51 protein-coding genes, 6 tRNA genes and 5 pseudogenes (1 of these 62 cut by a window edge) are annotated in these 57,671 nt (G+C 26.9%); 51 read left to right on the top strand and 11 right to left on the bottom strand.

Annotated features, from left to right (window positions below; translation table 11 throughout):
- Both BQ2505_RS01115 and BQ2505_RS01110 read right to left on the bottom strand, forming a co-directional pair.
- Positions 1-269 carry the 5' portion of an extracellular solute-binding protein gene (locus BQ2505_RS01115; protein WP_074015978.1) on the bottom strand. 760 nt of this gene lie to the left of the window's left edge, so the window shows 269 of its 1,029 coding nt (coding positions 1-269); its start codon is at positions 267-269; the stop codon falls past the left edge of the window.
- Positions 270-450: 181 nt separating this feature from the next.
- Positions 451-1,299: a mechanosensitive ion channel family protein gene (locus BQ2505_RS01110; protein WP_074015977.1), complete on the bottom strand. Its 849-nt coding sequence runs from the start codon at positions 1,297-1,299 to the stop codon at positions 451-453.
- A 363-nt stretch (positions 1,300-1,662) separates the two neighbouring features.
- Between BQ2505_RS01110 and fusA the strand changes: the two genes are divergently transcribed.
- From fusA to BQ2505_RS00930, 36 genes and pseudogenes are all read left to right on the top strand, one after another.
- Positions 1,663-3,723: an elongation factor G gene (gene fusA, locus BQ2505_RS01105; RefSeq protein WP_074015976.1), complete on the top strand. Its 2,061-nt coding sequence runs from the start codon at positions 1,663-1,665 to the stop codon at positions 3,721-3,723.
- A 231-nt stretch (positions 3,724-3,954) separates the two neighbouring features.
- Positions 3,955-4,377 carry a pyridoxamine 5'-phosphate oxidase family protein gene (locus BQ2505_RS01100; RefSeq protein WP_074015975.1) on the top strand — a complete coding sequence of 141 codons (423 nt, stop codon included), beginning with the start codon at positions 3,955-3,957 and terminating at the stop codon, positions 4,375-4,377.
- A gap of 109 nt (positions 4,378-4,486) precedes the next feature.
- Positions 4,487-6,091, top strand: coding sequence for a ShlB/FhaC/HecB family hemolysin secretion/activation protein (locus tag BQ2505_RS01095; RefSeq protein WP_074015974.1), 1,605 nt, complete (start codon positions 4,487-4,489; stop codon positions 6,089-6,091).
- Between the two features lie 8 nt (positions 6,092-6,099).
- A complete protein-coding gene (locus BQ2505_RS01090) occupies positions 6,100-13,887 on the top strand; it encodes a hemagglutinin repeat-containing protein (protein WP_083232301.1) in 7,788 nt (2,595 codons plus the stop codon).
- On the top strand, positions 13,887-14,249 hold the full coding sequence (locus BQ2505_RS01085; RefSeq protein ID WP_074015973.1) for a hypothetical protein: 363 nt from the start codon (positions 13,887-13,889) through the stop codon (positions 14,247-14,249). Before BQ2505_RS01090 ends, BQ2505_RS01085 begins: the two co-directional genes overlap by 1 nt.
- A gap of 132 nt (positions 14,250-14,381) precedes the next feature.
- Positions 14,382-15,033, top strand: a pseudogene (locus tag BQ2505_RS08645) (hypothetical protein); the annotation flags it as partial.
- Between the two features lie 122 nt (positions 15,034-15,155).
- Positions 15,156-16,232, top strand: a complete 1,077-nt coding sequence (locus BQ2505_RS01075; protein WP_235817358.1) for a hemolysin — start codon at positions 15,156-15,158, stop codon at positions 16,230-16,232.
- On the top strand, positions 16,189-17,067 hold the full coding sequence (locus BQ2505_RS01070; RefSeq protein WP_074015971.1) for a hypothetical protein: 879 nt from the start codon (positions 16,189-16,191) through the stop codon (positions 17,065-17,067). Before BQ2505_RS01075 ends, BQ2505_RS01070 begins: the two co-directional genes overlap by 44 nt.
- Before the next feature lie 82 nt (positions 17,068-17,149).
- Positions 17,150-18,265 carry a hypothetical protein gene (locus tag BQ2505_RS01065; protein ID WP_074015970.1) on the top strand — a complete coding sequence of 372 codons (1,116 nt, stop codon included), beginning with the start codon at positions 17,150-17,152 and terminating at the stop codon, positions 18,263-18,265.
- Between the two features lie 4 nt (positions 18,266-18,269).
- Positions 18,270-18,653 carry a hypothetical protein gene (locus BQ2505_RS01060; RefSeq protein ID WP_074015969.1) on the top strand — a complete coding sequence of 128 codons (384 nt, stop codon included), beginning with the start codon at positions 18,270-18,272 and terminating at the stop codon, positions 18,651-18,653.
- A 42-nt stretch (positions 18,654-18,695) separates the two neighbouring features.
- Positions 18,696-18,971, top strand: a pseudogene (locus BQ2505_RS09065) (hypothetical protein); the annotation flags it as partial.
- A gap of 158 nt (positions 18,972-19,129) precedes the next feature.
- Entirely contained in the window at positions 19,130-19,480 is a 351-nt protein-coding gene (locus BQ2505_RS01050) for a hypothetical protein (protein ID WP_074015968.1), read from the top strand.
- Between the two features lie 434 nt (positions 19,481-19,914).
- Positions 19,915-20,193: a hypothetical protein gene (locus BQ2505_RS01045; protein ID WP_074015967.1), complete on the top strand. Its 279-nt coding sequence runs from the start codon at positions 19,915-19,917 to the stop codon at positions 20,191-20,193.
- 8 nt (positions 20,194-20,201) lie between these two features.
- Positions 20,202-21,062 carry an Imm49 family immunity protein gene (locus tag BQ2505_RS01040; RefSeq protein ID WP_074015966.1) on the top strand — a complete coding sequence of 287 codons (861 nt, stop codon included), beginning with the start codon at positions 20,202-20,204 and terminating at the stop codon, positions 21,060-21,062.
- 1 nt (position 21,063) lies between these two features.
- The gene (locus tag BQ2505_RS01035) at positions 21,064-21,630 is read left to right on the top strand and encodes a hypothetical protein (protein WP_074015965.1); all 567 of its coding nucleotides are present in this window, start codon (positions 21,064-21,066) and stop codon (positions 21,628-21,630) included.
- Between the two features lie 56 nt (positions 21,631-21,686).
- Positions 21,687-23,093, top strand: a pseudogene (locus tag BQ2505_RS08880) (hemagglutinin repeat-containing protein); the annotation flags it as partial.
- A gap of 548 nt (positions 23,094-23,641) precedes the next feature.
- Positions 23,642-24,232, top strand: a complete 591-nt coding sequence (locus BQ2505_RS01020; RefSeq protein ID WP_074015962.1) for a hypothetical protein — start codon at positions 23,642-23,644, stop codon at positions 24,230-24,232.
- A gap of 92 nt (positions 24,233-24,324) precedes the next feature.
- Positions 24,325-24,459, top strand: a complete 135-nt coding sequence (locus BQ2505_RS09000) for a hypothetical protein (protein ID WP_262360263.1) — start codon at positions 24,325-24,327, stop codon at positions 24,457-24,459.
- 7 nt (positions 24,460-24,466) lie between these two features.
- On the top strand, positions 24,467-24,598 hold the full coding sequence (locus BQ2505_RS01010) for a polymorphic toxin type 50 domain-containing protein (protein WP_161939399.1): 132 nt from the start codon (positions 24,467-24,469) through the stop codon (positions 24,596-24,598).
- A gap of 26 nt (positions 24,599-24,624) precedes the next feature.
- Positions 24,625-25,236 carry a hypothetical protein gene (locus BQ2505_RS01005; RefSeq protein WP_074015994.1) on the top strand — a complete coding sequence of 204 codons (612 nt, stop codon included), beginning with the start codon at positions 24,625-24,627 and terminating at the stop codon, positions 25,234-25,236.
- Between the two features lie 17 nt (positions 25,237-25,253).
- Positions 25,254-26,858: pseudogene (locus BQ2505_RS09060) on the top strand (hemagglutinin repeat-containing protein); the annotation flags it as partial.
- A 117-nt stretch (positions 26,859-26,975) separates the two neighbouring features.
- Positions 26,976-29,183 carry a hemagglutinin repeat-containing protein gene (locus BQ2505_RS09055; protein ID WP_392389517.1) on the top strand — a complete coding sequence of 736 codons (2,208 nt, stop codon included), beginning with the start codon at positions 26,976-26,978 and terminating at the stop codon, positions 29,181-29,183.
- A complete protein-coding gene (locus BQ2505_RS00995) occupies positions 29,184-29,708 on the top strand; it encodes a hypothetical protein (protein ID WP_074015960.1) in 525 nt (174 codons plus the stop codon).
- A gap of 60 nt (positions 29,709-29,768) precedes the next feature.
- A complete protein-coding gene (locus BQ2505_RS08785; RefSeq protein ID WP_074015959.1) occupies positions 29,769-30,245 on the top strand; it encodes a hypothetical protein in 477 nt (158 codons plus the stop codon).
- Entirely contained in the window at positions 30,245-30,769 is a 525-nt protein-coding gene (locus BQ2505_RS00985; RefSeq protein WP_074015958.1) for a hypothetical protein, read from the top strand. The genes BQ2505_RS08785 and BQ2505_RS00985 overlap by 1 nt, the downstream gene beginning before the upstream one ends.
- Before the next feature lie 51 nt (positions 30,770-30,820).
- Positions 30,821-30,892, top strand: a pseudogene (locus BQ2505_RS09050) (hypothetical protein); the annotation flags it as partial.
- A 99-nt stretch (positions 30,893-30,991) separates the two neighbouring features.
- On the top strand, positions 30,992-31,663 hold the full coding sequence (locus tag BQ2505_RS00975; protein ID WP_074015957.1) for a hypothetical protein: 672 nt from the start codon (positions 30,992-30,994) through the stop codon (positions 31,661-31,663).
- A gap of 572 nt (positions 31,664-32,235) precedes the next feature.
- Positions 32,236-33,657 carry a sodium/proline symporter PutP gene (putP, locus tag BQ2505_RS00970; RefSeq protein WP_074015956.1) on the top strand — a complete coding sequence of 474 codons (1,422 nt, stop codon included), beginning with the start codon at positions 32,236-32,238 and terminating at the stop codon, positions 33,655-33,657.
- A 69-nt stretch (positions 33,658-33,726) separates the two neighbouring features.
- Positions 33,727-34,404 (top strand): FAD-dependent oxidoreductase, encoded by a 678-nt coding sequence (locus BQ2505_RS00965; RefSeq protein WP_074015955.1) that lies wholly within the window; start codon positions 33,727-33,729, stop codon positions 34,402-34,404.
- A 245-nt stretch (positions 34,405-34,649) separates the two neighbouring features.
- A complete protein-coding gene (gene obgE, locus BQ2505_RS00960) occupies positions 34,650-35,936 on the top strand; it encodes a GTPase ObgE (RefSeq protein WP_074015954.1) in 1,287 nt (428 codons plus the stop codon).
- Positions 35,920-36,831, top strand: coding sequence for a tRNA (adenosine(37)-N6)-dimethylallyltransferase MiaA (miaA, locus tag BQ2505_RS00955; protein WP_083232298.1), 912 nt, complete (start codon positions 35,920-35,922; stop codon positions 36,829-36,831). Before obgE ends, miaA begins: the two co-directional genes overlap by 17 nt.
- 47 nt (positions 36,832-36,878) lie before the next feature.
- On the top strand, positions 36,879-37,268 hold the full coding sequence (locus BQ2505_RS00950) for a hypothetical protein (RefSeq protein WP_074015953.1): 390 nt from the start codon (positions 36,879-36,881) through the stop codon (positions 37,266-37,268).
- Positions 37,269-37,275: 7 nt separating this feature from the next.
- Complete coding sequence (locus BQ2505_RS00945) at positions 37,276-37,674, top strand: ATP-binding protein (protein WP_074015952.1); 399 nt, start codon at positions 37,276-37,278, stop codon at positions 37,672-37,674.
- Between the two features lies 1 nt (position 37,675).
- Positions 37,676-38,023: an STAS domain-containing protein gene (locus BQ2505_RS00940; protein WP_074015951.1), complete on the top strand. Its 348-nt coding sequence runs from the start codon at positions 37,676-37,678 to the stop codon at positions 38,021-38,023.
- Positions 38,024-38,044: 21 nt separating this feature from the next.
- Positions 38,045-39,610, top strand: a complete 1,566-nt coding sequence (gene rny / locus BQ2505_RS00935; RefSeq protein WP_074015950.1) for a ribonuclease Y — start codon at positions 38,045-38,047, stop codon at positions 39,608-39,610.
- A 418-nt stretch (positions 39,611-40,028) separates the two neighbouring features.
- On the top strand, positions 40,029-41,315 hold the full coding sequence (locus BQ2505_RS00930) for an ISL3 family transposase (protein WP_083232296.1): 1,287 nt from the start codon (positions 40,029-40,031) through the stop codon (positions 41,313-41,315).
- Between the two features lie 88 nt (positions 41,316-41,403).
- On the opposite strand, the gene mnmA is transcribed toward BQ2505_RS00930, so the two are convergent.
- The 9 genes from mnmA to BQ2505_RS00885 all read right to left on the bottom strand — a co-directional run bounded on the left by mnmA (position 41,404) and on the right by BQ2505_RS00885 (position 44,270).
- A complete protein-coding gene (mnmA, locus tag BQ2505_RS00925; RefSeq protein ID WP_074015992.1) occupies positions 41,404-42,384 on the bottom strand; it encodes a tRNA 2-thiouridine(34) synthase MnmA in 981 nt (326 codons plus the stop codon).
- Positions 42,384-43,091 (bottom strand): biotin--[acetyl-CoA-carboxylase] ligase, encoded by a 708-nt coding sequence (locus tag BQ2505_RS00920; protein ID WP_074015949.1) that lies wholly within the window; start codon positions 43,089-43,091, stop codon positions 42,384-42,386. The genes mnmA and BQ2505_RS00920 overlap by 1 nt, the downstream gene beginning before the upstream one ends.
- A 17-nt stretch (positions 43,092-43,108) precedes the next feature.
- Positions 43,109-43,684 (bottom strand): nitroreductase family protein, encoded by a 576-nt coding sequence (locus BQ2505_RS00915; RefSeq protein WP_074015948.1) that lies wholly within the window; start codon positions 43,682-43,684, stop codon positions 43,109-43,111.
- Positions 43,685-43,754: 70 nt separating this feature from the next.
- A tRNA-Gln gene (locus tag BQ2505_RS00910) sits at positions 43,755-43,829 on the bottom strand.
- Between the two features lie 11 nt (positions 43,830-43,840).
- A tRNA-Leu gene (locus BQ2505_RS00905) sits at positions 43,841-43,924 on the bottom strand.
- A gap of 22 nt (positions 43,925-43,946) precedes the next feature.
- Positions 43,947-44,022: transfer RNA gene (locus tag BQ2505_RS00900), tRNA-Lys, on the bottom strand.
- A gap of 4 nt (positions 44,023-44,026) precedes the next feature.
- Positions 44,027-44,102 (bottom strand) — tRNA-His (locus BQ2505_RS00895).
- Between the two features lie 8 nt (positions 44,103-44,110).
- Positions 44,111-44,186 (bottom strand) — tRNA-Gly (locus tag BQ2505_RS00890).
- A 7-nt stretch (positions 44,187-44,193) separates the two neighbouring features.
- A tRNA-Pro gene (locus BQ2505_RS00885) sits at positions 44,194-44,270 on the bottom strand.
- 144 nt (positions 44,271-44,414) lie between these two features.
- On the opposite strand from BQ2505_RS00885, the gene BQ2505_RS00880 reads away from it, so the two are divergent.
- The 15 genes from BQ2505_RS00880 to BQ2505_RS00810 all read left to right on the top strand — a co-directional run bounded on the left by BQ2505_RS00880 (position 44,415) and on the right by BQ2505_RS00810 (position 57,440).
- Positions 44,415-44,891, top strand: a complete 477-nt coding sequence (locus BQ2505_RS00880) for a pyridoxamine 5'-phosphate oxidase family protein (protein ID WP_074015947.1) — start codon at positions 44,415-44,417, stop codon at positions 44,889-44,891.
- Positions 44,892-44,968: 77 nt separating this feature from the next.
- Complete coding sequence (gene murA / locus BQ2505_RS00875) at positions 44,969-46,240, top strand: UDP-N-acetylglucosamine 1-carboxyvinyltransferase (RefSeq protein WP_074015946.1); 1,272 nt, start codon at positions 44,969-44,971, stop codon at positions 46,238-46,240.
- A 7-nt stretch (positions 46,241-46,247) separates the two neighbouring features.
- Positions 46,248-46,952, top strand: coding sequence for a 23S rRNA (guanosine(2251)-2'-O)-methyltransferase RlmB (rlmB, locus tag BQ2505_RS00870; protein ID WP_074015945.1), 705 nt, complete (start codon positions 46,248-46,250; stop codon positions 46,950-46,952).
- A gap of 9 nt (positions 46,953-46,961) precedes the next feature.
- A complete protein-coding gene (locus BQ2505_RS00865) occupies positions 46,962-47,567 on the top strand; it encodes a sigma-70 family RNA polymerase sigma factor (RefSeq protein WP_074015944.1) in 606 nt (201 codons plus the stop codon).
- Positions 47,564-50,140 carry a leucine--tRNA ligase gene (leuS, locus tag BQ2505_RS00860; RefSeq protein ID WP_074015943.1) on the top strand — a complete coding sequence of 859 codons (2,577 nt, stop codon included), beginning with the start codon at positions 47,564-47,566 and terminating at the stop codon, positions 50,138-50,140. Before BQ2505_RS00865 ends, leuS begins: the two co-directional genes overlap by 4 nt.
- Before the next feature lie 480 nt (positions 50,141-50,620).
- Positions 50,621-50,974 carry a hypothetical protein gene (locus tag BQ2505_RS08870; RefSeq protein ID WP_235817355.1) on the top strand — a complete coding sequence of 118 codons (354 nt, stop codon included), beginning with the start codon at positions 50,621-50,623 and terminating at the stop codon, positions 50,972-50,974.
- 56 nt (positions 50,975-51,030) lie between these two features.
- The gene (gene relB / locus BQ2505_RS00850) at positions 51,031-51,258 is read left to right on the top strand and encodes a type II toxin-antitoxin system RelB family antitoxin (protein ID WP_074015942.1); all 228 of its coding nucleotides are present in this window, start codon (positions 51,031-51,033) and stop codon (positions 51,256-51,258) included.
- Complete coding sequence (locus BQ2505_RS00845) at positions 51,243-51,509, top strand: type II toxin-antitoxin system RelE family toxin (protein WP_074015941.1); 267 nt, start codon at positions 51,243-51,245, stop codon at positions 51,507-51,509. Before relB ends, BQ2505_RS00845 begins: the two co-directional genes overlap by 16 nt.
- A gap of 302 nt (positions 51,510-51,811) precedes the next feature.
- The gene (locus BQ2505_RS00840; protein ID WP_074015940.1) at positions 51,812-52,402 is read left to right on the top strand and encodes a DnaJ domain-containing protein; all 591 of its coding nucleotides are present in this window, start codon (positions 51,812-51,814) and stop codon (positions 52,400-52,402) included.
- Positions 52,403-52,424: 22 nt separating this feature from the next.
- Positions 52,425-53,789 (top strand): bifunctional UDP-N-acetylglucosamine diphosphorylase/glucosamine-1-phosphate N-acetyltransferase GlmU, encoded by a 1,365-nt coding sequence (gene glmU / locus BQ2505_RS00835; RefSeq protein ID WP_074015939.1) that lies wholly within the window; start codon positions 52,425-52,427, stop codon positions 53,787-53,789.
- The gene (locus BQ2505_RS00830) at positions 53,776-54,726 is read left to right on the top strand and encodes a ribose-phosphate diphosphokinase (protein ID WP_074015938.1); all 951 of its coding nucleotides are present in this window, start codon (positions 53,776-53,778) and stop codon (positions 54,724-54,726) included. Before glmU ends, BQ2505_RS00830 begins: the two co-directional genes overlap by 14 nt.
- Position 54,727: 1 nt before the next feature.
- The gene (locus BQ2505_RS00825; RefSeq protein ID WP_143403516.1) at positions 54,728-55,375 is read left to right on the top strand and encodes an L-threonylcarbamoyladenylate synthase; all 648 of its coding nucleotides are present in this window, start codon (positions 54,728-54,730) and stop codon (positions 55,373-55,375) included.
- A 6-nt stretch (positions 55,376-55,381) separates the two neighbouring features.
- Complete coding sequence (locus BQ2505_RS00820; RefSeq protein ID WP_074015937.1) at positions 55,382-55,816, top strand: hypothetical protein; 435 nt, start codon at positions 55,382-55,384, stop codon at positions 55,814-55,816.
- Between the two features lie 203 nt (positions 55,817-56,019).
- On the top strand, positions 56,020-56,733 hold the full coding sequence (locus BQ2505_RS00815) for a radical SAM protein (RefSeq protein ID WP_074015936.1): 714 nt from the start codon (positions 56,020-56,022) through the stop codon (positions 56,731-56,733).
- Positions 56,733-57,440: a queuosine precursor transporter gene (locus BQ2505_RS00810; RefSeq protein WP_083232297.1), complete on the top strand. Its 708-nt coding sequence runs from the start codon at positions 56,733-56,735 to the stop codon at positions 57,438-57,440. Before BQ2505_RS00815 ends, BQ2505_RS00810 begins: the two co-directional genes overlap by 1 nt.
- Positions 57,441-57,671: the final 231 nt, after the last annotated feature.

The raw sequence follows: 57,671 nt of genomic DNA, 5'->3' as shown, positions 1-57,671 counted from the left end.
TCTTCTTTCATCATGATTTCGTAATAATCACTAGAAGGCATTACTATATCATAACCTTCTCCACCAGCTTTTATTTTTGTATACATTTCTTCGTTAGAAGAATAGATATCTTCAACAACTTTAATACCAGTTTCTTTTTCAAAATCTGAATAAACAAATTGTGGAATATAATCAGCCCAACTATAAACATAAAGTGTATTTTCATCTCTACTATCTCCACAAGAAATTAGTAAAAATGTAGATAAAATCATCAGAAAAAATTTTTTCATAAAATTAAAAACCCCCTTGTTGTTATTGCTACACTATATTATAGTATATTAAATGAAAAATACATAATTTTTTTATTTTATAAAGATTAAAAATTAGACTTTAATATCCGTATTAGTTTTAAGAACTTGTGTTTATTGAACTCGTAGAACTCATACGGCTGTTAAGAAACTTTATTCAAAATTAATTTGATTTTATATAAAGATCCATTTTGTTGTATGGAATTTCAATATTATTTGCATCAAATAGTTTTTTTACACTAACATTACAATCTAAAGTTGCTTGAAGAAAATCTTCTTTTTTTACCCACGCTCTAAACATATAGTCAAGAGAACTAGCATTTTGTTTTGTAAGACTAATAGTAATTGGCATATCTGAATTATTTTTTATGATTTTTTCTTCATTCTCTGCAACCTGTTGTAAAACTGATATAACTTTATCTATAGGGACATCATATGAGGCAGAGTAGACTAAATCAAGTCTTCTATATGGATTTCTTGAATAGTTTATTATAGAAGCGTTAGCAATTTGACTATTTGGAACTATTATTATTGGCCCGTTGTGTTGCTTTATAGTTGTATATAGAATATGAATACTTTCTACAATACCTTCAATATTTTTATCCAAACTAGAAACTACATCTCCTTTTGATACTTGTTTAAAAAATAAGATTAAAATTCCACTTGCAAGATTAGATAAACTTCCTTGTAATGCTAAACCAACAGCAACTCCGGCAGTTCCTAAAATAGTTACAAGTGAAGTAGCTTTTATTCCGACAACACCTATGAGTAAGAAAGCTAAAGCAATATACATAAATGTCTTTATAAGTGATTTTAAAAATGAAATTAATAAAGGGTCACTATTTTTTAAACTTGTTGCCCTATCTATACTTCTTAAAATAAGTCTTGTAAGTTTTGGCCAAATAAAAATTAAAAATAAAAAAGCTAAAAGTTTTCCGGCAAGTATTGGTAAAAAATCTACTAAATCTTCCACTAAATTTAGTAATATTTTTTCAAAAAAACTATGGTTCATTTTTCCTCCTAAAATTATTTATATATCTTATAAAGTATATTATTTTTTTGAAAATTAAGCAAGGAAAATAAAAATGCTTAGTAGTTTTTTTTATAGGAAAATATAAAAATAAATAATAAAAGTTAGTCTCTGATGTCCGCATTAGTTCGAAGATCCTATGTTCATTGAGTTCGTAGAACTCATACGGCTGTCAAGAAACTTTATTTATTTTATAAAAGATTATAAAATTATATATTTAAAACAGATTATTTATACATAATGTACTAAAAAAAATATAAAAGTACAAATTTTATAAATTTTTATTGACTAATATATATATAAAGTTATAAAATATAGAAAATTATTATAAAGGAGGCAACATATATGAAAGTTTTTACGACAGAAAATATTAGAAATATTTCTCTACTAGGACATAGAGGGTCTGGAAAGACAAGTCTTGTGGAATCTTTACTTTTTGTTAAAGATTACATAAAGAGAAAAGGAAATGTGGAAGACGGTACAACAATCTCTGATTTTGATAAAGAGGAAGTAAAAAGAATTTTTTCAATAAATACATCTTTAATTCCTATAGAATATGATGAAGTGAAACTTAATTTTTTGGATACTCCTGGATATTTTGATTTTGTAGGTGAAGTTGTTTCATCTTTAAGAGTTTCTGCTTCAGCAGTTATAGTAATGGATGCAACTGCTGGTGTTGAGGTTGGGACAGAAAAAGCATGGAAACTATTAGAAGAAAGAAAACTTCCTAGAATTATTTTTATTAATAAAATGGACAAAGGATATGTAAACTATCCTAAATTACTTGCTGAATTGAAAGAAAAATTCGGCAAAAAAATAGCTCCTTTTTGTTTGCCATTAGGTGAAAAAGAAGAATTTAAAGGTTTTGTAAATGTAGTTGACATGAAAGGTAGAATTTTTAATGGAAAAGAATGTGTCGATACTCCATTACCTAAAGATATAGATGTGAGTGAAATTAGAAATTTGTTGTTTGAGGCGATAGCTGAAACCGATGAAGTGTTAATGGATAAATATTTTGCTGGTGAAGAATTTAGTGCTGAAGAAATAACAACAGGTCTTCATAAAGGAGTTGTAAATGGGGATATAGTACCGGTTATTGTCGGTTCAGCTCAACAAAATATAGGAATACATACTCTTTTAGAATTTTTAAAAAGATATATGCCTTGTCCTACTGAATTATTTAGTGGAGAAAGAATAGGAAAAGATCCTGAAACTAATAAAGATAAAAGAGTAAAAATAGCAGATGAAACTCCGTTTTCAGCTATAGTATTTAAAACTTTGGTCGATCCATTTATAGGGAAAATTAGTTTCTTTAAAGTAAATTCTGGAATTATAAAAAAAGAAGCAGAGGTTTTTAATCCAATTAAAAATAAAAAAGAAAGAATAGCTCAAGTTATGACTATGCAAGGAAATAAACAAATAGAAGTTGAAGAATTGCATGCTGGTGATATTGGAGCTACAACAAAATTACAGTATACTCAAACTGGAGATACTATTTGTGACAAGAATTTTTCAGTAGTTTTTAATCAAATAAAATTTCCTAAACCAAATATTTTTTCGGGAGTTTTGCCTGCTGATAAAAATGATGATGAAAAACTAAGTACAGCACTACAAAAAGTTATGGAAGAAGACCCTACTTTTATAGTTAAAAGAAATTATGAAACTAAACAATTGTTGATAGGAGGACAAGGAGAAAAACACTTATATATAATTTTATGTAAAATAAAAAATAAATTTGGAGTTCATGCTGAACTTGAAGATGTTATAGTGTCTTACAGAGAAACTATTTTAGGAAAAGCTGAAGTAGAAGGAAGACATAAAAAACAATCTGGAGGAGCTGGTCAATTTGGAGATGTTTTTATAAGGTTTGAACATTCTGATAAAGATTTTGAATTTGTAGATGAGATAAAGGGAGGAGTAGTTCCTAAAAATTATATTCCAGCAGTGGAAAAAGGACTTATAGAAGCTAAAGAAAAGGGAGTTTTAGCTGGCTATCCTGTGATTAACCTTAAAGCCACTTTATATGATGGAAGTTATCATCCAGTTGACTCAAATGATTTGTCATTTAAATTGGCAGCAATATTGGCTTTTAAATCTGGAATAGAAAAAGCAAAACCAGTTTTATTAGAACCGGTTGTAAAAATGGAAATTACAATTCCAGAAGAATATATGGGAGATGTAATGGGAGATTTAAATAAGAGAAGAGGAAGAGTTTTAGGAATGGACCACTTAGAAAGTGGGGAACAAATGCTATATGTTGAAGTTCCTGAAGCTGAAATATTAAAATATTCAATAGATCTTAGAGCTTTAACTCAGGGTAGGGGTCAATTTGAATATGAATTTGTAAGATATGAAGAAGTTCCAGAAAATATTTCTAAAAAAATTATAGAATCTAGAAATAAATAAGAAATAAATAAAGTCTCTTGACAGCCGTATGAGTTCTACGAGTTCAATGAAAACACAGGCTCTTCGAACTAATACGGACGTCAGAGACTAATTTTTTATGTTTATTTTATACTTTCCTGTATAATCCATAAGCTTATTTAAAATAAAATTTTATTAAAAAAGTTTTACGTTTATAAAAAATATGTTAAAATAAGATACAGAAAAATTTATTTTAATATAGGAGTTGAAAATATGGAAGCAAAAAAAGAGTTTGTAAGAATAATGAATGAATCTGAATTGATTGCTTTAGCAACAAGTGTTCATGATTTTCCTAATGTAAGAATAGTTAATTTTTATTATAACGAAGAAAACAATACGATATATTTTGCAACTTTCGTAGGAAGAGAAAAAATAAGTGAATTTTGGAAAAATAATAATGTAGCATTTACAACTATACCAGTTAGACATGGTGAAAGAGAACATATAAAAGCTAAAGGAAATGTTAGAGAAAGTGAAAAAACAATAGCTGATTTAGAAGAAATTTTTACAACAAAAATGAGAGGGTTTAAAGAAGTTATTGAAAAATGTAGAGAAAAATTAAAAGTGTATGAAATAAAATTTAATGAAGTAAAATTAACTTTAGATAGCATACACTATGAGAAAATAAGTTTCTAATACTGCATCAATTATTTTTTAAATATCTAATTCAACATTTGATTTTTAAAGAAAAATAATATATAATGAACGAAAATAGTATTTAATAAATATATGAGAGGGGAAGCTTATGTATAGGAAATTTATTTTCATATTTTTATCTGTGTTTTCATTTACTTATGCAGTAGATGAAATAGATATAGAAAAAAGAAGAGAAGATCAACAAAATTTTGATAACTTAATAAAAACTCAAAATTTTAATATGCCTGAAAATAACAAAGATAAAGAAGAAAATAATTTAATTCTAAATATAAATTCTATTGATTTAGATGGAAATACTATACTTGAATCTTTTCAAATAAATGCTATTTTAAGAAAATATATAGGTAAAAATAAAAATGTTTATACATTGATAAATGAAATAGAAAATAAATATATTGAAAATGGATATATTACTACAAAAGTTGGACTTGATATAAGCAAGTCTGATTTTGAAATTGGTAAGATATCCATTTTTGTTTTAGAAGGAAAAATAGCTAAAGTTATATATAATGAAAAAGAAAATAAGTTTAAGACTTTCATAACTTTTCCCAAAAGAGAAAATGATATTTTAAATGTTAAAGATTTAGATCAAGGAATTGATAATTTAGGGAATAATTCAAAGCTGGATATTAAAGCTAGTTATAAAAATGGATATAGCGACATATATATTAAAAGAGATAATAAGCCCATAAGTTTTGGAGTAAACTATAATGATTTAGGACAGTTTGAGACTTCAAGACATAGACTTAGATATTTCTTAAATACTCATAATATATTTGGATTGAATGAAAGTTTAGCTTTTTCTTATCAAAATAAACTACAAAGACAATACAAAGAAAGAGATACTAAAAATTTCAGTTTTGGAGTATCTGTTCCTTTTAAATATTGGACTTTTAGTTATAACTATGACAGTTCTCAATATCTTAGAAGTATCCCAGCATTAGGAAGAACATACAAAGCAACAGGAAATACAGAAAATCAGACATTTGGAATAAGAAAAATGTTACACAGAAATGAAAATCATAAAATAGACATAGGAGCAAAAATAATCTTAAAAGATTCTAAAAACTATATTGATGATGTGCGATTGGTTTTGAGTTCAAGAAAACTATCTGTCTTAACAGTGGATACAACATATACAGGAAGAATATTTTCAGGACTATTGAATACAAATTTAGGAGTAAGCTTTGGGTTAAAAAGATTTGCAGCTAACAATGATAGTGAAGAATGGTATAGAGAAGAATATACACCAAAAGCACAATTTAGAAAATACAATATGAATATATCTTGGTATAAACCAATGAATAATTTTTACTATAAAACAAATATTGTAGGACAGTATTCAAAAGATATATTGTATTCACAAGAAAAAATAGGAATAGGCGACGACACAAGTGTAAGAGGATTTAAAGATGAATCTACACAAGGAGATAAAGGTTTCTATATTAGAAATGAAATAGGATATAAAGGAAATGAATTTCTAGAACCATATATAGCCTATGACTATGGTAGAGTTTTTAATAATAAAGTAAATGATTACAAAGTAGAAACTCTTCAAGGAGTTGCAATAGGAATAAGGGGATATTTTAAAGGTTTTGAAGGAAGTTTCAGTATAGCAAAACCAATAGATAAACCAAGATATTTTAGAAATAATAAAGCTGTAGTTTATACTAGTTTAACATATAGATTCTAGGGGGAAAAATGAAAGGAAGTTTAAAAAGATTAATAGCAACATTTATGTTACTTTTACATATAGTTAGTTTAGCTGATGGAATAATTCCCGACACAGATAGAAGTAAAAATTTGAATGTTGATAAAGCCATAAATGGTGTACCTCTTGTAAATATAGAAGCTCCTAATAACAATGGAATTTCTCACAATGTATATAAAGAATATAATGTTGACGGGAGAGGAGCTATTTTAAATAATTCAGTTGATATTGTAAACTCGCAACTTGGAGGATTGATTTATGGTAATCCTAATTTTCAAAATGAGAGAAGAGAAGCAAATACAATTTTAAATGAAGTAAGTGGAGTAAATAGAAGTAGAATAGAAGGCTATCAAGAAATAGTAGGTAAAAAAGCTAACTACATCTTAGCGAATCCTAATGGAATATTTGTTAATAGTGCAGGATTTATCAATACTGGAAATGTAACTTTAACAACAGGAAGTGAGAATAATTTACAAAGTCCAGAAAAAGGAACAATAGAGGTAGCTGGAAAAGGTCTTGATTTAAGAAATATAAATAAAGCTGAACTTATTGCAAGGGTAGCAGAACTTTCAGCACCTATCTATGGTGGAGAAGAAGTAAATCTAAAACTTGGAAGTCAAGGACAACCAAATAAACCAGAATACGCACTGGATGCAAGAGAACTAGGTTCAATTTATGCTGGAAGAATAAATATAGTAGTAAATGAAGATGGAGTGGGAGTAAAAACAGAAGCTCCAATGTATGCTGAAAAAGGAGATGTTGTAATATCTTCTAAGGGAAAGGTATATTTAAAGGATACTCAAGCAAAAGGAGATATTAAAATATCTTCAACAGAAACAGAAATAAGGGATAAACTAGTCGCTGAAAATACAATTAATATAGAAAGTAAAAAAACAAAAAACTCTGGACAAATACAAGCTAATAAGGATATTACAATAAATGGAGATGTAGATAGTTCTAATTTGATTTCTACAAATAAAGATATATCTATTTCTGGAGATTTAAAAAATTCAGGGAAAATAGAAGCCAATAAAGATGTCAATGTAAAAGGAAATGTAGAAAATACTAAAATCATTCTTGCAAATAAAGATCTAAATATAAAAGGAGATTTGACAAATACTGCTAATATTCAAGCTAAAAATAATATAGACATAAATTCTAAAAGTATTGATAATAAAGGAATAATTGTTGCAGAGAAAGAAATAAGTATAAAGTCTAATAATATAAATAATAGCAATAAAATAGCAACAAAAGAATTATTGAATATTAATAATAAAATATTAATAAATAGTGGGAAAATATATTCGGAAAAAGAAACAAAAATAGTAAATCAAAAAATAGATAATACAGGAGATGTAGTAAGTTCTGGTAAAATCGATATAAATAGTACAGACATAGAAAGTAATAATATACTTGCGAATGGCGATATTTCTATTAATACAAAAGAGTTAAAATCAAAAGGAAAAATTTATTCAGATAAAGATATTAAATTAATAGCTAATAATATAGAAAATAATGAGCTTACTGCAAAAAGATTAGAAATTGTAGCTGATAAATTAGATAATAATACAAAAATATTAACAACAGATAAGCAAAATATTATGACAAAAACTTTAGTGAATAAAGGAATGATACATTCATCAGAAGAAATTGATTTGAAAGCAGTAGATTTATTGAATAATGGTAATATCCTTTCTATTGGTAATATGAGTATTAGTCAAAATAAAAAAATAATAAATGATGGAAAAATTCAATCTAATGAGGATATAGTAATAAATTCAAAAGATATTAAAAATAATAAAGAGCTTATTGGAAAAAATGTAAATATAGAGACAGATAAACTAGAAAGTACAGATAAATTAATAGCAACAAATAATATGATTGTAAATAGTGGAGTATTAAATAATAATTCACTTATCCAAGCATCGAAAATGATTTTAGAAGGAGATGCAATAACGAATAATGGAGATATATTAGCTGTTAATGATGTAACAATTAAGAATAAAAATTTAAAAAATGATGGAAGTTTAATAAATAATAAAAGAATTCAATCAAACAATACTTTAAAAATAAATATTAAAGATATTAAAAATAATGGTATCGTCTTTTCTAAAAATAAATTAAATATAGAAAGTAAAAACTTAAGTAATAAAAATGAGATTGTAACTAATGGAAAAGCTATAATAAATAGTGACATTTTAGAAAATGATAAAACTAAGGGAGTCATTTTTTCAAAAGATGAATTAGATATAAGCTCAAGTAAAGTTAATTTAACAACAAATATAGGTGCAGGAAAATTATTAAAAATACAAACAAATGAATTAGAAAGAGATAACTCATATATAACTAATAGTGATTTAGATATAAAAGTAAATGGAAACTATAAAAATGAATATGAACTAATTGGAAAAAATTTAAAGTTAGAAGCCAATAATTTAGAAAATAATTCAATAATGGCAAGTAGTGGAAACACTGAAATAAAAGGAAATAATAGCTTTAAAAACAATGAAAATTCACTATTGTATGCAAGAGAATTATTAAAATTAGAAGGAAAAGACTTTTCAAATAAAGGTGAAGTATCTTCGTTTGGTAATTTAAATATGAATTTTACTAGCGATATTACAAATTTAAATACTATAGAAGCTGCTGGTGATGGAGAAATAACAGCCAATAATTTTACAAACAAAGGCTATTTAACAGGTAGTCATAGCTATAAAAAAGTTAATGGAGCTCAAAGTAATGTCGATGTAAGTAAATTGCCTTCTGAAATAAAGCAAAGGATAGAAGAACAATTACAAGAAGAATGGAACAAAAGTAGTAGACATCATAAAAGATGGGAAGGTGAATCGTATTTAGATGGTGCTAAAGTAGGAGTAAGTAATTATAAATCTAATAAAGCATATTTAAAGACAGAAGGGAATTTAACTTTTAATATAACAAATAAACTTCTAAATCAAGAGGCAGATATTTTAGCTGGAAAAAATATTATTATCAATGCTGGAGAACTTAATAATACAAGAGAAGGTAAAGAAGTTGATATTGAACTATATTTTAAAAGAAACTATAGCTATAAGAAAAGAGTTCGTAGAAGACATAGTAGAAAGAATGCTAACTTTTCTACAGGAATTGCATATAAACAAACTCTATATTCAGATAAGCCAACACAGATAATTGCAGGTGGAGATCTCACTGTTAATGCAAAAGAAGTTGGTAATGGAGAGTATCAAGATCATAAATCTGGATATATTAATGATGTAAAGAAAGTAGAAAAAGATAGCAATATTAAAAATACCAATATAGATGACACATTTAAAATAACTAATAATTCAGTAGTAGAAAAAATTAAAAAAGATTCAGCTGTTGGTGTAGAAGACTATATAGAAATTCCAAAAAATGACAATGGAATGTTCATAGTAAATAAAAAAGTAGATAATCCAAAATTTTCATATTTAATAGAAACAAATCCTAAAATGATAGATAAGGGATTCTATTTAAGTTCGGAGTATTTTTTCTCAAGAATAAAATTTAATCCTGATAGAGATATAAGGCTTTTAGGAGATTCTTTTTATGAAAATAGATTAATAACTAGAGCAGTATTAGAAGGTACTGGAAAAAGATATTTGTATTCAAATGATGTCAATGAAGAAAGAAAAAAACTATTTGATAATGCAATAGCAGCTCAAAAAGATTTGAATTTATCTTTAGGAATAGCGCTATCTAAAGAACAAATAAATAATTTAAAATCAGATATATTATGGTATGTGGAAGAAGTAGTCAATGGAGAAAAAGTCTTAATACCTAAGCTATATTTAAGTGAAAATACTCTAAAATCCATTGTTGAAGAACAAGGTAATATTATTAAAGCTGGTGGAAATTTTGTTGTAAATAATGCCTCTATTGTAGATAATAGTGGAAAAATAATAGCTAAAAATAATGTATTAATAAAATCTAAAAATATTTATCAAAATGCAGCATATTCAGATACAGGAATTTATGGAAATAATGTAGCTTTAATAGCAAAGGAAAATATAGAAAACATTGGTGGAAATATTTTAGCAGAAAATGATATTAATATTTTTAGCGAAAATGGAGATATAAAGAATAGTAAGAAATTATCAATTCACGATAACGATTATCATGATGTTTACACTGATGTTAGAGGTAGTGGAAATATTGTAGGAAATAATATTTCTATTATTGCTAATAATGTAGAGAATACAGGAGCAGATGTAAAAGCTCAGGATAAAATAGAAATAGGTGCAAGAAAAAATCTAGTTATAGGAAATCTTGAAGCTATTGATAAAAAGGTAAGAGATGGTGGAAAAGATTATGTATTAGATGAGAAGAAAACTAATGTAGGAAGTAATTTAAAAGCTAAGGATATAAGTTTGACATCATTAGGCGATATAGGGATAAATGGTTCAAATATAGTTGCAACTAATGAGGCAAGTATACAAGCTAAGGGAGATATCTCAATAGTAGCTGGAAAAGATTCTATTTTACATAAAGAAAGCCATAGTAAGAGTAAAGGTTTTGGTCGTTCTAGCTCAGAAGAAAGTGTAGCCTATGCAACTCGTAATGTAGCTTCTAATATAATAGGAGATAAGGTAAATATTACAAGTGAAAAAGATGTGAGTCTTTTAGGAAGCAATGTTCAAGCGAACACAGAAGGACAAATAAAAGCTGATGGAAATATTACTCAAGCAGGAGTAAAAGATATTAATTATTCTTACTATAAGAAAACTAAAACAGGATTTATGGGTCTTACTTCTAAATCAGTAACAGATGAAAATTATGCTGAAAAAGCAATATTATCAGCTACTCTAGCTGGAGATAAAGGTTTAACATATGATAGCAAAAACAACCTTTTACTTGAAGGAGTAAAAGTAGTTTCTAGTGGAAATATTAATTTAAAAGGAAAAAATGTAGAGATAAATCCATTAGAAACAAAAGCATATAGTAAACATAAAGAAGAAAAGAAAGGATTCTCAGGCTCTTTAAGTGCAAAAGGAGTTTCCTTATCATATGGAAAAGATAAACTTTCATCAGATACAGATATAGTAAATCAAACTGCTTCTCAAATAGTATCAAATAAGGATATCAATATAGAAGCAACAAATAAAGTGAAAGCTAAATCAGTAGATATCTATGCAAAAAATGACATAAATATTTCTGGAGATAAAGGAGTAGAGATATCTACAGCAAATAATAGCTATGATAATACTACAAAACAAAGTTCATCAAGAATAGGAGCAAATGTAGGAATAAATCCTGCAATAGTGAATACTGTTGAAAATATAAAAGATATAAAGAATCTTACAGATTTTTCAGGAAATAGCTATGATATATTAAACAATGCTTCAAAAGTAGTAGGAGCTATTAAAGATGGAGCAAAAGCAACAAATGATTTAATAAATTTTGAATATTCTGTTGATGATACAACAGGGGCAGAAACTTTAAAGTATAAGCCTCGTATATTTAGTGCTTCTATTTCATATAATAAAAGTGAATCAAAATCATCAATGCATAATGAAAGTGTAGAAAAAAGTTTATTAGTATCTGGAAATAATATGAATATTAAATCTAAAAATGGAAGTATTACTATTTCAGGTACAGATGTAAAAGTAGGAAATGATTTAGATTTAAGTGCTAAAAAAGATATTACAATAAAAGCAAGTGAAGAAAACTATACATCATCTAGTTCATCTTCGCAAACTGGAATAAGTTTATCAGCAAATCTTGAAGAAGGAAGAATAGCAGATTTATCAATATCACAAGCAGGAACAAGAGCTAGAGGAAATGGAACAAACTATATAAACTCAACAGTTAATGTAGGAGGAAAATTAAAAGCAAATTCTGAAAACTTAACTTTATCTGGTGCAAATGTTGAAGCAGATAAATTAGATATTAAAGCTAAGAATGTAGTAATAGAAAGTAAACAAGATAAATCAGAAAGAAAAGATAGCTCATATGGAGGAAGTTTTAGTATAGACATAGTGAATCCATCTAATTTTAGTGTAAGTGTTAATGGAAGTAAAGGAAGTGGAGAAAAAGAATGGGTAAATAAGCAAAGTTCATTAATAGCTAAAAATGGTGGAAAAATAGATACTGAGGACTTAACAAATATTGGTGCAGTAATAGGCTCTGAAAATGAAAAAGAAAAATTAAAAATATCTGCCAATAAAGTAGTAGTAAAAGACCTGGAAGATAAGAACAAATATGAAAATATTGGTGGGGGAATAAGTTTTGGAACAGATGTACCAAATATATCAGTAAAGCATGATAAGATAGATAAAGAACAAATAAATAAGGCTAGTGCAATAAATACAGACTTTGAAATATCTGGAAAGAAAACAAGCGCAGAAGACTTAGGATTTAATACAGATATTGATAAGGCACAAGAAAAAACAAAAGATGAAGAAAAACATTTAGATGCAGAGCTTCATACTGATTTAATTGGAGAAGATAAGAGAAATGAAATAAAGTATGCTTTTAAGAAATTAGGAAGTTTACATGAAATCTTAGATCAAAAGAAATTTAAAGAATCAATAGAAGGAGTCTTACTAGATAAATTTAAGGATGAACATCAAAAAGAATTTAATTTGATAAAAGAAGAAAGCTTAAGTTTAGAAGACAAACAAAAGCTGGCACAAAATTTAATAGAAAGATATCTAAGAGAAAATGGATACGAAGGAGAGATTCCAGAGGTCTTATTAACAAATGAAGCTCACTCATTTTCAGTGGATTCAAAAGATAAAGAAACAGGAGCAAAAAGAAGAGAAAAGATATATTTCTCAAAAAATGATATAGCAGATCCAAACTTAGCTTTCTCAAGATTATTTGGACATGAAAAAGCACATATGAATACTTATGATGAAGGAAAATATGGAGAAGATACATCAATCCATACAACTAAAAAGATAGGAAGTGAAAACAAAAATAAGGTATTTACAGAAGAAGAAAAAGCAGACTATCTAAATAACTTGAGAAATAAGTATAAGGATCAAAAGAGTATAGAGCAACAATTTGCAGAAGCTAAACTTGTACCTGAAAAAGATAAGGAACATTTCTTTAATGAAGAGGTTTATGATAAATATGTAAATCCAAATTTAAATGCTAAAGAAATAGAAGAATTGTCTAAAAAATTTAATGTTTCTAAAAAGAAAATTGAAAAAAATCAGACACAATATGTATACTACGATTTTTTAGATAAAAATAATAGAGTTTTCAAAGATAAAAAAGAATTTGAAAAATTTCAAAAAGAATTAAAAGAAAAAATTAAGAATGAAAAAGATCCTAAAAAAAGGGAAGAACTAGAAAAACAAGTCTATAGGAATGTTTCTGATATAACTGCCCAATATCATAATATAGAAATAGATGAAAATGGAGAAGTGTCTATTAATCTAAAATTTCCAAATGAAAAACATGTTAATAATATAGGACAAGAAGCTGTATTTAATAAGAAATCAGGAAAATGGGTGAATGACGGAATAAATAATGCGACATACAATATTGCTGGACTAGATGGAACAATAAAAGGATTTGCTTATGATAATCTAATTTATCATTTGTTTGCTGATGAGTCAGATGTAAATCTATGGATAAAATATGATGTTGAACAAAATAGTAAATTGACTGAAATACAAAGAAGACAGTTAAATGAAATTGGAAGCAGATACTATTTAGATCTAATTTTCCGAGATTATGTTAATACCAGAGGAAAATTAAACTATAGAATATATGAAGATTACATGCAAATGATAAAAGGTGATTTATAATGCTAAAAAATTTATTACTCTATACTAATGATTTCTTAGCATTATTTGTAATGCAATTAACTATAATTACTGTTATTTTAATTCAAATATATGCTTTAATTAAAGTGAAATTACTTAAGAAGAAATATTATATATTTTTATTTATAAAAATATTAGAGTTTATTTTTTTTAAATATGAAATTTTTTATATGTATTTAGTATTATTTATTATTGGAATGATATTAAATATTTTATTAGAAATAAGGCAAAAAAAGATGGATATAAAAGAAATAATATTGGGAACAATTATTTTTTCTGCAGTTCCTTTAATAATTGCTTTTGGAATATCATATTTAATACTATTGAATTTTATTTATGAATGAAAATATATATCTTAGGAAAAATACAATAAAGTAGACAATTAAATTCAAGTAGAACAAGTATTAGTAAGGATATGTATGTAGCAGAAACAATAGATGTTGGAGTGGCATACTAGTATGAAGTTTGGACTGAGTAATGTAGGAGGAAAATTAAAAACAAATTCAGAAAATTTAACTCTATCTGGTGCAAATGTTGAAGCAGATAAATTAGATATTAAAGCTAAGAATGTAGTGATAGAAAGTAAACAAGATAAATCTGAAAGAAAAGATAGCTCATATGGAGGAAGTTTTAGTATAAACTTAACGAATCCATCTAATTTTAGTGCAAATATTAATGGAAGTAAAGGTAATGGAGAAAAAGACTGGGTAAATAAGCAAAGCTCATTAATAGCTAAAAATGGTGGAAAAATAGATACTGAAAACTTAACAAATATAGGTGCAGTAATAGGTTCTGAAAGTGAAACAAATAAATTAAAAGTATCAGCCAATAAAGTAGTAGTAAAAGATTTAGAAGATAAGAATAAATAAGAAAATATTGGTGGAGGAGTAAGTTTTGGAACAAATGTACCAAATACATCAGTAAAACATGATAAGGTAGATAAGGAACAAATAAATAGAGCCACAGCTTTAAATACAGATTTTGAAGTAGCAGGACAAAAAGTAAAAGCTGAAGATTTAGGTTTCAATACAAATAAGGATAAAGCACAAGAAAAAACAAAAGATGAAGAAAAACATTTAGATGCAGAGCTTCATACTGATTTAATTGGAGAAGATAAGAGAAATGAAATAAAGTATGCTTTTAAGAAATTAGGAAGTTTACATGAAATCTTAGATCAAAAGAAATTTAAAGAATCAATAGAAGGAGTCTTACTAGATAAATTTAAGGATGAACATCAAAAAGAATTTAATTTGATAAAAGAAGAAAGCTTAAGTTTAGAAGACAAACAAAAGCTGGCACAAAATTTAATAGAAAGATATCTAAGAGAAAATGGATACGAAGGAGAGATTCCAGAGGTCTTATTAACAAATGAAGCTCACTCATTTTCAGTGGATTCAAAAGATAAAGAAACAGGAGCAAAAAGAAGAGAAAAGATATATTTCTCAAAAAATGATATAGCAGATCCAAACTTAGCTTTCTCAAGATTATTTGGACATGAAAAAGCACATATGAATACTTATGATGAAGGAAAATATGGAGAAGATACATCAATCCATACAACTAAAAAGATAGGAAGTGAAAACAAAAATAAGGTATTTACAGAAGAAGAAAAAGCAGACTATCTAAATAACTTGAGAAATAAGTATAAGGATCAAAAGAGTATAGAGCAACAATTTGCAGAAGCTAAACTTGTGCCTGAGAAAGATAAGGAACATTGGGCAGCAGGAAAAAGTATTAATGTTTCGGCAGAATTTATAGGAAGAGTAAATGGTGGAAGAACTAAGTATACAATTTATAATGAAAATACAGGTGATTTAGAATATGCAAAAACAACTGATTTTGGAATTGGATTAGGAATGATAGGTATAGGAGGTGGAAAATCATATGTTTTTCTTAAAAATGTAAACACCTCTGAAGAACTTAATGGTTATTCATTTGTAGGAGGTATAGGATATAGTACTGTGAAAATTCTAAATATTGGTGGAGAATTATTGTTTGATGACAATAAAAAATTTATAGGAATAAGGGTAAGTGGAGGATTAGCAAAAGGTATAGATGGAGTTGAATTAAAGTTGCCTGTTAATGTTTATGGAAGTGTTGATAATTCAATTGTAACTAGTTCAAAATTTATTAAAAAATCTAAGAAAGAGATTGAAAAACAAATAGGTTATGAGTTGGATAGAATATCTGAATTAGCTAAAGATAAAACAACTGCTATAAAAAATGCTGTTATAATAGCAGACATAATAAAAAGGCTTTCTGACTATATGGAGGAATTAGAGAATGGTGGAAATAAAAGATCAATGTGGAGAAGTAGAAGTATTTAAAAGTTATTTAAAATATATAATTTTTTATAAAATATATACTTTATTTTTTATAGCTTTATTTTCTATTATTACTTTAAAAACTATAAATATATTTTTTAATCCACTTTCAGTTATTTTAATAATTGGGTATATTTATATTTCCTTATTTTATATCTCCGCTGAAAAAATTGTAATAAGAGAAGATTATTTAATTATTCAAGCTTTAGGAAATAAAGAGAAAGTTCTATATTCTAAAAAAATCTTTTTAGATGAGATTAAAAAAATATATTTTAAAGATACATTTGGGATATCTCTTATGTTAGACCCAGGTATATTGAATTATTTGTTTAATTCAAAACAAAAATTTATGAAAATAGAAACTGATAGAAAAACTTATTCATTTGGATTATTTTTAGAACATAATGATTTTCTAAAAATAAATACAATTCTTCTACTCAAACTTAAAGAATATGCAGATAAAAAAATAATGTTAAATAAAGTAAGAAAAAAACAAGAGGAATTATCAGTTATTTATAATTTAGAGATTGAAGAAAGATATAAAAAAGTATCGAATATTATTTTAAATGAGAAAAAATTAATTTTATCTAAAAAAGATGATTATTATATAATTAATACTGGTAGTGAAGCAATAAAAGATTTAGAAATATTCAAAGATATGAATTTTGAAGAATTAGATTTTTATATTTTCTATGTAAATTATTTATCTAAAAAAGAATATGAAGATAAAAAGGTATTAGTAGGATATAATGGTGTTGATGGAAAAGAAGTAACTATGTCAAAGCTTAAAGAGGATATAAATGAAATAAGAGATAGTAGGAGTTCATTTAAAAAATAATAATATTTAAGAGATAGGGTTATAGAAATAAAGAATTTTATAACCCTATTCTCAAAAAGATTCTTAATATATTTTTAAGAAATTGATAAGAAAATGTCTAAGAGAAAATGGATATCAAGGAGAGATTCCAGAGGTCTTATTAACAGATGAAGCACATTCCTTTTCAGTAGATTCAAAAGATAAAGAAACAGGAGCTAAAAGAAAAGAAAAGATATATTTCTCAAAAAATGATATAGCAGATCCAAACTTAGCTTTCTCAAGATTATTTGGACATGAAAAAGCTCATATGAATACATATGATGAAGGAAAAGATGGAGAAGAAACATCACTTCATACAACAAGAAAGATAGGAAGCGAAAACAAAAATAAGGTATTTACAGAAAAAGAAAAAGCAGACTATCTAAATAACTTGAGAAATAAATATAAAGATCAAAAAAGTATAGAGCAACAATTTGCAGAAGCTAAACTTGTACCTGAGAAAGATAAGGAACATTATGTAGATTGGAAAAATTTTAATAAATATTTAGAAGCTGAAAAGTTTGTAAAAGATAATACATATTTATTATCTAAAATGTATAAAGTAACAAAAGAAAAAATTTTAAATAATCCTGAAAAATACACTTATTATTATATTCAAGATACTAATAATGTTGTTTTTAAGGATAAAGAAGATTTTGAAAAAGAACAGGCTAAATTAAGAGCAAAAATTGCTTCAGAAAAAGATAACAAAAAAAGAACAGAATTAGAAAAAGAACTATATGATAAATTACCTGATTCAATGGCTCAGTTACATAATATAGAAATAAATGAAAATGGAGAGGTTTCTATCAACATAAAATTTCCAAATGAAAAATATGTAAATAAAAAAGGAAAAGAAGTTGTTATTAATAAAAAAACTGGTGAAATAATAAATGATGGGATAAATAATGGTACATATAATATGGGTGTTTGGGAAGGAAGTTATAATTTTTTAGATTTTGATGTAGCTTATGAGAATATAATACATTTGGGCATAGATGTTCCAGCTTGGATAGATTATGGAGTCAACTCAAAAGACAAGCTTACAAAAGCTCAAAGAGAGGAATTATATGAGATGTCAAAATTATATTTTAAAGATTATTTATTTAGAGAAGTAGTTGATAAAAATGGGAAATTAAATTATAAAATATACCAAGAATATATGAATAAATGGAGATAAAATAATGATAAAATTTTTGAACTTTTTAAATAATCTACATAGTATGGTAAAAATTACTCAATCATCATTACCTTATGGAATTATATTTTATTTTATGATTCTTTTAAATTTAATTTTTCTATTTATTGAAATTAATTTGAGTAAAAAAATCTTTGGAATAATTAATTATTCATTTTTTTTAGCAACAAAAATTTTATATTTTTGTCCAGCTGATTTTAGAAAGTATATTTATATTTTAGGAATTATTGTTCTCTTAATTTTAAAGATAAAATATAAGAAAAATAAATTAGAAATTATGATGGGGATACTAATTTTTTATGAATATCTGATAGGAAGCATAATTTTAGACATTTTCACATTAATTTTTATATTACAAGAGGTTATTTAAAAAGTAATATAATTAATTTTTAAAAGAAATTTATTAGGATGAGCAATAGAAAATCAAGTAGCAAAGAATCCAGAATACTTATCAATACTAGATAAAAAAGCAATAAAGAATGGAAAAATAGACGATAAAACACAAGTAGAACAAGTATCAGTAATGAATAAATTATTAAATGATTCCCTAAGAGCAAAAGGATATGCAGGACCAGACATTAAAATGGTACTGACAGATGTAACGAACCCAAATGGACCATATTATACAGATACCTTAACAAATGTAGTAGTATTTGATAGAGCAATGTTAGCAAAGGATACAAAGGAGATATTCCAGAAGTAATATTAACAGATGAAGAAAATTCATTTAGTGTAGATTCAAAGGATAAAGAAACAGGCGAAAGAAGAAAAGAAAGAATATTTATATCAATAAATAATCTAAATAATAAAGATTTTTCAAAAGTATTTGTTCATGAACTAGCTCATATGAATACTTATGATGAGGGCTATCTTGGAGAAGAAACATCACTATATACAAGAAGCAAGTTAGAAAAGGAAGATAAGACAAAAGTATTTAGTGAAACAGATAAAGAGAAATATCTTGAAAGTTTAAGAACAAAGTATCCAAAGCAAAAATCATTAGAAGAACAATATGCAGAGGCCAAACTTGTACCTGAGAAGGATAGGGAACACTTTGTTTTAGCTTTAGCTCCAGTAGCTGTAGTAGCTGTAAGCGATTTAGTTGTTAAGTATGGACCAGTGGCAATAATAAATATGGTCCTGTTGTTTATAATTTTTTATCAAACCCACAAAATTACCAATGGGCACAAGTATTAGTAGATAATCCAGAATTATTTGCAACCAAAGATGCAGTAATTAAATATATTGAAGAAGCTAAAGATAAGGGTGAGAAATTAGAAGAAGCAAGAAAAGGACAGAAGCAAGAAGAAAGTAGTGGAAGTTCACAAAGTCCTGATCCAAATGGAAAAGAACCTAAAAAAGATTTATTAAGTAAAATTAAAGAAAAAATTTATGGCTCAAAAACTGGTAGAATAAAAGGAAAAGATATTTTAGGAAATAAAACAGTTGAAGGTAAAGGATATGCTATAGAATTAGAAGGCAAAAATTTAAAATTAGCTCAAGAAGTTATAAAAAATGGAGATAAATCTGGAGAACTAACTGAACAAATAACAAATAATGTATTAAAAGAGTATGGATATAAGTTATTAGATGGAAAATATGGAAGTAATAATGGTTTTGATCATATTTTTGTGAATGTGACAGATGGCAGGTTACAATTAGTTATAATGGATAGTAAACAACTTACATCTAGTGGTGCAACAAGAGTATCTGAGGGAGCAGGAAAACTTTTACAATTATCAGAAGGTTGGATAAAAAAGGTATTCAGCAACATACCAGGAGAGAAGTTGGGGGATTATACAAAGGAGCAACTTTTGAAACTAGTAAATCAAGGAAATTATGATACATATATAAGTGGTATTGATAAGACAACAGGAGAACTAATATTATCAAATGTTGTAATAAAATAGGGGGAATAATGTATTTTTTAGTAAAAAATAAAGAAGAATTTGAAGAAAGAATGAAAAAAACAAAAAGAGAATCAGAATGGATAGATCAAGAAATAAAAACATTTACAGCTTTATCATTTAATTCAGATTGTTATTTAAGTAAAGGGATATTAGCATGGTATGAAAATAAAGATATTATAGGTTTTAAAAGATATTTAAGCATTTCTGGAAAATTAAAAATTTTAGGAAATAGTAGAATAGATTGGGCATATCATGGAGATATAGTTCTCCAATTTTTTCCTGAAATAATGTCAGATAATCCACTTATACATCAGTTTTTAATAAATAATCTAAATGATATTTGTCTTGAAGATAAGCCAGATTATCATAAAGGTTGGGGAACAACATTATTTATGAATAGAAATTTATTATTAGCTTTAAAGGGCGATTGGGAAGCATTAAAAAAAAGAAGTTTAATATTTTTAAATGATGTTCCATCTGGACATAAAAAATATATTCTAACACATGAATTTTATTTAGCACTTTCTGAAGCAAATGTTGATGAGATGAAAAAGGCATTAAAACCTATAATGGATCCAAAAAAGGGAAAAATTTTGGCAAGGGATACATTTTATGATCTGGAATTTTATTTGCAACCTCAATTACTTTTATTTGCAAAAATTGCATCTATTCATGGGTATAATTTAGAAATAGACTTAGATATAGCACCTAAAGAATTAATTAAATATAAACCTTTGAAAGTTAAAGAATATGAGGAAGCTGATAAAGAGTATCCTCTTATAAGTAAATATGATTTTAAGGAGCCTTTTATAAATTGGATAGCCAAGATGACACAAATAGAAGAAGAATATAAGAGTGGGAGGAAGTAGTATGTCTGTAACTATGAGAATATTTTATAAATTAAAATTAAAAAGAAATGGAAAAATAATAAAAAATTCTTTTAAGAATGATTCATTATTTTGCTTCGTGGCAGATTTAGAAAGTAATGGACAAATAGAAGATGAAGAAAAAGAAATATGGTTTTCACAGATAAATGGAGCTTTTGAAAACCGTTGGGCAAATAAAGACTATACAAAGTACTTAATAGATTACTGTAAAGAACTAAACGTTGAAGAAATAATAATTTCTTACTGTGAATATTCAGTATTTACTTCTTATTTACTTTTTTCAAAAGCAAAATTTACAATAGAAGAAAATGATGGAAGATATATTGCAGACGAAAGAAAAGAATTAGATTGCAAAGAATATTTTAAAAAGAATTTTCCTGAATTATCCTCTAAGTATGAAAGATATTTTGAGATAGAAGAAATACTATGTGATATTGATGATGAGGGAAAAGAAGAAGAACTACTAGAGGAGCAAGAAGAAATAATAGAAGAAGTTGAAGAAAAAGCATATAAGATTTTTTGTGAGGAATTTAAAAAGTTTGATGTATAAATAGATTTCTCAGGAAATAGCTATGATATATTAAACAATGCTTCAAAATATACATATCATCTAGTTCATCATCACAAACAGGAATTAGTTTATCTGTAAATCTTGAAGAAGGAAGAATAGCAGATTTATCAATATCACAAGCAGGAACAAGAGCTAGAGGAAATGGAACAAACTATATAAACTCAACAGTTAATGTAGGAGGAAAATTAAAAGCAAATTCTGAAAACTTAACTTTATCTGGTGCAAATGTTGAAGCAGATAAATTAGATATTAAAGCTAAGAATGTAGTAATAGAAAGTAAACAAGATAAATCAGAAAGAAAAGATAGCTCATATGGAGGAAGTTTTAGTATAGACATAGTGAATCCATCTAATTTTAGTGTAAGTGTTAATGGAAGTAAAGGAAGTGGAGAAAAAGAATGGGTAAATAAGCAAAGTTCATTAATAGCTAAAAATGGTGGAAAAATAGATACTGAGGACTTAACAAATATTGGTGCAGTAATAGGCTCTGAAAATGAAAAAGAAAAATTAAAAGTATCTGCCAATAAAGTAGTAGTAAAAGACCTGGAAGATAAGAACAAATATGAAAATATTGGTGGAGGAATAAGTTTTGGAACAGATGTACCAAATATATCAGTAAAGCATGATAAGATAGATAAAGAACAAATAAATAAGGCTAGTGCAATAAATACAGACTTTGAAATATCTGGAAAGAAAACAAGCGCAGAAGACTTAGGATTTAATACAGATATTGATAAGGCACAAGAAAAAACAAAAGATGAAGAAAAACATTTAGATGCAGAGCTTCATACTGATTTACTAGGAAAGGATAAACAGGAAGAGTTAAAGAAAGCTGGTGGAATAATAAGTGATTTAACTACTGCACTAGGAAATAAAAGTAAAACAGAAGGAGATTTCCTAGAAAGATATAAACAATTATCTATGATGAGAGCAATAGGAGATCAAGTAGCAAAGAATCCAGAATACTTATCAATACTAGATAAAAAAGCAATAAAGAATGGAAAAATAGATGATAAAACACAAGTAGAACAAGTATCAGTAATGAATAAATTATTAAATGATGCCCTAAGAGCAAAAGGTTATGCAGGACCAGATATAAAGATGGTACTAACAGATGTAGAAGATCCAAATGGACCATATTATACAGATACCTTAACAAATGTGATAGTATTTGATAGAAAGATGTTAGCAAGTGCAAATAGAGATAAAATACTAAATGCTTTAGGACATGAGTTCGGACATTATAGTAAAGAAGATAATAAGACAGGAAATCAAGCTATAGCTAATTATTCAGGAGACAAATTAGAAACTAGAACAGGAGGAATGGTAAGTAAGGAAGCAACAGAAGATACCTTAGCTAGAATAAGAAATAATCTGAATGTTATAACGGGAGAAGAAGGAAAGGAACTAGCCGAAAGTATTCCTATGGATAGAAGGGAATATTATGAAGGACTGTCAATAACTTTTGAAGGAGCTGCAGGACCAGTAGGAGGAAAATTAGAAAGAGGACTAATTTACTATAAAGATCCGAAAACAGGAAAGGAAGAATTTGGATATCTAAAAGGAAGACAAATATATGTTGGAGTGACATTAATTGACATAGGAGTAAGTGTAAATTCATATGATAAACCAGATACACCTATTAAGGATTTAGAAGGATATTATGGTTCAGTAAAAGGAAAAGCAGCTTATTATGTAAGAGGAGAGTTTGAAATGGAAATATCGAAGAATGAAGGAAAATTTAAAATAAATATAGGGTTAGGAACTCCAACTATTGGATTTTTAGGAGGAATAGGGAAAAATAAAGTAATTCCATTAGAAAACTTATCAGAAATTAATAAAGAAAGGATAAGAAAATTAATTAATTCTAAAAATGAAATTGAAACTTTCTATAAAAGTATGGAAGAGTTAAAAAACTTAAAAGATGTTGTAGAAGGAATTACAGGTGAAAAAATTAACTTAGAAAAATATGATTTGGAGGATTTTTCAAAATGAAAAAAATAGTTTATAAAAGTTCATATTTTTCAGATAATTTTTATTATTTTTTATTGTTATTATTTATGCAACTTTTAGTTTTAATAATTTTTATCATAATGATAACAACTAGTATATTTAAGATAGATTTTTTATTAGATATTTTACTTCTTGTAATAAGTTATTTTCAAATAAGAGCTATAAAAAATGCAATAATATATTTTTTTCCTTATGAAGAATATATTATAATAAACGATAAACTGTACTATGAAAAAAAAATAAAAATATTGAAAAAATTTTTTATACTAAAAAAATTTAATATAAAGTTAGATTCTATAATTAGCATTTTAGACTTTCCTCCTAAAAAATTTTTTTATGCAAGTGGAAGAGGATTTCAACCTTTAAAATATATATACTATTTTGAACCTTATGAAAGGATTTGTATAAAAACAGAAGATAAAAAAGAATACCTTGTATGTAATTATGCAAGAAAACCCAATTCTTTTGATATTTATAGCAATAATAAAGAAAGTGAAAAAGAATTTAAAATAATATTTCAAAATATAAAAAATTTTATTGAGAATGAAAAAATAAACATCTATAAGTAAAAAAGTATACAAAAATAAAAATTAAAAATATAATAAATATAAAAGGAGTCTTACTAGATAAATTTAAGGATGAACATCAAAAAGAATTTAATTTGATAAAAGAAGAAAACTTAAGTTTAGAAGATAAACAAAAGCTGGCACAAAATTTAATAGAAAGATATCTGAGAGAAAATGGCTATCAAGGAGTAATACCAGAAGTATTATTAACAGATGAAGCTCATTGTTAAAGAAATAGTGTATACACAGGGTAAATATACAGGAATATATGTTAACTTAAAAGGTGAAAGAAGCGTAACAACTAGATTTACAATACATTATGATTCAAAAGGGACATCACATATAATTCCAGCGAATCCTAAACCATGAATATATTAAAGAAGGGAAAAGAGAATATGAATGAAAATGTTGATATATTTTTTGATGAATTATTTATTTTTTTATGGGGATGTGAAGAAAAAATTTTAAAATTTATATGGAAAGAGAAAAAATTTGAAATTATAGGAAAATATATTGAAGATAGTCAAAGTAATTACAGTAATGAAGAACCTTTTAATTTACCTGAAATAGGTTATGATTCAGTTGCCTATAAGGTTCTTAGTAAAATAGACGAAGATGATTTGAAACATGGAGAATTTGAGGATTGGGATGGATGTTTAGTAATTGAAATATCAATCTATAATTATCCTGATGAAATAAGAAACTTAGATAATGAAATAATCTGGACAAAAGAAAATATTAAGAAAGAACATATAGATATAATTAATCAAAAAAACCAAAAATTAGAAGAACTGAAAAGAAGGGGAAAAGAGTATTTTAAATATTTAGATGAATTGGAAATTTTAAGAAGAGAAAAAGTTAATACTCCAAAAAGAGAGGAAGAACTTATTAAGAAAATAAAAGAAAGTGAAGAAGTTGGAAGACAATATGCTGAATATAAAAGAAATTTAAAAAAATGGATAAAATATATGAAAAAATATTTAACAAATAATGAATTTTCTTATTAATATATCTTAAAAATAGGACCAATAATGTAAATGAAGAAAGAAAAAAACTATTTGATAATGCAATAGCAGCTCAAAAAGATTTGAATTTATCTTTAGGAATAGCGCTATCTAAAGAACAAATAAATAATTTAAAATCAGATATATTATGGTATGTGGAAGAAGTAGTCAATGGAGAAAAAGTCTTAATACCTAAGCTATATTTAAGTGAAAATACTCTAAAATCCATTGTTGAAGAACAAGGTAATATTATTAAAGCTGGTGGAAATTTTGTTGTAAATAATGCCTCTATTGTAGATAATAGTGGAAAAATAATAGCTAAAAATAATGTATTAATAAAATCTAAAAATATTTATCAAAATGCAGCATATTCAGATACAGGAATTTATGGAAATAATGTAGCTTTAATAGCAAAGGAAAATATAGAAAACATTGGTGGAAATATTTTAGCAGAAAATGATATTAATATTTTTAGCGAAAATGGAGATATAAAGAATAGTAAGAAATTATCAATTCACGATAACGATTATCATGATGTTTACACTGATGTTAGAGGTAGTGGAAATATTGTAGGAAATAATATTTCTATTATTGCTAATAATGTAGAGAATACAGGAGCAGATGTAAAAGCTCAGGATAAAATAGAAATAGGTGCAAGAAAAAATCTAGTTATAGGAAATCTTGAAGCTATTGATAAAAAGGTAAGAGATGGTGGAAAAGATTATGTATTAGATGAGAAGAAAACTAATGTAGGAAGTAATTTAAAAGCTAAGGATATAAGTTTGACATCATTAGGCGATATAGGGATAAATGGTTCAAATATAGTTGCAACTAATGAGGCAAGTATACAAGCTAAGGGAGATATCTCAATAGTAGCTGGAAAAGATTCTATTTTACATAAAGAAAGCCATAGTAAGAGTAAAGGTTTTGGTCGTTCAGAATCAAGTACAGATATCAAATATGATGAAAAACTTGTCCCAACACAAATAATAGGAAAGGATGTTAATATTGTAAGTGAGAAAAATACTACAGTAGTAGGAAGTAATCTATTAGCAGAGAATAAATTAAATATAGGAGCTAAAGAAGATATTAATATTATAAGTGGAAAACAAGGCTCATCAGAAGTACATCAAAAAACTAAAACAGGATTTATGAAATTAAGTGGAAGAATGAGTTTAGAAGATAATTTGAAATATAAAAATATATCTTCAAATGTAGAAGCAGGAAAAGAAGTAAATTTAGTATCTGAAAAAAATATAAATATAGTTGCTTCAAATACAGCCTCAAAAGAAGATATTAATATTTTGGCAAAAAAAGATGTAAATATATTGGCTGGAGATAATATTGAAGAAAATTACAAAAAAGAAACAAAATATAGAACATCATTATTTGCAGATTTTAAAGGCTTAAATTTTGAAATAGGAGCAAAAATAAAAGGAAGTCAAACAAAAGAAGGAATACATAAAACAACAGTTGCTTCAAGTAATATTAATGCTGGAAAAGATTTATATATTAAAAGTGAAAATGACACAACTATACAAGCTGGTAATTTTAGTAGTGAAAATATGTTAATTAATGCTGGTCAGCAATTAAATATAGTTGATAAAAAAGATACTTTTAAGAGAAATTATTCTTCAAAAGAAATTGAACTAAAATTAGCACTAGGAGTAAAAACTGAAGGGATAAAAGAAACTTTAAAATCTTCATTAGATGTAGTTAAAAATTCAAAAGAACTTTTAAATATGCCAAAAATAGCGCAAAAACTATTAAGTGGAAAAGATTTAAATGAAGCATTAGCAGGAAATGAAGAGGCAGTAGAAGAGGCAAACTTAATTGCTAATGGACCTAAAAGTGGGAATGCTGAAACAGGGATATATCTAAGTGGAAGTTTCATAAATACAAAAGAAAATTCAAATATAACTAATAGTGTTGGAAGTAAACTAATATCTCAGGATAATCTTACTTTAAAAAGTGGAGATGATATGAACTTAACAATGGTTGATGTTATTTCAAAAAATATCTCTATTAATGCAGGTAAAAATATTAATATCTCTGCTGGAAAGTCTACTGAAGAAAATAGTGAAAGCACAAAGTCATTAAGTGGAAGCTATAACTTATTGACAGATCAATTTAATATAGGAGCAAATATAACAAAAGATAAATCAGAGGCAGAAAGTTATAGAAACAGTAAAATAATAGGAGAAAATATTGATATTAAAGGTAAAGATTTATCTACTAAAGGAGCTAATATTATAGGTAATGATGTAAATATAAATGTAGCAAATTTACATCTTGAAAGTTTACAAGATAAATTAAAATCGAAACATCAAGGGTATAATGCTTCATTTGGAAGTTCATCTTCAGGAATAGGAAAAGAATATTCAGCTGGTTTAGGTATGGAATATGGAAATCGTGATAAATCATGGGTAAATGAACAAAGTTCAATAATTGGAAAGAATAGTGCGAATATTACTGTTGGAGAAAAAACAAATTTAATAGGTTCAGTAATAGGAGGAGGAAATACCATATTAAGAACAGCTGAATTAGAATATTCAGATATTTATGATAAGGATAAAGGATATAACTTTGGTATTAATGGAAGTGCTTCATTTAGTAAAAATGATAAAGCTGAATGGAATATATCAAAGTCTATTGGAGCAAACTATGGAGCAACAGATAGAGAACAAATAAATAGAGCTACAATAGGAGCAGGAACAGTAATAGTTGGTGGAGAAACAGTTAATCCAAATATCAATAGAGATGAAAGTAAGGCTCAAATAGTAACTAAAGATATAAATGTTGGAACAATTGGAATTGAATATAAAGATAATAGGAGAAAATGGAGTGATGTATCAGATATAATGGGAGAATATGGAAAAAGTCTAGGTAGTGATTTAGACAAGATGACTGGTGGAAAGTATGATTTGAAGAATAAACTAGGTCAAGGAGTTTCAAACATTATGTTTGAGATTGAAAAAGTATTAGATCATGATTTAAAAAATGGAATTTTGGGAATAGTACCAACAAAAGAATATACAGGAGGAATTGCGGGTCAATTACAGTCATCTAAGAAACGTTATGTTGATGGAGAACAAGAACTAGTATATGCTGAATTAACAGTAGTAATGGATAAAAATGGAAAGCCATTACTTGATAGAAAAGGAGCATTGTTAGTAGATAGTAAAACTAAAATTGTAGGACCTAATGACAAAATAGATAAAAATTTAAGAATCAAGCCATTGCCTGCGAATGGAGTATTTAATAGTCCAAGTGAGGCAATTGCAGGAGCTGCAGCTGCAACATTTACTCCAGATGAAGATGCAGCATTAAGAAGAGGAGAGACAATAAAGATGTTAGTAATTCGTAATAAGAGTGCAGGAGCGATAATGGATACAACAGAAACATTGGTAACAAAATTAGGAGATTTACTAGGAAATCAAAATTGGGGAGCAAGAAGTATGGAAAATATATATAGAGCACATCCAGAATTACTAGCAAATAATAATTGGCATAGTCAATCTTCAATAAATGGAACAGCAACATTTTTACATATGGGAAAAGATCCAGAAGGAAGATCTCTACTAGCCAATAATGTAGAAAAATTAGGTTTAAAAGGAATGGCAATAACAAAGATAGGTTATACAAAATTAGGAAATTTACTACATGGGTTAAATTCAAATATAGACCTATTCTATATGAGAAATCAAAAAGAACCAGTATCATTTTTTGCAGCATGGGGGATGCCAGCTAATACAAACGAAACAGGACATGATAATAACAGATATAATATCAGTCACTTCAATTACGATGAAAAAACAGGTATATATGAAACAAATGATGTACCAATACATAATTATCAAATGAGGATGATGGATGGAAAAGATCAAAGAAGTATAATAGAAAGAACGAGAGATAAAAGAACTCAAGAAAAAGTAATGGAAGGTAAATAAATGAAAAAAAAATTATTAATAATTTTATTATTTATATTAACAGGATGTACAGTAATACAATATTCTTATTATCCTAAACCATTAAATAATATAAATGCAGATTATAAAGAATATGTATATATTAGTACCTATTTAGAAAAATCTCTTGATGAAAAATCATTGATTAAACATATATCAGTTTACGATAAAAAAAATAGTGGAATGAATAAACATTATGTAAAAATACTGTCTCCAACTGTAAAAGTTATATATAATAATAAAGAGTATATTGTAAATGTAGATAGAAAATATAGGTATACAATTAGTTTATTAGAACAAAATATTAAGATAAATAATGATTTTACTATGTATATAGGAAAAGTTGAACTAGATAATGGAAAAATAATAGATATTCCGCCATTAAAATTTGAAAAAAATATAAAAATAGAAAAATATAGTGGATTAGATGATGCTTTTAGTAAAGGTATTCCAAGAAAAGAAATATTTAGTGGAACAGTTGAAGATTATAAGAAACAAAAGAAATAATTAATTTTTTATAGGTAGTCTAAGAGTTTTCTTAGGCTACTTGTTAAAGAATTAAATACGATGAATTGGCATAGCCAAGGCTCAATATATGGAGCAGCAGCAATGATACATTTCTTAGATACAGATGAAGGAAAAGAAATAGCCAAAAAAAATCTAGGAGTTATAGGTATAAAAGGAATAGCAATAACAGCACTAGGTTATGGAAAATTAGATAAAAGGATGAAAGGACTAGATACAGGAGCACAATTATATTATATGAGAAACATAGGAGACTGGGTATCATCCATAGCAGCTCAAGGAATGCAAATAAATACAGATGGTCATAAACATGATAATATTGGATATAATGATGAGCATTATAGATGGGATGAAAGTTTGGGTATATATGAAAGAAAAACAATAAAGGGTAAAGAAGAAAAGATAGCAGTACCAAATTATAATTATAAAATAGGTGAAATGGATGGAAAAGATATGAGAAGTATAATAGAAAGATGGGAAGATAAAAGAGTTCAAGAAAGAAGGTATGGAGGTAAATAATGAAAAAAATATTTATAAGCTTAGTGTCTTTATTAGTTTTTACATCATGTATATTACATGTGTATAGTTATTATCCAATTAGTAGTTATGGAATTGATAAACTTTCTATATCAGCAGAATTGATAAATCATGAAGATGAAAATTCCCCAATTAAATATATAGGGGTATCAGATGTTAGAAGTAATGTTAATACTCCTCATGATGTTAAAATATTATCTTCAACTATAAAAATAATTGATAATAAAAATAAAGAATACATATTAAAAAATAATCCTGATGATGATGGAAATATATTCTTATATAAGCAAGGAGTAGTAATAACAGATGATTTTAAAGCATATATAGGAAAAGTCCAATTAGATGATGGAACAATAATAGATATACCTCCCCTTTCATTTAAAAAAAATGTCTATGTAGAAAAATATAGTGTAATTTTGGATACAATAAATGCAGGAGCACGAACAAAAATATTATTTAATGGAACAATAGAAGAATATAAAGAATACAAGAATCTAAAGAAATAATTAATTTTTTATATGTATCCTAAAAGATTTTCTTAGGATACTTATTAAGATATTAAAGTTAAAGGACAAGATTTTTCTATAAAAGGTGGAAATATTATAGGCAATGATGTAAATATAAATGTAGCAAATTTACATCTTGAAAGTTTACAAGATGAAGAGAAATCAAGACATAATGGTTTCAATGTTTCAATTGGAAATTCATCAATAGAGGAGCTGATAAAAATGATAAAAAATAGTTTTAAACTTATAATTTCGATTATTTTAGTTATAACTACTAGTGCTTGTTCTAGTAATAGCAATAGTTTTTGGGGATTTAAACCACATTTTTTAACTGGAACCTATATAGATGCTTATGCAATAATAGAGGATGGTAAGATAAATAGAATGGGAATACCTAAAGAAGATATAGATAAAATGAATGATATAATAAATAATAAATATGAAATTCGATTTATAGACGATGAGCAAATATTTGCTCTTAAAGGAGGTGGTGAAAATTATAAAATAAAATTTTATAATGACTTTAAAATGACAGTAAATGGAAAAGAATACATAATGCCTAAAGAAAAAATAAGAGAATATTCTGATAATAATTATTTCTATGATTTACCAATAGAAATAACAAATACAGAGTATAATGAATATATATTAGATATAGGAGAAATAGAAATTATTGATACAGATGGAAAAATAATAAGACCAAGAACTAAAATACCACCAATATTATTTAAAAAAACTATTTTTAGAAGATTTGTAAATGATATAACTGGAAGTGATTATGATGTATATTATAGAGGTTGGGCAGAAGATTATCCAAAAGATCCAAGTACTTTGAAAAAAATGTATAATAATCTTGAAAAAAAATTTGGTAATTTAAAAATTATAAAAAAATAAATAATTTAATTTTTTATAGGTAGCCTAAGAAGTTTTCTTTGGCTACTATAGTGGTATAATAGAATTGTAACACAAGAGTCTAATAAGATAAATTATTTGATGGAAAAAGTGCAGAAGAAGTTTATAATGAAGAATTTACTAAAAAATTTTATTAGTGTGACACTTACTATTGCAATTTAGCAATTCAGAAATTTTAATACTGTTGACTTTTTTGAAATAATAGTTTATACTTATAAAGTAAATAAAAAAATTAAAAGGAGATTAAGAATTATGTACAAGCAGTTAGAATTTATTAATTACAATGCAACTATACTAAACCCCATAGTTCCCTAGTAGGGATTTGTATTTAGTTTATTCTAACCTAGATGCAAGTCCAATTTATGCTTTTTAAAATTTTGGACTGTGTCTATGGGAAATAATTTTTAATTTATTATTATAATTTATTGACCATTAAGACTTTTATCTTAATGGTTTTTTTTTGAGAATTTTCATAAAGTCCAAAATATATAGGTCAGAATTAAATGGGGAATAATATTTATGAAAATTTTGAGAAGATATGGAGGAATTTTAGAATGGCAAGTTATGAAATTTTTATTACATTTGGAATTTATTTGGTATTTTTAATGTTGATTGGAATTTATTTTTATTCTAAAACAACAACTCATGAATCATATGTTTTAGGAGATAGAGGAGTTGGTTATTGGGTAACTGCTTTATCTGCTCAAGCTAGTGATATGAGTGGATGGTTACTTTTAGGATTACCTGGAGCCGTATATTTAAGTGGGCTAACTGAAATATGGGTAGTCATTGGTTTAGCATTGGGAACTTATTTGAACTGGAAATTTGTTGCACCAGCTCTTAGAATACAAACTGAAAAATATAACTCTTTGACTATACCTTCATTTATTTCTCAAAAATTAAATGACAATAAAGGATATATAAGAACATTTTCAGCAATAGTAATTTTATTTTTCTTTACTATATATTCAGCTTCTGGTCTTGTTGCAAGTGGTAAATTATTTGATTCTTTACTTGGAATAGATTATAAATGGGGAGTGTTAATTGGTGGTGGAACAATAATTGTTTATACTTTTCTTGGAGGATATCTTGCTTGTTGTTGGACAGACTTTTTCCAAGGTTGTTTGATGTTTTTTGCTATACTAGTAGTTCCAGTTGTTGCTTATTTTAATGGTGGAGGAATAGATGGGATAAGTGCCGCTATGGATGCAAAAGATATTTCTTTAAATGTTTTTAAATATGCTAAAGCTTTGAGCTTGCCAGTTATAATTTCAGGATTAGGATGGGGGCTTGGATATTTTGGACAACCACATATAATAGTTAGATTTATGAGTATAGATAGTGCAGACGAACTATGGAAATCAAGACTTATAGCTATGATATGGGTTATAATTTCTTTAGTTGGAGCAATTGCGGTTGGAGTTACAGGAATTGGAGTTTTTACAGATGTAGCAGAAATTAGTGGAGATGCAGAAAAAATATTTATATTTTTAATACATAAATTATTTAATCCTTGGATGGCAGGAATATTGTTTGCTGCAATATTATCTGCAATAATGTCAACAATTTCATCACAATTATTGGTATCTTCAAATACATTAACAGAAGATTTCTATAAACATATTATAAAAAGAGAAAAAACTCATACTGAAATGATATGGGTTGGAAGAATTTGTGTTGTTGTAATATTTTTAATAGCAGGAGTTCTTGCAATGAATCCTAGTTCAAAAGTTTTAGAATTAGTTTCTTATGCTTGGGCAGGTTTTGGAGGTGTATTTTCTCCAGTGATTTTATTTACTTTATATAAAAAGGAACTGCATTGGAAGACTGTTTTAGTTTCTATGATAATAGCAACAATTACTGTTATTGTTTGGAAACAATCAGGGCTTGGGAATATAATTTATGAAATAGTTCCATCTTTTCTAATAAATTGCATAAGTATATATGTATTAGAAAAATTTAAAATTTTTAGATAATTTTTATTTTGTATTCAATAAGAATTGTGATACAATAAAAAAATCAAAAATTTTAAGGCAAGGTGAAGCATGAAAAAAGAGTACAACTTAAAACTAATTGAAAGAAAAGTGGTTGCAGAAAATACAATAGAAATGATTTTTTCAAAACCAGAAGATTATGATTTTAAAATAGGGCAATACACATTTTTAGATGTTAGTGATAAAGAAAAAAATATTATTGTAACAACAAGAGCATTGTCAATAGCTTCTCATCCAGATGAAGATATTTTAAGATTTGTTATGAGAACAAGTGATAGTGATTTTAAAACTAGATGTTTGGCAATGGAAAAAGGAGACCCAGCTTCAGTAACAAAGGCTACTGGAAGTTTCGGATTTAGATTTTCAGAAAAAGAAATAGTATTTTTGATTTCTGGAATAGGAATAGCTCCAATAATTCCAATGCTTATGGAATTAGAAAAAATAAAATATGAAGGAAAAGTTAGTTTGTTCTATTCAAATAGAACTTTAGAAAAGACTACTTACCATGAGTGGTTAGGAAAATTTGATATCAAAAATTATAAGTATAATCCAGTGTTTACTGGAATTCAACCAAGAATAAATTTTGATTTATTAAAAGAAAAATTAGATGATGTTAATCAAGCATATTATTATATAATAGGAACTGGAGAATTTATAAAAACTATGAAGAATCTTCTAGTTGAAAATAATATTGATAAAAAACATTACTTAGTTGATAATTTTGGATAAGATAAATAAAATCTCTGACGTCCGTATTAGTTCGAAGAGCCCGTGTTCATTGAGCTCGTAGAACTCATACGGCTGTCAAGAGACTTTTTTATTATACTTTCCCATAGGCTAAAAAGGTGTATCAAAATTTTAAAAATAAAGTTTCGATACACTTTTTTATTTTTTATTTAGAAGTTTGTAAAAAATTTGGTATAATACATCTGATAATAAAGAGAATTTAAAAAAGATTTAAAGAGGAGCAAAAGATGTTTATAGATGAAGTTATAATAACAGTTAAAGCTGGGAATGGTGGAGATGGTTCTGCTGCTTTCAGAAGAGAAAAATTTGTGCAATTTGGAGGACCAGATGGTGGTGATGGTGGAAAAGGTGGAGATGTAATATTTGTTGCTGATTCTAATATCAATACTCTTATAGATTTTAAGTTTAAAAAGTTATTTAAAGCTCAAAACGGAGAAAATGGTCAAAAAAAACAAATGTATGGAAAAAAAGGAGAAGACTTAATTATTAAAGTTCCAGTTGGAACTCAAGTAAGAGATTTTACAACTGGTAAATTAATACTTGATATGAATGAAAATGGAGAACAAAGAATTTTACTAAAAGGTGGAAAAGGTGGATATGGAAATATTCATTTTAAAAACTCTGTTAGAAAAGCTCCAAAAATTGCTGAAAAAGGTGGAGAAGGAGCTGAAATAAAAGTAAAATTAGAATTAAAACTTTTAGCAGATGTTGCTCTTGTTGGATATCCATCAGTTGGAAAATCAAGTTTTATAAACAAGGTTTCAGCAGCAAATTCAAAAGTTGGAAATTATCACTTTACAACATTAGAACCTAAATTAGGTGTAGTTAGATTAGAGGAAGAAAAATCTTTTGTAATAGCTGATATACCAGGATTAATTGAAGGGGCACATGAAGGAGTTGGATTAGGAGATAAATTCTTAAGACATATAGAAAGATGTAAAATGATTTATCATATTGTTGATGTTGCTGAAATTGAAGGTAGAGATTGTATCGAAGATTTTGAAAAAATAAATTTTGAATTAAAGAAATTTAGTGAAAAATTAGCAAATAAAAGACAAATAGTTTTAGCTAATAAAATGGATTTATTATGGGATATGGAAAAATATAATAAATTTAAAGATTATTTAGCAGAAAAAGGAATTGAAATATATCCGATGTCTGTAATATTAAATGATGGTCTAAAAGAAATATTATATAAAACTTATGACATGTTGAATCATATAGAAAGAGAACCTTTAGAAGAAGAAGTAGATATTAAAAAGTTATTGAAAGAATTAAGAGTTGTAAAAGAAGATTTTGAACTAACTAGAGATGAAGATGATGCTATTGTTGTTGGTGGAAGAATAGTAGATGATGTTTTAGCAAAATATGTTATAGGAATGGACGATGAATCATTGGTAACATTCTTGCACATGATGAGAAATTTAGGAATGGAGGAGGCTCTACAAGATTTTGGAGTTCAAGATGGAGATACTGTAAAGATTGCTGATGTAGAGTTTGAATACTTTGAATAAAGCAATAGTCATAGCTGGACCAACTGGAGTAGGGAAAACAGATATTTCGATAAGTTTAGCAAAAAAAATAAAGGCTGAAATAATATCGGCTGATTCTGCTCAAGTTTATAAAGGGCTTGATATAGGGACTGCTAAAATAAAAACAGAAGAGATGCAAGAAATAAAACATCATTTAATAGATATATTGGAACCAATAAATAAATATAGTGTTGGAGATTTTGAAAAAAATGTTAATAATATTTTAAACAATAATTCAGAAAAGAATTTTTTGTTAGTTGGAGGGACAGGTCTATATTTAAATTCAGTTACAAATGGTTTATCTAGTTTACCATCAGCTGATAAAAAGATTAGGGAGTATTTAGCAAACATTGATAATAAAACTTTGCTAGAAATGGCATTAAAATATGATGAAGAAGCAACAAAAGAAATACACCCAAATAATAGAATAAGACTTGAAAGAGTTATAGAAGTATTTTTGATAACTGGAGAAAAATTTTCAGTTTTATCAAAAAAAAATATAAAAAATAATAATTTTTCTTTTTTGAAAATTGCTTTGGAGAGAGATAGAGCTTATCTTTATGAAAGAATCAATAAGAGAGTTGATATCATGATAGAAAATGGACTTGTCCAAGAAGTAGAAAAATTATATTTAAAAAATAGAGATAATTTAAAAAAATTAAATATAATAGGATATTCTGAACTTATAGATTATTTTGATGGTATTATTAGTTTAGATAAAGCAATAGATGAAATTAAAAAAAATTCAAGACATTATGCTAAAAGACAATTTACTTGGTTTAAAGGAGATAAAGATTATATTTGGTTTAATCTTGACTCTGAAACAGAAGAAAAAATTGTAGAAAAAATAGACACAATGTTTAATAAAATGGCTTGATTAAATATGTTTTATGTGTTATCATACTATATGGTAAAGGAGCAATTATGAAGAAAATTTTACTAATTATTACAGTAGTTTTTTTGTTAATATCTTGTTCTAATGCTTATATTCAAAAAGATTTTACTCAATATGAAAAAAAACAATTATCTATATTAAGTAACGATATAAAAAATAATTTGTTGAAAAATAATATTAAGTTTATTGAGGAAAATATAAAGGATAGTTATAAAAACAGATATATCATAGATAATTTGTATAAAATAGATTTTACTGGTATCAATGTTTTTATATCTGAACCATCTTATGTTAATGTGTATCCAACATCATTATTGGCTCTTAATTTGAATGAAGATACATATTATTTTGAATTAAATTTTATTTATGATAATAAAATAAAAAAATGGTTAATTTTTGATTTAAAGGAGAAGAAGTGAGCTTATTATGAAAAGTATGAATAAAATAAAATTATTTGTGCCATCTTATTTGAGCAACCTCTCTTTAGTTAGAGCCATGACAAGAGTTTATCTTAGAGAACATAATGTAGTTGGAGCTGATGAAATTCAATTACTTTCAGTAGTGGACGAGTTGGCAACAAATGCTATAGAGCATGCTTATGATTATGGTCAAGGTGAGATAAAAATTGTTTTAGATATTTATAATAATACTGTCTTTTTAACTGTTGAAGATTACGGAAGAGGTTATACAGAAAATACAGAAAGTAAAGAAGACGGTGGGTATGGATTGTTTATTGCTAGAAAATTAGTAGATGTTTTAAAAATTGAAAAAAAGACAAGAGGAACTATTTTTAAGGTAGAAAAGAAACTTAAGGAGGCAGTATAGAATGGAAAATAATTTTGAAATCTTAGAAAGAGTAAAAGAAGATGTGCAAATAATTGAAATTAACGGAGAACTTGATGCTTTTGTTGCCCCTAAACTAAAAGAAATTCTTAGTAAATTTATTGAAAAAGATGTAGTTAAATATATTGTTGATTTTCAAGGATTAATTCATATTAATAGTCTAGCTATGGGAATTTTAAGAGGAAAATTACAAACAGTTAGAGAAATGGGTGGAGATATTAAGATAATAAATCTTAATAAGCATATCCAAACTATTTTTGAGACTATAGGACTAGACGAAATATTTGAAATTTATAAGACAGAAGATGAGGCAATCAAAAGTTTCAAATAAAATTAGTCAGAAAGGAAATGTATGCACTTATTGATTATCATTGGAGCAGTTTTAATAGCCTTAGCTATTGTATTTTCAATCTTTTTTAAAAAATCAGTTATTGACAAACAAATCGAAAAGTTAATGAACTTAGAAGATGAAGTTGAAAAAGCAAAAATAAAGGCTAAAGAAATTTTAGAAGAAGCCGAAAAAAATGCTGTTTCTAAAGCCAAAGAAATAGAGTTAAAAGCTAAAGAAAAAGCATATCAAATTAAAGAAGAAGTTGAAAAAGAAGCAAGAAATATTAAAAATGAAATTGCTCAAAAAGAAGCAAGAATTATTAAAAAAGAAGAAATACTAGATGGAAAAATTGAAAAAATAGAAATTAAAAGTCTAGAATTAGAAAAAATTAACGATGAACTTGAAGAAAAAAGAAAAGAAATTGAAGAGTTAAAACAAAAAGAAGAAGAAGAACTATCTAAAATTAGTGGTTTAAGCAAACAAGAAGCTAAAGAGATTTTATTAAATAAACTAAGAGATGAAATGACTCATGAAATGGCATTAACTATTAGAGAATTTGAAAATAAAATCGATGAAGAAAAAGAAAAAATTAGTCAAAAGATTTTAGCAACTGCTATTGGAAAAGCAGCTGCAGACTATGTAGCTGATGCAACTGTATCAGTTATAAACTTACCTAACGACGAAATGAAAGGTAGAATAATAGGAAGAGAAGGAAGAAATATCAGAGCTATTGAAGCATTAACTGGGGTTGATGTAATAATAGATGATACTCCGGAAGCTGTTGTTCTTTCATGTTTCGATGGAGTTAAGAGAGAAATTGCAAGAATGACAATAGAAAAATTGATTACTGATGGAAGAATACATCCAGGAAAGATTGAAGAAATTGTAAATAAATGTAAAAAAGAAATTGAAAAAGAAATCATTGCAGCTGGAGAAGAAGCTCTTATCGAGTTATCAATTCCATCTATGCATCCTGAAATTATAAAAACTTTAGGAAGATTAAAATATAGAACAAGTTATGGTCAAAACGTGTTGACACACTCTATTGAGGTTGCTAAAATAGCTTCAACATTAGCAGCTGAAATTGGAGTAGATGTTGCCCTTGCTAAGAGAGCTGGACTTTTACATGATATTGGAAAAGTTTTAGTAAATGAAATTGAAACATCTCATGCTATTGTCGGAGGAGAATTTATTAAGAAATTTGGAGAAAAACCAGATGTAGTAAATGCGGTTATGGCTCACCACAATGAAGTAGAGTTTGAAACAATAGAAGCTATACTTGTTCAAGCAGCAGATGCTGTATCAGCATCAAGACCTGGAGCAAGAAGAGAAACATTGACAGCTTATATTAAGAGATTAGAAAATCTTGAAGAAATTGCTAACTCATTTGATGGAGTTGAATCTTCATTTGCAATTCAAGCAGGAAGAGAACTTAGAATAGTTATTAATCCTGATAAGATAAGTGATGATGAAGCAACATTAATGTCGAGAGAGGTAGCTAAAAAAATTGAAGATACTATGCAGTATCCAGGACAAATAAAAGTAACAATTCTGAGAGAAACAAGAGCAGTAGAATATGCAAAATAAAAAGAGGGGAAACCCTCTTTTCTTATTGTATAGGAAAGTATAAAATTAAATAACCAAAATTAGTCTCTTGACAGCCGTATGAGTTCTACGAGCTCAATAAACACAGGCTCTTCAAACTAATACGGACGTCAGAGACTTTATTTGTTGCATAGGAAAATATAAATTAAAAAATCAAAAAAATCCTTAAAGCATACTAGGCTATTTCTCCACCTCCAACAACAAAGTTATCGTAGAAAAATACGACATGTTGCCCTTTAGCATTATGAGCATTCTTGTTATTATATTTAAAAAATAAGGTTGTATACTAAATGGTGTTGATAGAAAAAATTTCTATTAATGCCATTTTTTAATAAAAAAAAAATTGAGACAATGAAATTTTCCTGTTAAAATTAAATCGCTCAAAATAACCATAAAGGAAGTGATTTCATTGTCTCCATCTGATTTTATCAAAAATATCTTAAATATTCAAGATAATAATATTTCTTTTCCAGAAGAAAACTATTTTCAAATTATTAAAAAAAACGATTTCTTTATTAAAGTTTTTAAAGGATTTCTTAAATCTAATCACTGTGCTTGTCCACATTGTAACTCTAAAAATATTGTTAAAAATGGTTCAAGAATTCGTAAAGTTAGGTATATTCCTTACCAGAATTACAATATTGAACTTGAGCTTACTATACAAAGGTATATTTGTAAGGATTGTAAAAAAACTTTTTCACCTTCCACTAATGTTGTTAGTAATAATTCTAGTATATCTAATAATCTTAAATATACTATCGCGCTTGAACTTCAAAAAAATATTTCTCTTACATCTATTGCTAAGAGATATAATATTTCCGTCTCTTCTGTGCAAAGAATTATGGATACCTGCTATTCTAATTTTAAAGTTAATAGAGAACATTTACCAGAAACTATTTGTATTGATGAATTTAAATCTGTTAAAAATATTGATGGCGCTATGTCTTTTGTTTTTGCTGACTTTCAAAGTAAGAGCATTATCGATATAGTGGAAGATAGAAGACTTCCTTCTCTTACAGAATATTTTTCTAGATTTTCTTTAAAATCTAAAAATAATGTGAAATATATTTGTATGGATATGTATGCTCCATATATTAGCTTAGTTAAATCTATCTTTCCTAATGGAGAAATAGTTTTAGATAAATTTCATATTGTTAACCTTATTAACAGAGCATTTAATCAAACTAGAATATATATTATGAACTCTATTCAAGATCCTTCTTTAAAAAGAAAATTAAAGAGATTTTGGAAGTTATTATTAAAATATTACCCTGACCTTTGCGAAATAAAATACTACTGTCAAAGTTTTAAGTACAAATTAAGTAGTAAAGATAAAGTAGATTATATTCTTGATAAAATACCTGAATTAGAAATTAATTTTAATATATATCAAGATATTATCCAAGCAATTAAACATAATAATTTTAAAAAATTTGAAGGAATAGTAGAAAAATATCTTGGAAGTAAAGAAAAAATTTCTGAGAAAATGAGAGTTGCTTTAAAAACTCTTAAAAAATATATGGAATATATTAAAAATATGTTTGAAACTAATATTACTAATGGAGTAATAGAAGGTTTAAATAATAAAATTAAATCAATAAAAAGAACTGCATTTGGATATTCAAAATTTAGCAATTTTAAAAAGCGTATATTAATTCAAGAAGGAATTGTTTCAATTAATGCCTAATTTTTTTATGCAATAATGAATTTTAGTAACAATAAAAAAAGAGAATTTTCAAGTTTTTATTCTCAAAAATTCTCTTAATTATGCTAAGTCATAGTCTAAACTTTTTCATCAACACTATTTGACAAATAGCCAAAAATAATTTATCATTTTCAAATAATAATTTTCCATAAAAACCAGAGCTAGAAAATCTAGGTCTAGCTAATAATTCTAAATCTTCTAATTTTTTATAATCAACTGATAATTTAAAATTTTTAATTTCAATGGTGTCGGTAAAAAGTTCATCAAATTCTCCCAAAACAATTTCGTTCGTTTTAGGCTTAATTTCTGTTATAAAAATAGGTCTAGAGAGATTTATCCCTAGTCCTCTTCTTTGACCGATGGTATAAAGTTGATAGCCTTCGTGTTGTCCAAGTATATTACCGTTTTTATCGATATAATTTCCTACTTTTATTTCATTTTTTAAATTATCTTGTAGAAATTTTTTATATCCTTCTTTAGCAAAACAAACTCCTTGACTGTCTTTTTTATCAAAAACTTCAAGTCCAATATTGAGAGCTATTTTTCTTATCTCTTGTTTTGAATAATCTTTTAATGGAAAAATTAATCTTTTTAATTTTTCAGAGCTCAGTCTATATAACATATAAGACTGGTCTTTTATTATTGAATGGACAGATTTTAGTAGATACTCAGAGAATTTTTCTGAGTATTCAACAGAACTATAATGGCCTGTTGCAATAAAATCTGCCTTATATTTTTCAGCAATATCGAATAAGATTTTAAACTTAATTTCATCATCACAAATAACACAAGGAGATGGAGTAATACCAGCTTTATAACCATCTAAAAAATATTTTATTACAATATTTTCAAAGTTTTCTCTAATATTTACAACTTCATGAATAATACCTAGTTTATTGCATACGTTTTTAGCATCTTCAATATCCTTTGAAAATTCTTCTAAGTGCTGATTTAATGTTACTCCTATTACTTCATACCCTTCTTTTTTTAGTAGATATGCAGCAACAGAAGAATCAACACCTCCACTCATACCGATTACTACTTTTTTAATCATATTAAAAAATCCTTTTCTATTCTTATTTCGCCAACATTAAATAGTTTTAAATCTCCCTCAATTAGAATTTCCAATCTTCCATCTTCAGCAATATTTTTGGCTATTCCAGAAAAAATTTTTCCTCTAACATCAACCTTTATTTTTTTGTTTTTTAAAAAATTATATTTATTTATTTCATCTAATATTTCAGCCCATTTCCCGTTTTCAAATTTTTCATAATATTTAGCAAATTCTTCTACAACGGTTAATATAATTTTATCAATATCATATTGTTCTCCTAAAGAAGTAGCAATATCCTTGATTTCTTCTGGAATTTTATTGTTTATATTAATACCAATACCTATAATAAATGCTTTATCTATTTTTTCGACTAAGATTCCAGATATTTTTTTATTTTGATAAAATACATCATTGGTCCATTTAAAAGAAAAAACATCTTCCTTAAATTTTCTTAAAGCAGAAAGGGTTGAAATTCCTGCTAACAGAGGTAATTTTGTATATTCCTCAATTTCTTTTTTTTTATTTGGCTTTAATAAAAAACTAAAAAGAGCCATACCTTCTGGAGAAAGCCAAATATTCCCACGTCTACCTCTACCAGTAGTCTGTGTTTTTGCAGATACTATATCATAGTTATTGAAATCATTAATATGTTCTTTCATATAATTATTAGTTGAATCAATTTCATCAAATTTTAAAAATTTCATATTCCCTCCTAGAACCATTATTTATTTAAAAGTATTTGTTCTAAAGTTAATTTGGGTACATAATGTTTTTTGTTTTCAATGTAATATCTTGTATCTTTTGTATTTTTAGCATTTATCAAGATTACATCGTCTTTAGCCTCTCCTAAGACTATAAGAGCTTTAGAATCGTAATTGTTTGGTAATTCTAAAGTTTCTTCTAATTCTTTTTTATTATATGACATTACAACACAAGAAGCATATCCTAAATCATTTGCAATTAAAAGAATATTTTGACTAGCCATCCCTATATCAAAGTATAGCATTGATTCAGAAATGGTAGTATTTTTTTCGATGGCTATTAATATATATGCCTTAGGTCTTTCTTCAAAAATTGGCTTGTCTTCTAATTTTAATAGTCCTCCTAAAGAAATAGATGAGAATAATTTTTTACATTTTTCCTGATCTGTAGTGTATGAATATCTTAGAATTTGAGAATTTTTAGCAGAAGCTGTAAATCTTGCTCCTTCTATTATTTGTAGAATCTCATTACTTTTTATTTCTTTTTCAGAGAATTTTCTATGTGAACGAGTTCTTTTAATATTTTCAATAATCATAAAAGCTCCTTAATAAAAGTAATATATTAAAAAAACTAGAGAAATATCTCTAGTGATTTTAGTTTATATATGGCTGGGGTGGCTGGATTCGAACCAACGCATAACGGAGTCAAAGTCCGTTGCCTTACCGCTTGGCGACACCCCAATAAAATAAGATGGTGCGGAGAGAGAGACTTGAACTCTCACGTCTAAGACACTAGATCCTAAGTCTAGCGCGTCTGCCAATTCCGCCATCCCCGCAAAAAAGTCTATTATAAAAAAATGGTGCGTCATACAAGATTTGAACTTGTGACAACACGATTAAAAGTCGTGTGCTCTACCAACTGAGCTAATGACGCATAATGGGGTGATTGACGGGACTCGAACCCGCGACAACCAGTGCCACAAACTGGCGCTCTACCAACTGAACTACAATCACCATTATATTGGAGCGGGAAACGAGGTTCGAACTCGCGACATTCAGCTTGGAAGGCTGACGCTCTACCAACTGAGCTATTCCCGCACTTCAATGGTCGGAATAGCAAGATTCGAACTTGCGGCCCCCTGCTCCCAAGGCAGGTGCGCTACCGGACTGCGCTATATTCCGACTTATATTTGATACATTGTCAATTATATCGTGTTTTGTATAGAATGTCAAGTATTTGTTTAAAAAAATAAAAAATTTTTTTTAGCTTGAAAAATAAGGAAAAAATTTATAATATATATATATGATTTTTTTATGGAGGTTTTTATGAGAAGAAAAGATAGGGAAGTAATAGATGAAAATAAAATTGATGAAATAATTAGAATGGCTGATTGTTGTAGGATAGGGTTTTATGACAAAGAAGAAGATGAAGTATATATTGTTCCATTAAATTTTGGATATTCTAATACTAAATTAAAAAAAGTTTTTTATTTTCATGGAGCAAAAGAAGGAAGAAAAATTGATTTAATAAAAAAAATAAACAAAGTATCTTTTGAAATAGATACGAATCATAAGCTTATTGAAGGTGATATTGCTTGTAAATTTTCTGAAAGATTCTCCTCTGTTATGGGAACTGGCCAAATTTCTTTTATAAATGATAATAGTGAAAAAATAATAGCATTAAAGGAAATTATGTTTCAAAACACAGGAAAAAGAGATTGGGAATTTAAAGAAAATATGCTAGAGTCAGTGGCTGTTTTTAAAATAGAAGTTTCAACTATTTCTTGTAAAGTTCATTTATAATAAATTTAAATAAAAATATAAAAATTTAGTTTTTTATGTTATAATTTTAAGATATCAAAAAAGATTAGGAGAGAAAAATGGTTGAAGCATTTAAAATAGTAGGTGGAAAAAAAATAGAAGGAAATTTGGTTGTAGATGGGTCAAAAAACTCAACGCTTCCAATTATGATAGCAACTTTGGTTGAAAAAGGAACTTATGTTTTAAAAAATGTTCCTGATTTAAGGGATATAAGAACTTTAGTTGCACTGTTGGAAAGCTTAGGGCTACAAGTAGAAAAAATAGATAAAAATTCATATAAAATAATAAACAATGGATTAACTAGTGCTGAAGCAAGTTATGAGCTTGTAAAAAAGATGAGAGCTTCATTTTTAGTTATGGGAGGAATGCTTGCAATAGAAAATAAAGGAAAGGTAGCTTTACCAGGAGGTTGTGCTATTGGAGCAAGACCTGTTGATTTACATTTGAAAGGTTTTGAAGCATTGGGAGCTAAAATTAACATAGAACATGGATATGTTGAAGCTAATGCTGAGAATGGTCTTATAGGTTCTAATATAGTTCTTGATTTTCCCAGTGTTGGAGCAACAGAAAATATAATAATGGCAGCTGTAAAAGCTAAAGGAAAAACAATATTAGAAAATGCGGCTAAAGAACCAGAAATAGTTGATTTATGTAATTTCTTAATAAAAATGGGAGCAAAAATAAGTGGTGCTGGAAGAAGTAGAATAGAAATAGAAGGTGTTGAAAAATTAACTGCCTGTGAATATAGTATTATTCCAGATAGAATAGTTGCAGGAACTTATATTATAGCTTCTATATTATTTGATGGAAGTATAACAGTAGAAGGTGTTGTTCCGGAACATATATCTAGTTTCTTATTGAAACTAGAGGAAATGGGAGCTAAATTTAAAATTGAAGGAAATAAATTAGAAGTGTTATCAAAATTAAGTGATTTAAAACCAATTAAGATAACAACAATGCCTCATCCTGGTTTCCCAACAGATTTACAATCTCCAATAATGACACTTATGTCTTTAGTAAAAGGTGTTAGTGAAATAAAAGAAACAATATTTGAAAATAGATTTATGCATGTTCCAGAACTTAATAGAATGGGAGCAAAAATAGAAGTAGATTCTTCAACAGCTAAAATCTATGGAGTAGAAAATTTTTCATCGGCAGAAGTTATGGCAAGTGACTTAAGAGCAGGAGCTTCATTAATATTAGCTGCCTTAAAAGCAAATGGACAAAGTATAGTTAATAGAATTTATCATGTTGATAGAGGTTATGAAAACTTTGAAGAAAAGTTTAGAGCTTTGGGAGCAGATATTGAAAGAATAAAATTAGAGGCTTAGGTGAAAAATGGAAAGAATAATTGGAATTAACCCAGTAACAGAAGCATTATTGAATAAAGAAAAAAATATAGAAAAATTAGAATTATATAACGGAGTAAAGGGAGAACACATACAAAAATTAAAAGATTTAGCTTCTAAGAGAAATATAAAAATATTTTATACAGGAAAAAAGATAGAAAATTCTCAAGGTGTTGCTGTTTATATAAGTAACTTTGAATACTATAAAGAATTTGATGAAGTATATGAGAATATTCTAAAGAAAGATAAGTCTTTAATTTTAATTTTGGATGAAATACAAGACCCTAGAAATTTTGGTGCAATAATAAGAAGTGCAGAAGTTTTTAAAGTAGATTTAATAATAATTCCTGAAAGAAATTCAGTTAGAATTAATGAGACTGTTGTGAAAACTTCAACAGGAGCTATTGAATATGTTGATATAGCTAAGGTTACAAATCTTTCTGATACAATTAATAAGTTAAAAAAGATAGGATATTGGGTTTATGGAGCAGCTGGAGAAGCTAACATTGATTACAATACAGAAAAATATCCAGATAAGGTTGCTTTGGTTTTAGGAAATGAAGGGAATGGAATAAGAAAGAAAGTGAGAGAACACTGTGATAAACTTATAAAAATTCCTATGTATGGAAAAATAAACTCTTTGAATGTATCTGTTGCAACAGGAATATTGCTTTCAAGAATCGTAAATATCTAAAGGAGAAAAATGAATAATTTAAATATTCTTTTAAAAAAAGCTAAGGCTGGAGATTCAGATGCTATAAATGTGATATTGGAGGAATATTCAAAAATTTTATCTTTCAATGCTAATAAGTACTATTTAATCGGAGCAGAGCAAGATGATTTAAAACAGGAAGGTTTATTAGGACTTTTAAAAGCTATAAAATTATATGATGAAAGTAAAAATATTCCTTTTAATAATTTTGCAAATTTATGTGTTAGACGTCAAATGATAACAGCTATAAAAAAAGCTAACAGGCAAAAACATATACTTTTGAATGAATCCCTGAGAGAGTTCGAAGATACTAGTGAAAGTTTAGATAATAATTTGAAACTAGATGAATATGTCTCAAAAGAAAAAAACCCAGAAGAAAATTTCTTTTTAAAAGAAAAAATAAAAGATTTTAAAAAGTTTAGTAATGAAAATTTTAGTAAATTTGAAAAGAAAACTTTAAATTATTTAATAGAAGGTTATTCTTACAGAGAAATAGCAAAGATTTTAGAAAAAGATTTAAAAAGTATAGATAATGCAATTCAAAGAATAAGAAAGAAAAGTGAAACTTGGATAAAATTATATGAGGTGGAGATATGAGAGATTATAACTATAAAGAAATTGAAAAAAAATGGCAAGAAAAATGGGAAAAAGATAATATTTTTAAAACTGAAAATGAAATAGTAGGTAAGGAAAATTATTATGTCCTTTCAATGCTACCATATCCATCAGGTAAATTACATGTTGGACATGCTAGAAACTATACAATAGGAGATGTTATATCAAGATATAAAAGAATGAAAGGATATAATGTATTACAACCTATGGGTTGGGATTCTTTTGGTCTTCCAGCAGAAAATGCAGCTATTCAACATGGTATTCACCCATCAATTTGGACTAAATCAAATATAGAAAATATGAAAAGACAATTAAAACTTATGGGATTTTCTTATGATTGGGAAAGAGAAATAGCAAGTTACACTCCTGAATACTATAAATGGAATCAATGGTTATTTAAAAGAATGTATGAAAAAGGATTAATTTATAAGAAAAAATCTCTAGTAAACTGGTGTCCTGATTGTCAAACAGTTTTAGCAAATGAACAAGTTGAAGATGGAATGTGTTGGCGTCATTCTAAAACTCATGTTATTCAAAAAGAATTAGAACAATGGTTCTTTAAAATAACAAATTATGCTGATGAATTGTTAGAAGGTCATGAAGAAATAAGAGATGGTTGGCCTGAAAAAGTTTTAACTATGCAAAAAAACTGGATAGGAAAATCTTTTGGAACTGAATTAACATTAAAAGTTGTTGAAACAGGAGAAGATTTACCTATATTCACAACAAGAATAGATACTATTTACGGAGTGTCTTATGCAGTTGTTGCACCTGAACATCCAATAGTTGAAAAGATTTTAAAAGTTAATCCTTCAATTAAAGATAAAGTAATAGAAATGAGAAATACAGATATAATTGAAAGAGGAGCAGAAGGTAGAGAAAAAAATGGTATAGACAGTGGTTGGCATATAGAAAATCCTGTTAATAAAGAAATAGTTCCACTATGGATAGCTGATTATGTGCTAATGAATTATGGAACAGGAGCTGTTATGGGAGTTCCTGCTCATGATGAAAGAGACTTTGCTTTTGCAGCTAAATATAGTTTGCCAGTTAAACAAGTTATAACTTCAAAAGAAAATGCAGAAAAAGTTGAACTTCCTTATATAGAAGAAGGAGTAATGATAAATTCTGGAAATTTCAATGGATTATCTACTAAAGATGCTTTAGTAAAAATAGTAGAATTTGTAGAAGAAAAAGGTTATGGACAAAAAACTTTTAAATACAGATTGAAAGATTGGGGAATTTCAAGACAAAGATATTGGGGAACACCTATACCAGTATTATACTGTGAAAAATGTGGAGAAGTTTTAGAAAAAGATGAAAATTTACCTGTATTATTACCAGATGATATAGAATTTTCTGGAAATGGAAATCCTCTAGAAACTTCTAATAAATTTAAGGACGCAATTTGTCCTTGTTGTGGTGGAAAAGCTAGAAGAGACACTGATACTATGGATACATTTGTGGATTCTTCTTGGTATTTCTTGAGATACTGTGATCCTAAAAATGTAAATTTACCATTTGATAAAGAGATAGTAGATAAATGGGTGTCTGTTGATCAATATATAGGTGGAGTAGAACATGCAGTAATGCATTTATTGTATGCTAGATTCTTCCATAAAGTTTTGAGAGATTTAGGTTTATTATCGACAAATGAGCCTTTTAAAAGATTGTTAACTCAAGGAATGGTGTTAGGACCATCTTATTATTCTGAAAAAGAAAATAAATTCTTATATCCTAGTGAAGTTGAATTAAAAGGAGATAGGGCTTACTCTAAATCTGGAGAAGAATTGGTAATAAAAGTTGAAAAGATGTCAAAATCAAAAAATAATGGTGTAGATCCTGAAGAAATGATGGATAAATATGGAGCAGATACTACAAGATTATTTATAATGTTTGCTGCACCACCTGAAAAAGAATTAGAATGGAATGAAAATGGACTTGCCGGAGCTTATAGATTCTTAACAAGAGTTTGGAGATTGGTACTTGAAAATTCTGATTTAATAAAAAATAATAAAAATGAAATAGATTATGAAAATTTATCTAAAGAAGATAAAGCATTGCTTATAAAATTAAATCAAACTATAAAAAAAGTAACAGATGCAATAGAAAATAATTATCACTTTAATACTGCTATTGCAGCAAATATGGAGCTTATAAATGAAGTGCAAACTTATGCAAGTTCTATGTCATCAGAACAAGCAGCTAAAATTTTAGGATTTGTTTTAGAACAAATAATTTTAATGCTTTCTCCGTTTGTACCACACTTCTGTGATGAAATTTGGGAAGAATTAGGAGAAAATACTTATTTATTTAATGAAAAATGGCCTGAATATGATAAGAGATTTTTAGCTTCTGATGAAGTAGTTATCGCTGTTCAAGTAAATGGAAAAATGAGAGGAAGTTTTGAAATAGAAAAGGATAGTGATAAGGCTTTAGTTGAAAAGACTGCATTAGAGTTACCAAATGTTATGAAGCATTTAGAAGGAATGAATGTGGTAAAAGTTATAGTTGTTCCTAATAAAATAGTAAATATTGTTGTAAAACCACAATAAAATTTAAATATTTTTTAAATTTATAATTTTAGTAAATAAAAAGTTTAGACTATGACTTAGTAAAATTAAGAGAATTTTTAAGAATAAAAACTTAAGAATTCTCTTTTTTGTTTATAAGGAGAGTATAAAATTAAATAACCAAAATCAGTCTCTTGACAGCCGTAAGAGTTCTACGAGTTCAATAAACACAGTCTCTTCGAACTAATACGGACATCAGAGACTTTCTTATGAATTATGCCAGAACACTTGCGACTTCAGTCGTGAGAGGTTCAGTACAATAAAGATAGAAGTATTAATAATATAAATTATTTTGATATTTATTATGCTAAAGAGGAAACGAGCCTCTCATATATATATTTAGATTTTGATTTCTACAATTTAGACAAATATTTTGAAACAAAATTTTTAAAAGAAAGTGATATAAAGATTTATACTAATACAGAATATGGTTTTAATTTTTTGGGGAATTATCCAAGTGATATGATAAAGGCTGAGGAAGAAGCTTTAATGTTGAGAACATTGAAAGAGAATATAAAAATAGAACGAAAAGATATTGAAATGTATATTGATTATTTTGAAAGTTTTCCAACAATGACTGAATATTATAGCAATGGAAAAATCATAAAAAAAGATATTTATAAAGTTGAAAGAATAGTGGAGATTTCGGAAAATGCAAATTTACATACTAATGTAAAATTGCAAGGAGTATTAGAAAAAAGGGAATACTATAATAAAGATAATAAAATAGAAAAAATTGAAGAAATAAATAGAGATATTCAGGTTATAAATACTTATTTTGAAGGTTATCTTCCAAGAATAGAGTTTGATAATTGACTTTAACTCAAAAAAGTATTACAATGTAAACAACTAGATGATAAAGAGGTGATTATATGTCTGTTGTTTCAATTAGATTTAATGATGAGGAAGAAGAAATAGTAAAAAATTATGTTAAAAGTAAAGGAACAAATTTATCTCAATACATAAAAAATATCATTTTTGAAAAAATTGAAGAAGAATATGATTTAAAACTTGTTCAAGAATATCTAAAAGCAAAATCTGAAGGGACATTAAATTTAATTCCATTTGAGGAGGCAGTTAAAGAATGGGATATAGAATAATGATTCCTGATAAAGTCAATAAAAAGATTTTGGGATTTGATAAGAATACTAGGAAATTATTGTATGACTATATAAGTAAAAATTTAAAGGATACTGATAATCCACGATTACATGGGAAAGCTTTAACTGGGAATTTAAAAGGCTTATGGAGATATAGAATAATGGATTATCGGTTAATTGTCGATATCCAAGATAAACAATTAATTATTGTAGCAGTAGATTTTGAACATAGAAGTAAAATTTATTTATAGTAATTATAAAAGGTTTAGAGTAAAAACTTTAAGCCTTTTTATAATATTATAACAAAAAATAATAATAATCATATAAAATTATAAAAAAAGAATTAAAATTTTCTAATAATTGCAAAAAGACTTTTTTTTGTGGTATAATTGAGAAAAGATTTTATTAATTCTATAGGAAAGTATAAAAATAAACATCAAAAATTAGTCTCTGACGTTCGTATTAGTTCGAAGAGCCTGTGTTCATTGAGCTCGTAGAACTCATACGGCTATCAAGAGACTTTATTTAAAATTAAATAAAAAAAGGTGATTGAATGGAAATTTTTGCAATAGCTATATTTCTAATTTTAATTGCATCATTTGGAATAAAGAATGTTATAAGATTTTTACCGGCTTTAATAATATTCGGGATATTAGTATATTTGTTTGGTTGGATTTTTGTCAGATATGGTTGGATAATTTTAGCTTTAGTATTATTTCGTCAAATAATGTCAAGAGGTAGAAATTCAGCAAGTTCAAACACAAGAAGACAAAACTATGGAGGATACAGAACATTTACCAGAGAAGAAGCAGAAGAATTTTTTAGAAATTTTGAATCTCAATTTGGGGGGCAAAATAGTTATAATAACTATGGTAATTATTCCGGATATAATAACGGATATAGCAGACAGAATCAAAATCAGGGAAATTATGGCTATAATACTTATACTGAAGATAAAAGTAAGTATTATCGGATTTTAGGAGTTTCTGAATCAGCAAGTGAAGAAGAAATAAAGAAAGCTTATCGTGCTTTAGTAAAAAAATATCACCCAGATAGATTTCCAAATGCAACAGCTGAAGAAAAAAAGAAGTATGAAAATAAAATGAAAGAAATAAATGAAGCATATGATAAAATAAGTAAATAAAAACAGTTAAAATGGAGGAAAAATGTCATTAAAATCGATTATAATGGCTGCTGGAAAAGGAAGTAGAATGATGTCTGAATTACCAAAAGTTATTCATTTAGCTCATTCAAAACCTATGGTAGTTAGAATTATAGATGCATTGAATGCCCTAGATGTAGAAGAAAATGTATTGATACTAGGACATAAGAGAGAAAAAGTTTTAGAAGTTTTAGGAAATGATATCAGTTATGTTATTCAAGAAGAACAACTAGGAACGGGTCATGCTGTAAAACAGGCAGAAGAAAAAATAAAAAATTATAATGGAGATATTCTTATAATTAATGGAGATATTCCTTTAATTCAAAAAGAAACGTTAGTTAATTTTTATAATGAATATAAAAAAGAGAATGCAGATGGAATCGTTTTAACAGCAATTTTTGATAATCCATTTAGTTATGGAAGAATTTTTAAAGAAAACGATAGAGTTTTAAAAATAGTTGAAGAAAAAGAAGCTAATGAAGAGCAAAAAAAGATTAAGGAAGTTAATGCAGGAGTCTATATTTTTAAAGCTCAGCATCTAGCTTATGCTCTAGGAAAAATTAATAACAATAATGAAAAAGGCGAATATTATTTAACAGATGTTATAGAAATATTAGCTTCTGAAAATAAAAAAATTATCTCTTACTCTTTAGAAGATTCTATGGAGATACAAGGAGTAAATTCTAAAGTTGAGTTAGCTCTTGTTTCTAGAGTTTTAAGAGAAAGAAAAAATAAGTCTTTAATGGAATCAGGAGTTATTTTGATAGATCCTGCAACAACTTATATAGATGATGAAGTAAAAATAGGAAAAGATACAGTAATTTACCCTAATGTAACTATTCAAAAAAATACAGAGATAGGGGAAAATTGTGAAATTCTTTCAGGAACTAGAATTATAGATAGTAAAATTCTAAATAATGTTAGAATAGAAAATTCTGTCATAGAAGAAAGTATAATTGAAAATGGAGTTACTATAGGACCGTTTGCTCATTTAAGACCAAAATCTCATTTAAAAGAAAATGTACATATAGGAAATTTTGTTGAAACTAAAAAATCAACCCTTGAAAAAGGTGTAAAAGCCGGGCATTTAACTTATTTAGGAGATGCTCATGTAGGAGAAAAAACTAATATAGGAGCAGGAACTATTACTTGTAACTATGATGGAAAAAATAAATTTAAAACAGAGATAGGAGAAAATGTTTTTATAGGTAGTGATACTATGCTTGTAGCTCCTGTTAATGTTGGAGCTAATGCTCTTGTAGGAGCAGGCTCTGTTATAACTAAAGATGTACCAAATAACTCTCTTGCTGTGTCAAGAAGTAAACAAATAATAAAAGAAGGGTGGAGAAAAGAAGATGGTAAATTTTAATAATGTTAAAATTTTCTCGGGAAATGCAAACTTGGAACTTGCAAAAAAAATAGCTGCGAAATGTGGATTAGAATTAGGACATGCTGAAATCTTAAGATTCAAAGATGGAGAAATCTATATTGAAATTGAAGAAACAGTTAGAGGAAGAGATGTTTTTGTTGTACAATCAACATCAGAACCTGTAAATGAAAACTTGATGGAACTTTTAATATTTGTTGATGCTTTAAAAAGAGCTTCAGCTAAAACAATTAATGTAATTATTCCATATTATGGGTATGCTAGACAAGATAGAAAATCAAAACCAAGAGAACCAATTACTTCAAAATTAGTTGCAAACTTATTGACAACTGCTGGGGTTAACAGAGTAGTTGCAATGGATTTACACGCTGATCAAATACAAGGATTTTTTGATATCCCATTTGACCATATGCAAGGATTACCTTTAATGGCTAAATATTTTAAAGAAAAAGGACTATACGGAGATAAAGTAGTAGTAGTTTCTCCAGATATTGGTGGAGTAAAAAGAGCAAGAAAATTAGCTGAAAAATTAGATTGTAAAATTGCAATTATTGATAAAAGAAGACCTAAACCAAATTTATCAGAAGTTATGAACTTAATAGGAGAAGTTGAAGGGAAAATTGCTATATTCATAGATGATATGATTGATACAGCAGGAACTATAACTAATGGAGCAGATGCTATAGTAGAAAGAGGAGCAATAGAAGCTTATGCTTGTTGTTCACATGCTGTATTCTCTGACCCTGCAATAGAAAGACTACAAAAAAGTTCATTGAAAGAAATAATAATAACTGATTCAATAGCACTACCAGAAAGAAAGAAAATAGATAAAGTAAAAATACTTTCAGTAGATGAAGTTTTTGCTGATGCTATAGATAGAATAGTAAACAATAGATCAGTTTCAGAATTGTTCAACTAATATGTATAAAAAAATAGATAATATTATGACTGTAAAAGATGAAGAATGGGTAGGTTTATCTCAAAGAATAAAATCTGGAGAATTAATAATTTATCCAACAGATACAGTCTATGGTTTGGGTGCTATTATTTCTAATGAAGAAAGTATAAATAATATTTATTTTGCAAAGAGTAGAAGTTTTAATTCTCCTCTTATTGCACTTTTGAGTTCAGTAGATAAAGTAGATGAAGTGGCTGAAGTTTCTGTTGAAGATAGAGAGTTATTGAATAAATTAGCTAAAGCTTTTTGGCCAGGAGCATTGACAGTAATATTAAGAAAAAAAGATTATATTCCTGAAATAATGGTTTCTGGAGGAAATACAATAGGAGTTAGAATACCTAACTTGGATTTGGCTATAAAAATTATAGATTTAGCTGGCGGGGTACTAGCAACAACAAGTGCAAATATTTCTGGAGAGCCTAGCCCAAAATCTTATGAAGAACTTTCAGAAGCTATAAAATCTAAAGTTAATCTACTTATAGATGGAGGAAAATGTAAATTAGGAGAAGTGTCTACAATTATTGATTTAACAAAAAAAGTTCCTAAGATACTTAGAAAAGGTGCAATAACAACAGAAGAAATTGAGAAAATTATAGGAAAAGTGGAGTGATAATTTATGAAAACTAGAATAAATCCTGGAACTCTAAATCCTATGGAAATGAATAATATGTCATCTATGCTTGGAATGATGAATAGTATTCAAAAAATAGGAAAAGGGAAAAGAAAATATTCTGTAAAATTAGAAAAAAACGATAAAAAACTTCTTGTTAGATTTATAAATGAAGCAAAAAAACAATTTGCTGATGCAGGATCTAATAGTCAATATGCAGGAGTTTATGAATTTTTAACTTATATTACAGATGTAGCTTCTAATAAAACTAGTACTGAATTAAAAGTTAGTTATGAAGAGCATGATTTTATAAAAAGAATGTTACAAGATTCAGTAAAAGGAATGGAAAAAATGCAATTTTTCTGGTATCAATTTATTAGAAAGTTTACTGTAAAAATGTTAAACAGACAATATAGAGACCTTTTGAAAAAATTTAATTAAAAACGAATAAAAGATGTGCTAGCTTAAACCATCTATAAAAAACTAGACTTGGGGGATGACAAGTCCCCTTTTTTATTTGTAAGGAAAGCATAAAATTAAATAACAAAAAATACTCTCTGACGTCCGTATTAGTTTGAAAAGCCTATGTTCATTGAGCTCGTAGAACTCATATGGATATCAAGATGTTTATTATAAGGGGGAATATGGGAGTACGCTATAATAGAGTTGAAGGAAAATTTGCAAGAGAAATAACTCTTTTGAAGTCTTTTCCTTGTGTTTATGGAAAATGTAAATTTTGTAATTACATAGAGGATAATTCTACAAATGAGAGTGAAATTAATAGTGTAAATTTTGAAGTTTTGAAAGAAGTTAGTGGAGATTTAGGAGTTTTAGAAGTTATAAACTCTGGTTCAGTATTTGAATTACCTAGAAAAACACTGGAAAAAATAAGGGAAATAGTATATGAAAAGGATATAAAAATTTTATATTTTGAAATATTCTATTTTTATTTACCAAGACTAAATGAAATTGTAGATTTTTTTAACGAAAAGAAAAAAGTTGAAATAAGATTTAGGACAGGCATAGAAAGTTTTGATAATGATTATAGAAGAAATGTATATGGTAAAAATATAATTTTAGATGAAAAAAAAATAAAGGAGTTGTCAGAAAAAATATATTCGGTTTGCTTACTTATAGCAACTAAGGGACAAACTCAAGAAATGATAAGAAAAGATATTGAAATAGGACTTAAATATTTTAAAGCTATAACTGTAAATGTCTTTGATGACAATGGAACGGAAGTAAAAAGTGACCCTGAATTAGTTAGATGGTTTGAAATAGAAATGAGAGATTTATTTGATAATGATAGGGTAGAAATTTTAATGAATAATAGAGAGTTAGGAGTGTTTGAACAATAATGATGAATAATATTTTTTTATGGTTTTTAATGTTGGTAATAAATTTTTCTTGTATTTTATTTGCTTATAAAAAATTTGGAAAAACAGGTTTATATATTTGGGTTCCAATTTCAACTATACTTGCAAATATACAAGTAGTTATGCTTGTAAATCTTTTTGGAATGGAAGCAACACTTGGAAATATATTGTATGCTGGAGGATTTTTAGTGACAGATATATTAAGTGAAAATCACGGAAAAGAAGCAGCTCAAAAAGCTGTAAAAATTGGATTTTTTGGGTTGATAGCAACCACTTTAATTATGCAATGTGCTATACATTTTACACCTCTTGATGTACCAGAAGGTATAGCTATGTTTGAAAGTGTTAAAAGTATATTTTCTTTATTACCAAGACTTGCTTTTGCATCATTAGTTGCTTATTTAATTTCACAATTTCATGATGTATGGCTATACGAAAAAATAAGAGAAAAATTCCCGGCAAAAAAACATATATGGCTTAGAAATAACGGAAGTACAATGTTAAGTCAATTATTAGATAATGCTGTATTTACAACAATAGCTTTCTATGGAGTTTACCCTATTGATGTAATGTTTAATATTTTCTTATCTACATATATTATAAAGTTTATTGTTGCTATTTGTGATACACCATTTATCTACTTAGCAGATAAATTATTTAGAGGTAAGAAAATTCCTGAGAACATTTAAAAATAAATTTAATATTAAAAATAAAACGAAGCTATAATTTTCAATAGCTTCGTTTTTTATTTTCTTAAAAAGTTCTAGTGAAGGTAGCAAAAATAATTAAATAAAATTTAAATTATTCGTTAAAATTAAAATAAATTTTATTGCTAAAAGGGAAGAAAAATATTTTTTTCTCTTCATTTTCAAAAATAAATATGAAGTATATAATGTGAACTACACCCACCTAAAGAGGTG

Origin of the sequence: Fusobacterium massiliense (genome assembly GCF_900095705.1) — a bacterium.
GTDB classification, from domain to species: domain Bacteria; phylum Fusobacteriota; class Fusobacteriia; order Fusobacteriales; family Fusobacteriaceae; genus Fusobacterium; species Fusobacterium massiliense.
This window is presented reverse-complemented; position numbering and strand designations above follow the sequence as displayed.

Bases quoted from the DNA above. Each gene is read 5' to 3' on its own strand.
- BQ2505_RS01110 (WP_074015977.1), bottom strand. From the start codon at position 1,299: ATGAACCATAGTTTTTTTGAAAAAATATTACTAAATTTAGTGGAAGAT.
- fusA (WP_074015976.1), top strand. From the start codon at position 1,663: ATGAAAGTTTTTACGACAGAAAATATTAGAAATATTTCTCTACTAGGA.
- BQ2505_RS01100 (WP_074015975.1), top strand. From the start codon at position 3,955: ATGGAAGCAAAAAAAGAGTTTGTAAGAATAATGAATGAATCTGAATTG.
- BQ2505_RS01095 (WP_074015974.1), top strand. From the start codon at position 4,487: ATGTATAGGAAATTTATTTTCATATTTTTATCTGTGTTTTCATTTACT.
- BQ2505_RS01090 (WP_083232301.1), top strand. From the start codon at position 6,100: ATGAAAGGAAGTTTAAAAAGATTAATAGCAACATTTATGTTACTTTTA.
- BQ2505_RS01085 (WP_074015973.1), top strand. From the start codon at position 13,887: ATGCTAAAAAATTTATTACTCTATACTAATGATTTCTTAGCATTATTT.
- BQ2505_RS01070 (WP_074015971.1), top strand. From the start codon at position 16,189: ATGGTGGAAATAAAAGATCAATGTGGAGAAGTAGAAGTATTTAAAAGT.
- BQ2505_RS01060 (WP_074015969.1), top strand. From the start codon at position 18,270: ATGATAAAATTTTTGAACTTTTTAAATAATCTACATAGTATGGTAAAA.
- BQ2505_RS01050 (WP_074015968.1), top strand. From the start codon at position 19,130: ATGAATACTTATGATGAGGGCTATCTTGGAGAAGAAACATCACTATAT.
- BQ2505_RS01040 (WP_074015966.1), top strand. From the start codon at position 20,202: ATGTATTTTTTAGTAAAAAATAAAGAAGAATTTGAAGAAAGAATGAAA.
- BQ2505_RS01035 (WP_074015965.1), top strand. From the start codon at position 21,064: ATGTCTGTAACTATGAGAATATTTTATAAATTAAAATTAAAAAGAAAT.
- BQ2505_RS01020 (WP_074015962.1), top strand. From the start codon at position 23,642: ATGAAAAAAATAGTTTATAAAAGTTCATATTTTTCAGATAATTTTTAT.
- BQ2505_RS01005 (WP_074015994.1), top strand. From the start codon at position 24,625: ATGAATGAAAATGTTGATATATTTTTTGATGAATTATTTATTTTTTTA.
- BQ2505_RS09055 (WP_392389517.1), top strand. From the start codon at position 26,976: ATGCCAAAAATAGCGCAAAAACTATTAAGTGGAAAAGATTTAAATGAA.
- BQ2505_RS00995 (WP_074015960.1), top strand. From the start codon at position 29,184: ATGAAAAAAAAATTATTAATAATTTTATTATTTATATTAACAGGATGT.
- BQ2505_RS08785 (WP_074015959.1), top strand. From the start codon at position 29,769: ATGAATTGGCATAGCCAAGGCTCAATATATGGAGCAGCAGCAATGATA.
- BQ2505_RS00985 (WP_074015958.1), top strand. From the start codon at position 30,245: ATGAAAAAAATATTTATAAGCTTAGTGTCTTTATTAGTTTTTACATCA.
- BQ2505_RS00975 (WP_074015957.1), top strand. From the start codon at position 30,992: ATGATAAAAAATAGTTTTAAACTTATAATTTCGATTATTTTAGTTATA.
- putP (WP_074015956.1), top strand. From the start codon at position 32,236: ATGGCAAGTTATGAAATTTTTATTACATTTGGAATTTATTTGGTATTT.
- BQ2505_RS00965 (WP_074015955.1), top strand. From the start codon at position 33,727: ATGAAAAAAGAGTACAACTTAAAACTAATTGAAAGAAAAGTGGTTGCA.
- obgE (WP_074015954.1), top strand. From the start codon at position 34,650: ATGTTTATAGATGAAGTTATAATAACAGTTAAAGCTGGGAATGGTGGA.
- BQ2505_RS00950 (WP_074015953.1), top strand. From the start codon at position 36,879: ATGAAGAAAATTTTACTAATTATTACAGTAGTTTTTTTGTTAATATCT.
- BQ2505_RS00945 (WP_074015952.1), top strand. From the start codon at position 37,276: ATGAAAAGTATGAATAAAATAAAATTATTTGTGCCATCTTATTTGAGC.
- BQ2505_RS00940 (WP_074015951.1), top strand. From the start codon at position 37,676: ATGGAAAATAATTTTGAAATCTTAGAAAGAGTAAAAGAAGATGTGCAA.
- rny (WP_074015950.1), top strand. From the start codon at position 38,045: ATGCACTTATTGATTATCATTGGAGCAGTTTTAATAGCCTTAGCTATT.
- BQ2505_RS00920 (WP_074015949.1), bottom strand. From the start codon at position 43,091: ATGAAATTTTTAAAATTTGATGAAATTGATTCAACTAATAATTATATG.
- BQ2505_RS00915 (WP_074015948.1), bottom strand. From the start codon at position 43,684: ATGATTATTGAAAATATTAAAAGAACTCGTTCACATAGAAAATTCTCT.
- BQ2505_RS00880 (WP_074015947.1), top strand. From the start codon at position 44,415: ATGAGAAGAAAAGATAGGGAAGTAATAGATGAAAATAAAATTGATGAA.
- murA (WP_074015946.1), top strand. From the start codon at position 44,969: ATGGTTGAAGCATTTAAAATAGTAGGTGGAAAAAAAATAGAAGGAAAT.
- rlmB (WP_074015945.1), top strand. From the start codon at position 46,248: ATGGAAAGAATAATTGGAATTAACCCAGTAACAGAAGCATTATTGAAT.
- BQ2505_RS00865 (WP_074015944.1), top strand. From the start codon at position 46,962: ATGAATAATTTAAATATTCTTTTAAAAAAAGCTAAGGCTGGAGATTCA.
- leuS (WP_074015943.1), top strand. From the start codon at position 47,564: ATGAGAGATTATAACTATAAAGAAATTGAAAAAAAATGGCAAGAAAAA.
- BQ2505_RS08870 (WP_235817355.1), top strand. From the start codon at position 50,621: ATGATAAAGGCTGAGGAAGAAGCTTTAATGTTGAGAACATTGAAAGAG.
- relB (WP_074015942.1), top strand. From the start codon at position 51,031: ATGTCTGTTGTTTCAATTAGATTTAATGATGAGGAAGAAGAAATAGTA.
- BQ2505_RS00845 (WP_074015941.1), top strand. From the start codon at position 51,243: ATGGGATATAGAATAATGATTCCTGATAAAGTCAATAAAAAGATTTTG.
- BQ2505_RS00840 (WP_074015940.1), top strand. From the start codon at position 51,812: ATGGAAATTTTTGCAATAGCTATATTTCTAATTTTAATTGCATCATTT.
- glmU (WP_074015939.1), top strand. From the start codon at position 52,425: ATGTCATTAAAATCGATTATAATGGCTGCTGGAAAAGGAAGTAGAATG.
- BQ2505_RS00830 (WP_074015938.1), top strand. From the start codon at position 53,776: ATGGTAAATTTTAATAATGTTAAAATTTTCTCGGGAAATGCAAACTTG.
- BQ2505_RS00825 (WP_143403516.1), top strand. From the start codon at position 54,728: ATGTATAAAAAAATAGATAATATTATGACTGTAAAAGATGAAGAATGG.
- BQ2505_RS00820 (WP_074015937.1), top strand. From the start codon at position 55,382: ATGAAAACTAGAATAAATCCTGGAACTCTAAATCCTATGGAAATGAAT.
- BQ2505_RS00815 (WP_074015936.1), top strand. From the start codon at position 56,020: ATGGGAGTACGCTATAATAGAGTTGAAGGAAAATTTGCAAGAGAAATA.
- BQ2505_RS00810 (WP_083232297.1), top strand. From the start codon at position 56,733: ATGATGAATAATATTTTTTTATGGTTTTTAATGTTGGTAATAAATTTT.